Source organism: Sorangium sp. So ce1153 (assembly GCF_051521595.1).
In the GTDB taxonomy this organism is placed as follows: Bacteria; Myxococcota_A; Polyangia; order Polyangiales; family Polyangiaceae; genus Sorangium.
The window spans coordinates 5,984,799-6,041,947 of the sequence record NZ_CP150361.1 but is presented as its reverse complement, the minus strand read 5'-3'; the positions used below and the strand labels follow the sequence as shown (position 1 = coordinate 6,041,947).

Sequence of the window (57,149 nt, the reverse complement as noted above, 5' to 3'; positions counted from 1 at the left end):
GGCGAGCCGGCGATCCCGGCGGACGCCCCGGAGCCGCCGCTCGGCGACCTGTACGACGAGGACGACCCGCGCCGGGCCCTCCGCCGCGCGTCCGATTTCGCGCCCTTCAAGCCGAAGGCGGACCTCCTGCTGTCGGGCAAGGCGTACGCGCCCGGCCGCCGGCCCGTCACGTCGCTGCCGGTCAGCTTCGCCGTCGGCAAGACCTCGCTCGCGCTGCTGGTGACCGGCGACCGCCACTGGACCGATCCGGCCGCCGGCAAGCGCGCCGAGCCGCAGCCGTTCGTCGAGATGCCGCTCGGCTTCGATCGCGCCTTCGGGGGCCCTGGCTTCGCGGCCAACCCCGTCGGCCGCGGCGCCTTCGACCCGGGCGAGCGCGACCCGCGGCGGCGGCCGCTGCCGAACGTCGAGGATCCGCGCGCGCCGGTCGACTCGCCCGCGGCGAGGCCGCCGCCCGCGGGCTACGGGCCGCTCTCCGCCGCGTGGGCGACGCGCGCGAGCAAGCTCGGCACCTACGACGCGCGCTGGCTGAAGCAGCGCTGGCCGTTCTTCCCCGAGGACTTCGACTGGAGCCACTTCAACGCGGCCGTGCCGGCGCTCCAGGCCGAGTACCTGCGCGGCGACGAGGAGATCGTCTGCCTCAACCTGCACCGTGAGCGGCGCGAGTACCGCGCGTGGCTCCCCGGCGTCCGGATCCGCTGCTTCCTCGACGAGCTCGCGGGCGGCGCGGACTGCTTCCGCGAGGTGCAGATGAACCTCGACACGGTCCACGTCGACCTGGAGGCGGGGTCGCTGTGCCTTGTGTGGCGCGGCCACGCGCCCGTCTCCGCCGAGGACCACCCCGAGGTGCGGCACGTGCTCCTCGCGAGCGAGCCGCTCGGCGAGGGCCGCCTCGCCGCCGCGCGCTACCGCGAGCGGCTCGCGCTCGCGCTGCTGGAGGCGCGCCCCGCCGCCGCGCCGGCAGCGGGGGCGCGCCCCGACGCGGCGGCGCCGCCCGGCAACGACAACGACGGCGCGCCCCCCCTGGCCGGCGTCGATGACGCCGAGCTCCTCTCGCACATCCGCGCGACGCTCGAGAAGGGCGGCGCCCCGGCGGCGCTCGTCGCCGCCCTCGGCACGCCCGACGGCGACGCGGCGCTCGAGGCGTGGCTCGGCGCGCTCGCCGGAGATCCGGCGCAGCTCGAAGAGGTCCAGCGCAAGACGCGCGAGCAGGTCAAGAAGGCGCTCGAGGCGCAGGGGCACGACCCGGCGCAGCTCGACCAGCTCGAGGAGCTCGACCGCGCGGACGGGGCCCGGGTCGAGGCGGCCCGGGCAGCCGCGGCGCCGTGGACGCGCGAGCGCGTCGAGCTCTGCCTGTCGATCCAGGAGAGCATGGCCGGCGCCGACCTCTCGGGGCTCGACCTGTCGGCGCTCGACTTCGGCGAGGCGCGGCTCGCGCGCGCCCTGCTCGTGGGCGCCGACCTGACCGGCGCCCGCTTCGACGCCGCCGACCTCGAGGGGGCGACGCTCGCGCGCGCCAGGATGGCGGGCGCGCGGCTCCCGTCGGCCAGGCTGCGCGACGCGGACCTCTCCGGGGCCGACCTCACGGGCGCCGATCTGACCGGCGCGATCCTCGACGACGCGCGCCTGGACGGCGCGGCGCTGCGCGGGGCGGACCTGACCGGCGCCGGCGCGGCCGGCGCTTCGTTCCTCGAGGCCGACCTCACCGGGGCGCGGCTCGACGGCGCGCGGCTCGCCGGCGCCCGCCTCGCGCGCGCGGCGCTCGACCGCGCCTCGCTCCGCGGCGCGGCGCTCGAGGACGCGAGCCTCGAGGGGGCGCACGGCGAGGCGGTCGACCTGCGCGGCGCCGACCTGCGCGGGCTGCGCGCCTCGGAGCAGACCCGCCTGCCCCGCGCCCAGGCGCGCGGCGCCCGCGCCGACGGCTCGCGCTGGATGGACGCCGACCTGACCGGCGCCGACCTCGCGCTGGCGAGCCTGCGCCGCGCGGATCTCGGCCGGGCGGAGCTCGGCGGCGCCGACCTGCGCGGCGCCGACATGGCGGGCGCCGACATGACGCGGGCGCGGCTCGGAGGCGCCCGCCTCGAGCGGGCGAACCTGCACGGCGCCCGCCTCGAGGCCGCCGACCTGCGCGGCGCCGACCTGCGCGGCGCGGTGCTGTACGAGGCCGCCCTGTGGCAGGCGCGGCTCGACGGCGCCGACCTGCGGGGCGCGCAGCTCGCGGCCACCCTGCTCACCAGCGATCGAGGCGCGACATGACCGGGACCGCCGCCGCCGGGTTCGCGCGCGACAGGGACGATCTCCTGGCGCGCCTCGACGCCGGGCCGCTCGACCCGCCGATGGTCGTGGGCCTCGACCTGCGCGGCGTCGATCTCTCGGGCCGCGATCTCTCGTGCGTGCTCTTCAACGGCGTCGATCTGAGCGACGCGCGCCTCGCCGGGGCGACGCTCACCGGCGCCGTCTTCCTCGCGGTCGCGCTCCGCGGCGCCGACCTGTCGGGCGCGCGCCTCGAGGGCGCGGTGCTCGCGCGGAACGCGCAGCTCACCCGCGACGCCGCGGCCGCGGCGCTGCCGCTCGAGGCCGACCGCGACCTCGGCCCCGAGGTCGTCGAGGCCCTGCGCGCCGCGGGGTACGCGGGGTACCAGGCCGGGGCCACGTCGCTCGCCGGCGCCTCGCTCCGCGGCGCCGATCTGTCGCGCGCCCGGCTCGAAGGCGTCGATCTCACCGGCGCCGATCTCTCGGCCGCCACGCTGGCCGGCGCCGGGCTCGCGGAGTGCGCCCTCGACGGCGCGCGCCTCGACCGCGCGACGCTCCGCGAGGCCGAGCTCGACCGCTGCACCCTCGCGGGGACGAGCTTCGTCGACGCCGAGCTCGCCGCGGTGACGCTCATCGGGGTCGAGCTCGCCGCGCTCGATCTGTCCCGCGCCCGCCTCGTCCGCGGGCTCCGCGCCCCGAACCAGGATCTCCGCCGCGCGGCGCTCCCGCGCGACCTCGCGGGCGGCGATCTCACGGGCGCCAACCTCGCCGGCAAGGATCTCTCCGGCTTCGACCTGCGCGGCTGCAAGCTCGACGCGGCCGATCTCGACGGCGCCCAGCTCCCGTCCGCGGCGCTCGGCGGCGCCTCGCTCCGCGGCGCCTCGCTGCGCGGCGCGCGCCTGGCTGGCGCCGTGCTGAGCGGGGCCGACCTCGCGGGCGCCGCGCTCGAGCGCGCGAACCTCGACGGCGCCCGGCTCGACGGCGCCGGCCTCGAGCGGGCCGACCTCACCGGCGCGAACCTGTCGGGCTGCGATCTCTCGGGCGCCCGCCTGCGCGACGCCCGCCTGCGCGGCGCGCTGCTCGCGGCCGCCACGCTGCGCGGGACCGAGCTGACGGGCGCCGATCTCGCCGAGGCGTCGCTGCTCGACGCCACGCTCGACGGGGCGGAGCTGCGCCGCGCGGACCTCTCGGGCGCCCGCCTCGCCCGCGCCGCGCTCGCCGGCGTCGATCTCTCGAACGCCGTCCTCGCGGGCGCCGATCTCGCCGGGGCGCGCATCGCGGGCGGGCGCCTCCGCGGCGCGGACCTGTCCGGCGCGAGCCTCCGCGGCGCGGCGCTCCAGCGCGCGCAGCTCGCCGGCGCCACGGTCGCCGGCGCGGACCTCTCCGGCGCCTCGATCGAGCAGACCTCGCTGCTCGGGCTCGACCTGCGGGGCGTGCGCCTGACCGGCGCGCGGCTCGCGAGGAGCTCGCTCGTCGAGGCGCGGCTCGCCGGGATGGACCTCTCGAACGCGGAGCTGCGCGACTGCGATCTGTCGCGCGCCGATCTCCGGGAAGCGAAGCTCGACGGGGCCGATCTGACGCAGGCGAGCCTCGCCGGCGCGAACCTGGGCGGCGCCTCGCTCGTCTCGGCGCGCCTCGGGGTCGCGAACCTGACGGGCGCCGTCCTCAGGGGCGCCGGCCTCAGGGGCGCGGACCTCTCCCGGGCGTGCCTCGACGGCGCCGCGCTCGCGCGCGCCGATCTCGGCGGCGCGCGGCTCGACGAGGCGATGGTGCGCAAGGCGGATCTGAGCGGCGCCCGGCTCGAAGGCGCCTCGCTCGTCCACGCCGATCTGTCGCACGCCGACCTGTCCGGCGCCGACCTGTCCGGCGCCGACTGCCGCGCCGCGAACCTGCACCGCGCGATCACCGCGCGCGCGCGGTGGGACGGCGCGAAGCTCGACGGCGCCCGCGCGACCGATCCGGAGCGCGCCCGCGCCGAGGACTGGCGCCCGCCCACGTCGCTATGAGATGAGCCGCCGACGACCACTGCGAAAGCCGCCCGACCCGAGGACCACCGCCATGCCCACCGCCGCCCTCCCTTCCCTGCCCGCCGAGCCCCCGCCCGCCGAGGCGAGCCCCGAGGCGCATCGCGACGGCGCTCCGCCGGGGGAGCGCCCGCTGCGCATCGTGGCGCGCGCGGGCGCCTCGGCGTCGATCGTCGAGCGCGACGGCCACGAGGTCGTCGCGGTGCACGACCCGGCCGGCCGGCTGCTCTTCGAGTACGACGCGGAGACCGGCCGGGGCAGCCTCGTCGCGGCGGGCGGCCTGTCGCTCGCGGCGCCCGGGGGCGACATCGATCTCGTGGCGGGCGGCGCCATCCGCTGCTGGGCGGCCGGCGAGATCGCGATCTCGAGCAGGAGCGGCGCGACCCTCGGCGCGCGCGCTGAGGGGCGGGGGGCGACGGTGCGGGTCGCGCCCGAGCGCGTCACCGTGGCCGGGGGGGCGCTCGCCGCCGTGGCCGAGCGCGGCGACGTGCGCATCGCCGAGGCGCGCTACGAGGGGCGAGCGCTCACCGCCGTGCTGGAGCGCGCGCACACGACGGTGGGCAAGCTCGAGTCGATCGCGGGGCGGGTGATCGCGCGCGCGGAGGACCTCTTCCAGGAGGTGCGCGAGTTGCACCAGCTCCGCGCCGGGCGGCTGCGCGCGCTGGTGGAGGACGTGATCGAGCTTCGCGGGCGCGAGGTGTCGGTGGACGCGCGCGAGGACGTGAGCCTCGATGGCCAGCGGATCAACCTCGGGTAGGAGGGGCGGCGATGTTCCCTGTGACGACGATGCAGGCCGGGATCTGTCAGGCGATGCCGGACACGTGCAAGACCCCGGCGCCGCCTGGCCCGCCGGTGCCGCTGCCGTACCCGAACGTGGCGATGTGCAACCAGGCTGCGCCGAGCACTTGCTCCCTGAAGGTGCTGCTGGCGGGCAAGCCGGTGCTCACGAAGCAGAGCGAGATCCCGATGTCGACCGGCGACGAGGCGGGCTCCGCCGGCGGGGTCGTGAGCGGCAAGATCAAGGGAGAGGCGATGTACCGCACGTTCTCCATGAAGGTGAAGGCCGAGGGCAACCCGATCGTGTTCCACACCTGCTCGGTGGCGCAGAACGGCAAGAGCCCGAACATGCCGATGGGGGTGCAGGTCGCGCCGTCGCAGACGAAGGTCGTGGTGAGCGGCTGAGGGGCCGAGGGGCCGAGGGGCTGGCCGGGCGGGGTGCCGTCCTGGCGGGGTGTCGCCACCGCGTGGTGCACCGCAGCCGGTACGAGCTCGGGGCCGCGGGCGCGGTCGCGTGCCGGCTGGAGGTGCACCTCACCCCGCGCGCGCTGCCCCACCAGACGGTCGAGTTTCACCAGCTCGTGGTGCGGCCCTTGCCGGCCTCGCGGCGGCTCGAGGAGGACGCCTTCGGCAACCACTGCGAGCACGTCGAGATCGGGGGGCGCTTCGGGGCCGTCGAGGTGACGGCGCTCAGCGTGGTGCGCCTGGGCGAGGAGGAGGCGGGCGGCGGCGGCGATCTCGGGCACGACTGGCGGGCGGCGACGGAGCGCACGGCGGCCGCCGCATCGGAGGATCCGGCGCTGCGCGCGTTCGTCGAGGGCACGGCGCGCGCGCCGCGGAGCGCCGCGATGGCGGAGTACGCGCGGGGGAGCTTCCAGGAGGGCCGCCCGCTCGGCGCGGCGCTGGAGGGGCTGGTCACCCGGATCCGGCGGGATTTCGCCTTCGATCCTGGGGCCACCACCGCGGACACGGGCCTCGCTGCCTTCTGCGAGCTCCGGCGCGGTGTCTGCCAGGACTTCGCGCACCTGGCGGTGGCGTGCCTGCGATCGGTGGGCCTCGCGGCGCGTTACGTGAGCGGCTACGTGGCCGGCTCCGCCGCGGCGCCGTCGCGCGCCTCGCACGCGTGGGCGTCGGTGTGGTTGCCCTCGGGCGGCTGGTACGACCTCGATCCGACGGCGGGGCGCCTGGGCGCGACCGGGCACATCGTGCTGGGCTACGGGCGCGACTACGAGGACGTCGCGCCGATCCGGGGCACGGCCGAGGGGGCGCGGGGCGTCCGGCTGCGGACGGCGATCACGGTGGCGCCAGAGGGGAGCGATTGAGGCTTTCCCGCTCGCCTCTCCAGACGTCGGCCATCCCCACCCCGCGCGACGCCCGCCTCTCCGCGGGCCTGTCCGAGCACGGGGCTGCTCGCCGACCATTCATGGTCAAGGAGCTTCAGCTCGACGCTGGCCGGCGAGTCAGCCGCCTCGCCGGCGCAGCTCGGCCTCGAGCTCGACGATGCGCCGCTCCGCCGTCGCGCGGGCGGCCTTCTCCGCCTCTGCGCTTCGCCGCGCCGCCTCCTCGGGGGTGAGCACGAGATCCGCCCCGTCGGGGGTGCGGGCGAGACGAAGCGCCGCCGGATGGCCTGCGGCCGGGACCACCACCCAGTGCAGCTCCAGCACGGTGCATGGGCTGCGCTCCTCTTCGACGACGCGCTCGACCAGGTCGCCCTCGATGCGATCCCAGACCCGCAGCCGCTCCCCGGGCGCTGCGTCGGGGTCGAACGCGACGAGCTCCAGCACGCCGAGCTCGTGGTACTTGGCGAGCTTCTCGTCCCAGGTCTGCGGCGCCGCGTCGTGCTCGCTCATGATCTCGACGGCGAGCTCAGGGGCACCGCGTTCCCATATCTTCCAGGAGCCGAAAGGCGTGTCGGGGGTGCCGAGCCGGACGAAAGCGTCCGGCGCCAGGCACCGGCTCGGATCCGACGCGGACCAGTAGACGAACTGGTCGGAGCCGATCGCCGCTCGCTCGGCGAAGGTCTTGAGCACGAGGTAGAGCAGGGTCCTGATCTCGAGGTGGCGCTTGGTCTCCGGCACGACGGCCTCTTCCGGGAAGTGGAGCGGGGACGGCGCGCGCACGTGACGGAGGCGACGCGCGGGAGCGGCGTGCTGCATGGGGGCAGTATACCCACCGCGTGAGGATGTCGATCGGGGCACGGCACTCGCAGGGGCGAGAGGTCGTTCACCACGGCCCCGAGCACGCGGTTGCGCGGCACGAAGAGCCCGTGCGGCTCGTCGACCGCCGCCAGGGACCCTGGGAGTACCCGAAGGTGACGCCGCGTGCGCTCAAGGTCGTCCATCCGCGGTCACCGGCCGACGGGCGCCTCCTTGCGCGATCGCGGTCTAGGATGCGGCCTGCATGAACGGTCGATCCCCGCCTCCCCGCCGCCGCCTGCGCGTCACCCTCGCGCTCGCGCTGGCCGTGGCCCTCGCGCCCGCGCCGGCCGCGGGCGACACGCCCGCCCCGCCCACAGGCGACCTCCGGGCGCGCGGGGCGCCGTGGATGCGCGTGTTCAACGCGGAGGACGGCATCCCCCAGATCACCATCAACGCCGTCGCCTTCGAGCCCGGCGGCCGCCTGTGGATCGGCACCCAGAACGGCGCGGCCTCGTACGACGGCCGCCGCTTCACGCCCCTCCCCTTGCCCACCGGCGGCGGGTCGAGCTGGGTGCAGAGCATCGCCGTGGGGCAGGACGGCGCCGTCTGGTTCGGGATGATGACCGGCCAGGTCATCCGCCACGCCGGGGGGCGCTCCACGCGCTTCGGGGCCGCCGAGGGGCTCACGGGCGAGAAGCCGATCCGGACGCTGCTCGAGGCGCCCACCGCGCGGGGGCGCGCGGTCTTCGCCGCCACCACCGACGGCCTCTACCGGCTCGACGGCGAGCGGTGGGCGCGCGTGGACCTGGGGCCCGGCTTCGAGCACCCGGACGTGCGCGCGCTGCACGCGACGACGCTCCTCGGCGGGGAGCCCGCGCTCTGGGCAGGCACCGGCGACGGCCTCTTCCGCTGCGACGCCCGGGGCTGCGCCCGCTTCGCGACGACCGCGGACGGGCTGCCCAGCAACGTGGTCATGAGCCTGCTCGAGACCTCCGGGGAAACAGGGGGCCGCGTGCTCTGGGCAGGCACGCGGGGCGGCATCGCGCGGCTCGCGGAAGCGCGGTGGGAGAGCTTCACCCCGGCGACCGTACCGGCGCTGGCGCACCCGGTGCGGGCGCTCGCCGAAACGGTGAGCGGCACGGGCGCGCGGACGCTCTGGGCCGGCACCTACGGCGGCGGGCTCGCGCGGCTGCAAGGCAGGACGTGGACGGCGCTGACCATGGCGAGCTCCACGCTGCCAGACGATCACGTGATGGCGCTCGCGGCGGCCGCCGGGGCGCACGGCGGTCGCACGCTCTGGATCGGCACCAACGCCGGCGGCCTCGCGCGCCTGCGGCACGACGGGTGGGCGGGGTTCACGCAGCGCAACGCGGGCCTCGCCGGCAGCCTCACCTCCATCGCCGAGGTGCGCGCGCCGGGAGGGCAGGCCAGCCCGCCCGAGCTCTGGGTGGCCATGAACAACACCGTGGCGCGGTCCGCAGGCCAGGGCTTCGCGCCGCTCGACGCCCCCGAGATCGCCGGCAAGCTCGGCGACCTGGTGACCTTCATGCTGCCGTCCGCGCGCGAGCCCGGGGTGGTCTGGATCGGGAGCGACACCACCGGGCTCCATCGCTGGACACGCGGGCAGCTCACCACCTACACGCCGCAGAGCTCCCCGCTCCCCCACGTCGGCGTCCGGTGGCTGTCGGAGTCGCTGGACGGGCGCGCGCTCTGGGTCGGGACGGTCGGCGGGGCCGCGCGCCTGGAGGCGGACGGCGCGTGGCAGGTCTTCACCAGAGCGCAGGTGCCCCTCGCGGACGACCACGTGACAAGCATCGTCGAGACCAGGGGCGCGGGCGGGAAGGTCTCGACGTGGTTCGGCACCATGAAGGGGCTGTCGCGGCTCGAGGGAGGGCAGTGGCGGAGCTTCACGGCCGCGAGCGCGCCGCTCGCCTCGGACGCGATCGCCGCGCTCGCCGAGCTCCGGGACGCGCGCGGCGCGCGGGTGCTCTGGATCGGCGCCCAGGGCGGGATCTCGCGCTACAACCTCGACGCGGACGCGTGGATCGAGCCGCTGAACGAGCGGAGCCGGCCGGCGCTCCCGGACAGCATCGTCTACGGCGTGCGCGCGGACGCGCAGGGCCGGGTGTATGCGTTCACCGACCGCGGCGTCACCCGCTTCACCCCGCGCAGCCCTACGCCCGACGACCCCGCCGAGCTCGCGGCCTACACCTTCACGACCGACGACGGGCTGCCGAGCAACGAGTGCAACCAGAACGGCTCGTTCGTCGACAGCGCCGGCCGCGTCTGGGCGAGCACGGCCGGCGGCGTGGCAGTGTTCGATCCGGCCGAGGAGGTGCCGGACGCCGCGCCCAGGCCGCTCGCCCTCGCCGCGCGCGCTCAACGTGCGCGCGGCGCGCTCGCCCTCGCGCCCGGCGCGTCGCTCGCCTGGGACGAGAACACCGTCTCGTTCGAGTACACGCTCCTGAGCCTCTTCCACGAGCGCAGCACGCGCTACCGCACCCAGCTCGCCAACTTCGACGCGGCGCCGAGCGCGTGGAGCGCCGACGTGAGCGCGCGCTACACGAACCTCGCGCCCGGACCGTACACCTTCCAGGTCTGGGGCCGCGATCACGCCGGCAACGTCGCCGGCCCGGCGACCGTCGCCTTCCGCGTCCGGCCCGCGCCGTGGCGCACCGCCTGGGCCTACCTCGGGTACGCGGCGGCGCTGGGCGGGCTCGTCTACGGCGGCGTGCGCCTGCGGCTCCGGGCCCTGCGGCGGCGGACGCGCGAGCTGGAGCTCCTCGTGGAGCAGCGCACCGCCGAGCTCACGGCCGCCAGGGACGCGGCGGACGCCGCGAACCAGGCCAAGACCACCTTCCTCGCCAGCATGAGCCACGAGCTGCGCACGCCCCTCAATGGCATCCTCGGCTACGCGCAGCTCCTCCAGCGCTCGCCGCGGCTCGCCCCGGAGGACCGGCCCAGCGTGGACGTGGTGCGCCGGTCGGGCGAGCACCTGCTCACCCTCATCGACGACGTCCTCGATCTCGCCCGCGTCGAGGCCGGCCGGATGGACCTCGCGCCGGGCGACGTCCACCTGCCGTCGCTCGCGCGCACGGTCGCGGAGCTGTGCAAGGTGCGCGCGGCGCAGAAGGGGCTCGCGTTCGAGCACGAGGTCGCGGAGGGCACGCCGGCGTGGGTCCGGGCCGACGAGAAGCGGCTCACGCAGGTGCTCCTCAACCTGCTCGGCAACGCGATCAAGTTCACCCGCGCAGGGCGCGTGACGTTCCGGGTCGCGGGGGGCGAGCGAGAGGGGCGCGGCGGCGTCGTCTTCCGCGTCGAGGACACCGGCCCCGGCATCGCGCCGGCGGATCTCGCCCGTATCTTCGAGCCGTTCGAGCAGGCCGGCGACGAGCGCGCGCGCGTGGAAGGGGCGGGCCTCGGGCTCGCGATCACCCGGCGCATCGTCGACCAGATGGGCGGCCGCATCGACGTGGAGAGCGCGCCCGGCGAGGGCAGCACCTTCACCGTGGCCCTCGACCTGCCCGCCCTCGCCGGCGCGTCGCCGGCGCCGTCCGGCGCGCGGCGCGGGACCGCGGCGATCACCGGCTACGAGGGCGCGCGCCGGACGATCCTCGTGGTCGATGACCACGAGGACAACCGCGCCTTCCTGCGGGACGCGCTCGCCCCGCTCGGCTTCGAGGTCGAGGAGGCCGAGGGCGGCGAGGCGGCCGTCGCGCTGGCGGATGCGTGCAGGCCGGACCTCGCGCTGATGGACCTCCGCATGCCCGATCTCGGCGGCGACGAGGCAGCGCGCCGTATCCGCCGGATCCCGGGGCTCGCCGGCCTGCCGATCCTCGCCACGTCGGCGAGCGTGGAGGAGCCCGAGCGGGCGCGTAGCGCGGCCGCCGGCTGCGACGGCTTCCTCCCCAAGCCGATCGACCTCGGCGCCCTGCTCGCGCTCCTGGAGCGCCGCCTCGCCCTCACCTGGGTCCGCGCGGCGCCCGCCAGCGCGCGCGGCGCGGGCGCGGGCGCGGAAGGCAACGGCGGCGAGGCGCCGCCGCGCGGGCCGGCTGTGCCGCCGCCCCCGGAAGAGCTGGCGCGGCTCGCCGAGCTCGTCGAGCGGGGACGCATCCAGGACGTCGTGCAGCGGCTCGCCGCGCTCGAGGCGGAGGACCCGCGGCTCGCGCCGTGGCTCCGCGAGGTGCGCGGGCTCGCCGAGGAGTTCCGGATCCGCGAGCTCGGCGAGCGTCTGGCCGCGCCGGAGCGCGGCGCCGCGGCTTCATGACCGAGATTGTGCGGCGCGGGTGCTTTGCGCCGTGTTCTGCCTTACCGTGCCTGGATGACCCTGCGCTCTCGAACCACGAAGCAGCACCGCTCGTCGGTCGTCGTCGGCGGCGTCGCCGGCGCCGCGCTCCTGGCCGCGGCGTCCGCCGGTCTCCCCGTCGCCCGCGCGGACAGCGGCCCGCTGGAGCGTACGCCGGTGACCTACCGCGTGACGGATCCCTACGCGCGCGGCGTCGAGCGCGAGATCCACGGCTTTCGCGTCGACCCGCCCTGCGCGGCCACGTCGGTCGTGCTGCTGCAGCACGGCCTCTCGTATGACGCCGAGGCCTGGGACTTCAGCCCCGAGGAGGGCTATTCCTACGCGCGCACCCTGGCCGACGCCGGTTACACCGTGGTGGCCATCGACCGGCTCGGCTACGGCGCGAGCACCCTGGATGACGGATACCGGGCGACGGTCGACGTGCACGCCGACATCGCTCACCAGATCGTCCAGCAGCTCCGCGGGGAGTTCGACCACGTCGCGATCGGCGGCCACAGCGCCGGCGCCGAGGTCTCGGAGCTCGAGGCGGGCCTGTTCGGCGACGTCGATGCCCTGATCGCGATGGGGTACCACCAGTTCCCCTCCACGCGGTTCCTCGCCGATTTCACGACCGGCGACATCCCGCGCGCCCTCCTCGGCGACTACGAGTACTTCCTGGGCACGCCGTCCCACCGCGCGGCGATGTTCTATACCTCCGCGGCCGAGCCCTGGGTCGTCGCCGCGGACACCGCCGCCGCCAACCTCACGCCGAGCGGCGAGATCCTCACGATCACCCTCCAGCCCTCGCGCGTCCTCGCGCCGTTCGTCCGCGTCCCGGTGCTCCTGCAGCTCGCCGACGGCGACCGGCTGTTCCCCTCTGCCTTCGCCCTCCTCGCGGCGGCGAGCTTCATCCAGTCGCCCTCGGTGACGCTCGATCGCGTGCCGCAGGCCGGCCACACGTACATGCTCCACCGCAGCGGTCCGGCGGCCGGCGAGCGCATCGCCGACTGGCTGCGCGGCCGGCCGGAGACGCCGAGCTGCCTGCCCTGACCCCCCGTGAGGAACGCCAGCCCGCCGGCTCCGGTGCAGGAGGGCAGCTCGGCTGCCCAGGGGAGACCGGCCCCGGCGCCCGCGGTCCCTCAGCCGCCCGCCGCGGCGCGGCTCCCGGCGTCGAGGCCGCCCTTCTTGACGATGAAGTCGGCGATCTCCTCGACTCCCTTGTTCGCCTTGAGGTTGGTGAACAGAAACGGCCTGTCGCCCCGCATCTTCCTGGCGTCCCTGTCCATCACCTCGAGGCTCGCGCCGACCATGGGCGCGAGGTCGATCTTGTTGATGATGAGCAGGTCCGATCGCGTGATGCCGGGGCCGCCCTTGCGCGGGATCTTGTCGCCGGCCGACACGTCGATGACATAGAGGGTCAGGTCGGCGAGCTCCGGCGAGAAGGTCGCGGCCAGGTTGTCGCCGCCGGACTCGACGAAGACGAGATCGAGCGGCGCCAGGCGCTGCGCGATCTCCTGGACGGCCCTCAGGTTGATGGAGGCGTCCTCGCGGATGGCCGTGTGGGGGCAGCCGCCCGTCTCGACGCCGACGATGCGCTCGGGGCTGAGCGCGCCCGAGCGGGTCAGGAACTCCGCGTCTTCCTTCGTGTAGATGTCGTTGGTCACCACGGCGACGCGCCACTCGTCGCGCATGCGCTTGCAGAGGCGATCGACGAGCGCCGTCTTGCCGGAGCCGACCGGCCCTCCGATACCGACGCGGAGGGGACCATGGTTCGCTGCTATCATGACCTGAACAACCTCGTGTGCTGGGTTTCGTGTTGCATCGACGAGAGATCGACCCCCGGCGTCGCGGCGCCGATGCGATCGAGCGGCGTATTGCGGGCGCGCCGGGCGGCGTCGACGATGACCGGCTCGAGCGCCGCCACGACCCGCTGGCCGTCCGTCTGGCCGAGCGGGACGAGGCGGATGCCCGCCGAGACGAGGCCGGAACCGAAGGCGTGGAGGTACGCCGTCAGCGCCGGCTCGAGCGGCACGCCGTGCGCGGCCGCGGCGAGCCCGACGGCGACCGGGAGCGGCGCCTCGCCGGCGTGGCGCTCGGCGAACGCGTCGAGGCGGGGATGCGGCCAGGCGGCGCGGGTGATGGTGAGGAAGGAGGCGCCCTGCTGCGCGCTCTCCAGCGCGAGCTCGCGGGTGCCCCGGAGCGCCGCCCCGAGCTCGGCCACCTCGTCGAGCTCCTGGTCCCGCTCCGCGCGCCAGGCGGCCGCGAGGAGGGCCGCGTCGACCCGACCGGAGCCCTCGCCGAGGATCGTCGCGACCCAGGCCCGGAGCTGCTCTGCCGTCGTCACCAGGCCCGCCTCGACCGCCCACTCGATCCCGTGGCTGTAGCTGAACCCGCCGACCGGGTAGGCCGGCGACATCCAGCTCAGCAGGCGGTAGAGCGCCCCCTCACCCATGGCGATCACCCGTGTCCGTCCTCGCGATCGTGCTCATGGTCGTGGGAGTGCCCGTGGCCGTGAGCGTGGGAGTGCCCGTGGTCGTGCGAATGCCCATGACCGTGGTCGTGGTCGTGGGAGTGCCCATGATCGTGGGAGTGCCCATGATCGTGGGAGTGCCCATGATCGTGGGAGTGCCCATGATCGTGGGAGTGCCCATGATCGTGGGAATGCCCGTGATCGTGGGAATGCCCGTGATCGTGGGAATGCCCGTGCCCGTGCGGCGACTGCCGATCGTAGGCGCCGCGCTCCGGCGTGAACGGGGCGCGCAGCGGCGTCGCCTCGGCGCCGAGCCCCCGCACCATGTCGACGATCACGTGATCGTGCCGGATGAGGATCCGCGCGCCGTCGAAGGCCGCCGGAATGTGACGGTTGCCTATATGCCAGGCGATGCGGGCCAGGTCCGTCGCCTCGCGGCAGGTGACGGCGACGAGATCCTCGTCCGCGGCGCGAACCCGGATCCAGGCGCCGTCCGCGAGCCGGAGGCCGTCTCCGTCGCCGAGCACGGTCGCCTCCGGAAGGTCGAGCAGGAACTCCCACCCCTGATCGGTCGCGAGCCGGATCCGCCGGCGGTGCCGATCGTCATGGGCGAGCGTCACCCACGCCTCGGCCGAGGCTTCAGGGTAACTCCCGCGGGGAACAACCTCGATGGCGCGTCGCATATCAGAACAGGAAGTAGCGCTGGGCCATGGGGAGCACCTTCGCCGGCTCGCAGGTGAGCAGCTCGCCGTCGGCCCTCACCGTGTAGTGCTCCGGGTCGACCTCGATGCGCGGCGTGGCGCTGTTGTGGATCATGCTCGCCTTCGAGATCCCGGACCGGGTGTTCTCCACCGCGATCAGCGGGCGCGACAGCCCCGCGCTCGCCCCCACCCCGCGCGCGAGCGACGCCTGGCTGACGAACAGGACCGAGCTCTCGATCGCGCTCCGCCCGTAGGCCGCGAACATCGGCCGGTAGTGCACGGGCTGCGGCGTCGGGATGGCGGCGTTGGGATCGCCCATCGGCGCCGTGACGATCGAGCCGCCCTTGAGCACCATGTCCGGCTTGACCCCGAAGAAGGCAGGCGACCAGATCACGAGATCGGCGAGCTTGCCGACCTCGACCGAGCCGATGTGCCGGCTGACACCCTGGGCGATGGCCGGGTTGATCGTGTACTTGGCGACATAGCGCTTGGCGCGGAAGTTGTCGTTGTCCTGCCGCTCCTCCGACAGCTTGCCGCGCTGGCGCTTCATCTTGTCGGCGGTCTGCCAGGTCCGCAGGATGACCTCGCCGACGCGCCCCATCGCCTGGCTGTCGCTCGCCATGATCGAGATGGCGCCGAGGTCGTGCAGGATGTCCTCGGCCGCGATCGTCTCCGCCCGGATGCGGCTCTCGGCGAACTTCACGTCCTCCGGGATCTCCTTCTTGAGGTGGTGGCAGACCATGAGCATGTCCAGGTGCTCGGCGACCGTGTTCACCGTATAAGGCCGGGTCGGGTTCGTGGACGCCGGGAGCACGTTGGGCACCCCGACCAGCGCGATGACGTCGGGCGCATGGCCGCCGCCGGCCCCCTCGGTGTGGAACGAGTGGATCGTCCGCCCCTTGAAGGCCCGGATCGTGTTCTGCACGAAGCCGGCCTCGTTCAGCGTGTCCGAGTGGAGCGCCACCTGGACGTCGTACGCGTCGGCGACGGCGAGGCAGTTGTCGATGGCCGCGGGCGTGGTGCCCCAGTCTTCATGGAGCTTCAGCCCGCAGGCGCCAGCCTCGATCTGCTCGACGAGGCCGGCGGGACGGCTCGTGTTCCCCTTGCCGAAGAGGCCGATGTTGATCGGCAGCGCCTCGGCGGCCTGGAGCATGCGCCGGAGATGGAAGGGGCCGGGCGTACAGGTCGTCGCGGCCGTGCCCGCCGCCGGGCCGGTGCCCCCGCCCATCAGCGTGGTCAGGCCCGAGCAGAGCGCCTCCTCGACGAGCTGCGGGCAGATGAAATGGATGTGCGTGTCGATGCCGCCGGCGGTGACGATCTTCCCGGCGCCCGCGATGACCTCCGTGCCGGGGCCGATGACGATGGTCACGCCGTCCTGCACGTCGGGGTTGCCGGCCTTGCCGATCCCCGCGATCCGGCCGTCCTTGAGGCCGATGTCCGCCTTGACGATGCCCCAGTGGTCGAGGATGAGCGCGTTGACGATCACCGTGTCCACGGCGCCCTCGGCCTGCGTCCGCTGGGACTGGCCCATGCCGTCGCGGATCACCTTGCCGCCGCCGAACGACACCTCCTCCCCGTACCCCTTCAGGGCGGTGAGATCCTGCTCGACCTCGATGAGGAGATCCGTGTCGGCGAGCCGCACCTTGTCGCCCAGGGTCGGGCCGTACAGGCTCGCATAGCTGGAATGAGAGATCGGATAAGGCATCGCCAGAGTCTCCTAGAGCGACAAACGAGTTGAAACCACGAGAAAAAGCAGGAATTTCACAGGGAGGCGGGGAGGCGGGGAGCTAGAGACGGCAAGAGAGAGAAATTCATTTCTTTTCTTCCTCCCCGCCTCCCCGCCTCCCTGTGAAAATTCTCCAGATTTCAATGTGATCGGTGTTCTAGAGTGGACCGTTGATCTTCCCCTGGAACCCCACGACGACGCGGGCGCCGCCGAAGTCCACGAGGGGCACATCGTCGTACGTCTGGCCCGGCTCGAAGCGCCTCGCGGTGCCCGCCGGGATGTCGAGCCGCATGCCGCGGGCCTTCTCGCGCTCGAAGTCGAGCGCCTCGTTGACCTCGTAGAAATGGTAATGGCTGCCGACCTGGATCGGCCGATCGCCGGTGTTCTTGACGGTGATCGTGGTGGCGGGCCGGCCCGTGTTGAGCTGGATATCGACCTGCCCCATGGGGGTGATGATCTCTCCGGGGATCATGAGACCTCCTCCTCGCCTCTACGCCTTGTCCTGCGGCGACGCCTGGATCCCGAGCCGCGGGCCGATCGGGTTGTGGACGGTGACGAGCTTCGTCCCGTCGGGGAACGTCGCCTCGACCTGCACGTCGTGGATCATCGAGGCGACGCCCTCCATCACCTCATCCTCGAAGATCACGCGCGCGCCTCGGCTCATCAGGTCCTCCACGGAGTGGCCGTCGCGGGCGCCCTCCATCACGAAGTCGGAGATGAGCGCGATCGCCTCCGGGTAATTGAGCTTCACGCCGCGCTCCAGCCGCCGGCGCGCGACCATCGCGGCCATGGAGATCAGCAGCTTGTCCTTCTCTCGGGGGGTGAGATTCATCGACTCCTCCTCAGATAGACCAGAACCGCGGCATGCGCGCCGGATGACCCGAGCGCGCCGCCCTGAGCCACGAGACAAGACCGGTGAGATCGCGCCGCACCTGCGCCGGCTCCGCGCCGAGCGCGCGGGCCACGAGCGCCCCGCCGACGAGCGTGACGCCCGCGCGGCTCGAGCCGCGGGCGAGCCGCGCCCGGGCCTCGTCGACCCACGCCGCCGCGTCGTCGGCGACGAGCAGCGCGAGCCCCGCCGCCGTGGCGCCCCCGAAGCCCGCGGGGGCCGCGAGCTGCGCGGCGATGTCGCCGGAGAGGGAGAGCGCGTCCGCCCACGTGAGCCGCCCGCCGCGCCGGACGCGCCAGACGTCGTGCAGCGCGCCGGACGAGAAGCGCTCGCCCCGGGCCAGCCGGCCGAAGACGACGATATCGAGCCCGAGGAGGCTCCCGCCGGGCGCCACGTCGAGCTCGACGCGCCGCTCGAAGCGAGCTCTGTCGAAGAGGATCGTCTCCTGGGGCAGCCACTCGAGCGCGGCGCCCGCCTCGACGCGGAGACCGAGCGAGAGGCGGCTGGGAGCGCCGAGCGAGGGATAGACCTTCTCGGCAGCCTGGCTCGTCACCGTGGCCGTGGCGCCGGGGCCCGCCTCGACGGCGACCCGGAGGACATCGCCGCTGGCCACCCCGCCGGAGGTCGTGATGAACACCCCCAGCAGCGGCTCGTCCGGCTCCTGCCGCGGGAAGAGCATGCGGCACGGCGCGCGGTGCGCGAGGTGCACCGGCCTCGTGCGACCGTGCCGCTCGAAGCGGACCTCGAGGAACCCGTCGTCCCGGCGCAGCCCCAGGTGGTGCTCGGGGTAGTCCTTCGGGTCAGCCATGGAGAGCCCGTGTCGATCGTGCAAACAACCCCCGGTCGCCACCGTCCGCTGCTCGTCGATGCGGCCCGGCCCTTGTACTTCAGCGAACGCAGCGTTGTCCACAACGCGCACGAAGGACGAGCACGGCAGACAGCAGACGGCAGAGGTCTGCGTTGAACCCGAGCGATGACCGCTGACCCGAGCGAAAGCAGCGCTGGCGCCGCGGCTCCGCTCGACACGGATCACGCGGCCGCGCGCTCGCCCTCTGGCAGGGGTGCGCCCCTGGGCGCCTCGCCGTGGAGGAGGATGCGCTTCTCGCGCAGCGCCTTGAGCGCCCGCTCGGTCAGGGTGCTCTGGTAGTCCTGCTTGTATTTCATGTCGAGGACGTGCGCCTCGGCGTCGAGGCGCACCGCCGTGACGTCGCCGAGGATGCACTGGCTCACGCGCACGCAGGGCGGCTGCCCGAGGTAGACATAGCGGCTGCTGGTGACGCACTCCTCCACGACGCGCTTGGCGAGCCCGATGTCCTGATCCAGGGCGATGAAGAGCTGGACGCTGACCGCCATGTCCAGCCGGCCGTGGTTCGCCGACCCGACCGCCTCGGTCAGGAACTTGTTGTTCGGGATCGTCACGAGCAGGTTGTCCTCGGTGACGAGGCGCACCGAGCGCAGCCCGATCGCGACGACCTCCCCGTAGAGATCGCCGAACTTGACCCGGTCGCCCACCAGGAACGGTCGATCGACGATGAGCGTCAACCCGGCGAGGATCGACGAGGCGAGATCCTTGAGCGCGAAGCCGACCGTCACGGCCACCGTGCCGGTCAGGGCGAGCACGACCTCGCGGGAGAGGTGGATGGAGACCGCTGTCGCGACGGCCATGCCGCCGATGTAGAGGCCGAAGCGCAGCAGCGTGCCGACCTGGTTGAGCAGGAGGCGCCGGTGAACATAACGGCTGCTGCCGCGCTCGATGACGGCGGTGACGAGCCGGACGAGGAGCCAGGTGACGACGAGGATCGCGACGCCGGAGAGCACGCCCCCCGCCTGGATCGTCTCGATCAGCTTCGCGCTTTCGACAAGGTCTGCGTCGGATTCCATGGCTGTCCTCTCGTCACGGCTGGATCAGGTGCTTGCGCAGGAGGAAGGTCGTGACCGCGCTCTGCCAGCGGGTGGTGACGCGGTGACGGCCCCCCAGGTCGTCGACGACGCCGAGATCGACCAGCCTGGACAGGGCGTTCTCGCACGGGAGCCGGGGGAACCCGAGCGAGATCGACGCCTCCTCGGTGGTCAGGCTGTCGTGCCACACGACGCTGGCGAGGACGAAGCGCTCCAGCTCGCCGAGCTCCTCCAGGTCGTCGCCGCTGGGGCCGCGGAACAGCTGGACGCGGAGGCGGCGGTCGCCGGCGGGGCTCAGCGATCGCAGCCAGTAGTGGAGGGCGACCCGCGGAGAGCCCTGCGCGTAATCCCAGATGAGGCGGTTGTAGTCCCGCTCGGTCGCGGAGGCGTAGGCCTGCTGGTCGGCCGCTTCCTCGTCCAGGAGGAGGTCGTCGAACGAGAGCGCGAATCCGCTCGCCCGGACCCGCCCGCCGAGCAGCTCGCCCAGCTTCGGCTCGGGCCAGGGCGCGAGCTGCACGATCGTCCGGAAGACGACGGCCCCGCCGCGGGCGAAGACCAGGTACCGGTACGGGTGCTCCGCGAGGGCGCACAGCCAGAACATCCGCGGGGTCGAGTGCTCGACGATCTCCAGGAACGCCTCCCACGCGCCCCACGTGTCCAGGCCGCGCAGGAACAGGTGCTCCAGGTCGTCGACGACGAACAGCCGGCGCGGCTGGCTGCGCAGCCACGCCGCGAGGGCGCCGGCGCCTTCCCGCGCGCCGCGCGGGGCGTCGAGCGCGGCCCCGAGCACGGCGACGACATCGCCCTCGGTGAGCAGCCGCTGCCCGAGCGCGATGCGCTGGCAGGGGATCTCTCCCGCCTTGTGCTCGGCCGCGCGGAGCCAGCTCGTCTTGCCCGAGCCCGCGCCGCCGACCAGGAGCAGCGAGCCCCCCTGGGCGCTGTCCCTCCAGGTGGCGAGCAGCCCCTCGAAACGATCGAGGCCAGGGTAATGGTCGAGCCCCCGGGCCGGGTCCTCGATCGGCTGCTCCGGCAGGCAGACGAGGAGCTCTTCGGGCAGCGCGGAGGGCGCGTCGGCCGCGACGACGGCGCCCTTGCGCCGCTCGATCCGCCGCCGGAACAGGAACGCGAGGACCCGGTGCGACGACTCGAAGCCGAGCAGGAAGCGCCGGGCCGTGCGGCTGAGCGCGGCGAGCGCCAGCGCCACGAACGCGACGATGGCGACGAAGAAGCCGTACCAGCGGCGGCGGGTCGCGCGCACCGCCTCGGCGAGCGGCCCGGCGTCGTTGACACGCACGCGCAGGTAAGCCTCGCAGATGTCGTCGCGCCACCGGCGCATGAGCACCAAGGCGAGCGGGATGGCGCCGAGCCAGGCGGCGCGGCCGACGGTGTGGTGGAGGTACCCCCGGCCGGCCACGCCCTCGGCCAGGGCCAGGAGCAGCTGCACGGCCAGCGCATAGCGGGCCACGGTCTGGAGCGAGCGGAGGAGCTTCGCGCCGACCGCCGCGCCGGGTGAGGCCTCGCGCGAGGCGACGAGGTGGCGCGCGGCGGCGAGCGCGAGGCGGTAGAGGGCGTACGAGAGCAGGAGGGAGTAGCCGAGCTCGATCCCGCGGGCGCGCGCCGCCATGGGCCCGAGCGCCGCGTGGACGCCCACGAGCGCGGCGAGGAAGAGCAGCTCGCCCGAGACCGCCGACAGCGCCGCGTGCGCGCGGCCGACGCCGCGCAGCCAGCGCGGCCGGTGGAGCACGCGACCGAGCGCGGCCTGGGCGCCGTCGAGCAGGCGCCGCCGCCGCCGGGCCAGGAGGAGCACGGCGAGGAGCACGGCGAGGAGGAGGCCGCCGCGCGCGATCGCGGCGGCGGTGTAGAACGGGTCGCGCAGCGCCGCGCGCGCGCCGTCGAGGGCGCTGTCGCGGCGGAGCCCGTGCCACCGCGCCCGCGCGGCGATGTGCCAGAGCTCCGTGCGGAGCTGGTCCATCCCCTCGCGATCGACGCCGAGCGCCTCCTCGCGCCGCGCGTCGCTCAGCCGCGCGAGGAGCAGCTCGCGCGCTCCGTCGAGCGCCTCCTCGGCGCCGAGCGCCTCCTCGGCGCGCTCCCGGGCGGCGCGGCGCGCCTCGACCTCGAGGGCATCGGCCTCGTCCGCGAGGGCGCGGCGCAGCGCCGCGAGCCGCTGGGCCTCGGGCGGCCGAGCGGCGCCCGGCGCGTCGCTGGCGGCCGGCGGCTCGAGTGGCGCCGCGAGGCGCGGCACGGCGGGGGCCGCGGTCAGATCCCGGAGCGCGGCGTCGACCTCCGGACGCAGCGACTGCAGCTCGGCCATGACCCGCTGGAGCAGCGCGTCCGCGGCCTGGCCGCCGTGGTCCACCTCCCGCGCCTCGCGGCCGAGCTCCTCGATCCGGGCGCGCCGCTCCTCGGCCTCGCGCCCGCGCTGCCGCGCCGCGAGCTCCTCGCGCAGCCGGAGACTCGCCTGCTCGCGCTGGACCTGCTCGGCGCGGGCGAGCTCCTCCGCGAGGCGCGCTTCCTCCGGGGACGGCGCGGGCGCGCCGGCGATCTGCGGCTCCGGGGCCGCGGGCGCGCCGGTATCGGCCGCCGCGCCCCCGGCGGCAGGGGTCGCTGTCGCGTCCCCGGCGGCTGGTGCGCCGCGATCGCCGTCCGCCGCGCCCACCGCTGCATCGGGCCCGGCGTCCGCCGCGCCCACCGCTGCATCGGGCCCGGCGTCCGCCACGCCCACCGCTGCATCGGGCCCGGCGTCCGCCGCGGCAGCGCCCCTCCCGGGCGCGACCGCGGCCGGCGCTCCGCCGTCTTCCGCTGCGCCGGCCGCCGGCAGCCCGACCGCGACGGATAGGAGCGCCGCCGCGAGCGCCGCGCGAATGCGAAAGCCCGCTGAACCTACCTTGTCGCGTCGACGCATCGAATTGGTAACGCTCCCCCAGAGGCGCTGATTGCGCTCCGCGCTGCGCACATAGAATATCTGCTCGCCCGTCTCAAGGTCATCGAGCGGGTGAAGACCTGGCGCCCGGGACGGCCGCCGATATCGCCGTCATGCTCGCCGGCACGCGAGGCGAGAGCGGGCCGTACCCGCTAGGACACCGAACAGGTTGAAGCCCCGAGAAAATGAACCACAGAGGCACAGAGGGCACAGAGTTTTTTTGTTGTTCCTCTGTGTCCTCTGTGCCTCTGTGGTTCAAATCTCTTCATTCCCGGGCGTTTCAAGCTGATCGGTGCGCTAGACAGGCGCTTCCACAATGACGCGCCTCACGGGCTCCCGGCGGCGCGCGACGGCGCGCCCTGGAAGGCGGCGGCTAGGAACCGCTCCACGGCCCACGTGGTGATCTGTCCTCCGGGGCCGGCGGGGTTGGCGTCGCAGCCGTGGGTCGCCCAGGGGAGCTCGAGCAGCAGGTGGGGGACGCTGGCCTCGCCGAGGCGCCTCTCGAGACGGCGGCTCTGCTCGACGGAGACCAGCTCGTCGCGGGTCCCGTGGATGAGCAGCGTCGGAGGTGAGCCGGGGACCACGAAGTCGATGGCCGATGCGGCGTCGTAGCGCTCCTTGACCTGCGCGGGTGTCCCGCCGAGGTACTCGCTCAGGGTCCTCGGGCTGTCCAGGACCAGCGGGTTCGTGGGGTGATCCCAGCTCCAGTTGAGATCCGATGGCGCGTACAGCGCGACGGCGCCGCGGATCGCAGGAGCGCCCGCGGTGTACGCGGCCAGGAGCGCCAGCTGGCCTCCGGCGGAGCGCCCGAGCAGGGCGACGCGAGAGGGGTCGAGCTCCAGGCGAGCGGCGTTGTCCTGGAGCCATGTCACGGCGGCGAGCACGTCGTCGCGCTGATCCGGGAAGGTGTGCCGGGGCGCAAGCCGGTAGTTGATCGCCGCCACCGCGAGGCCGCGGGCGGCGAGGTAGCCGTTGAGCCAGGCGAGCTGGGAGCTGTCCCCGCTGTTCCAGGAGCCCCCGTGGATCACCACCACGATGGGCAGAGGCCCGGGCACGCCGGCGCGCCGGTACAGATCGAGGTGCAGCGCGCGACCGTCGACCTCGCGGTAAACATACCGGGTGGGCGCGACGCGAGGCGTGGAGACCGAGAGGAGATCGCCAAGGACGATGGGCGCGGGGCGCGCCGGGGCCCCGGGGAGCTCGGGAGGATGGACCGCGCCGAGCTTCGCGGCGAGCTCCCCCTCGATCCCCTTCGCGTACACGAGGGCTCGAGCCAGGGAGGAGAGCAGGAGGGGGACCGCGAGCGCGGTGAGGCCAGACGCGATCCACCTCTTCGCCCCTGCCCCACCAGGCGGCAATAGCAAGGAGAGGAGCGGAAAGACGGCGAGCACGTGGCCCCACTCGGTCGCGGCGACCGCGGGCTTCCAGAGGACGCCCAGAGGGGCCTTGAAGATCCCCAGCAGCGCCACCCCGAAGAGAAGGAAGCCGAGGAGCAGGCGAAGGCCGGCCAGGTAGTCCACGGGCGCGAGCATAGGGCGAGGAGCGGACGACTCACAAGGCGAGCATCACGCTCGCGCGCTCGACGAGGCTCAGGCGCCCTCGAGGCCGCGGTTCACCGTCGGTTGTCCGGGTGGACCATCCGCAGGAGGGATGGATCGTACGTGAAGAAGGCGTCGAAGAGGTTCAAGAACGAGGGCTTCTCCCGGAGCAGCCGGCAGCAGACGTCGGGGGACAGATCGGCGGGCGCCCCGCCGCGCAGGAGCTGGAGGTTGAGGTCGGCGCTCGGGTTGGTCTCGTCGCGGCTCGGCGCGGGCGCGAAGTTCAGGAGCCAGGAGACGCGATCAAGCAGAGAGGTGTTCGCGCGGCTCCCGTGCCATACGTAGTTGTGCAGGAACAGCGCGTCGCCGGCCCGCATCGTCATCTCGAGGGACCGCTCGGGCGCGTCGAACGGGTCGACATAGATGCACGCCCGCGTCTCGTCGATATCGACGAGGGGGATCCAGAGGTGAACAGAGCCCTTGTGGCGCCTGGAGGCCTCGGAGAAGCCGTCCTTGCCGCCGTCGACGTCCCGATGGCGCCGGGTGGCGTACGATGAGCCCGCGCGCACCACCATGACCTGCTCGTACTCCAGGAACACCTCGTCTCCCAGGATGCGCTGCAGGACCGGACCCAGCTTCTCGGCCAGCGCCTGGAGGAGGTACGGCACGCCGAGCAGCACCTTCTCCAGGTTGATCTTGTCCCGGTACGCGGCCCGCTGCTCCCGCCAGACGTCCGCGATGAGGGGGTTCACGACGGCGCTCAAGGTGCTCACCACGTCCGCGGACAGGACGCCCCGGATCACGGCGAACCCGCGGCGCTCGAAGTGCTCCTTGATCTCGGCCGCGTAAAAGGCGTTGTCGACGGCGCGGATCCCCTCCCACACGTCCACGGGCCCGCCCCGGTCGAGCGAGTGGGCAAAGAAACGCTCTGTCCGCTGGGTGCCGTCGGCGCGCCGCACCACGTACCGGAACGGCTCGCCAGCGGCCAGCTTGCCTGCGTCGACCGTGTAGACATGCGGCAGGTCGGGGTGCGGCTCGCACTCGACCGACGCTCCTCCCCTGGAGCTGGCCATCAGGCGTTCTCCGTGCTGCAGGTGCATCTCGATGAGCCGCTGGCCGGTCAGATTCATGGCAATCCTAGCTCGCGATCCAGGCGAAGCGATCGTCCGTGCCCGCGCCCTCGCTGCTCCCGTCGTCGTCCTGCGCCGCCCACGCGAAACGCCCGCTCCCGCGCCCCTTCGCCCTCGCGTCCGCCTCGCCCCGCCAGGCGAACCGGTCGCCGCGCTTGGTCTTGTCGATCTTCACCTCTTCGTCGTCTCCCTCGATGTCCTCGTAAACGCCGCTCCGGTCGCCGAGCGCGAACGGCCCGAAGCTGTACCCGTCCGAGCTCGCGTCGAGGTCCCCTATATCGTGGTACTGCGCGTCGATGGAGCTGTAGACCTTCCCGCCGACCTTCTTCGAGTACTTGAACCCGTTCGCCAGCGCGGTGTACTTGAGAACGTCGCTCACCCTCCTCGACTGGAGGAGGTTCTGCTCGGTCACCTTCTTCCACGTCTTGATCGCGACGAGCGTGTCCTTGGCCGACGTCGCCGCGGACTTCAGGCTCTTCCCCACGCTCTTCAGCCGCTCTCCGGCGACCTCCCCGAGCTCCGCGGCGCCCTGCTTGAACGACTTCCACAGGCTGCCGTCGGCGGCCTCCGCGAGCTCCTCGAGCAGCTCGTCGCTCTGCGACCGCAGCCGGCTCAGCGAGTCGGAGAAGCTCTCCGCGGCCTGCTTGCCCAGCCTGGAGGCCACGTCGTCGGCGGCCTCCTCGGCGGACTCCTTGAGGATCTTGGTGAGCGTCTCCTCGGCGCTCTCCCGCATGAACGCCTTGCCCGCCCGCTCGACGAACGGCTGCGCGAGGTTCGCGGCCCCCTTGCCCACCGCCTTGGCGCCCTTCAGCACCCCCTTCCCCGCGGCCTTCGCACCCTTCCACATCTTGCCCGCGATCTGGCCGCCGAACTTCATCAGGATGTCCATCGCGATCTCGATCGCTATGTCGACGAGGCACGCCACGAAATCGGCCCAGGTGAAGCCGGCCTTGGCGGTGCCCCAGACGACGGTGAAGTCGAGCGGCAGGCTCACCGGGCTGTTGCACGCGAGGTGGATCGAGAAGGGCACCGTCTTGAACGGCGAGCACGCGAGATCGCAGGCCGTCTCGCCGAAGATCGGGTTGTCGCACCCGATCGTGACGCCGCTCGTCCCCCACACGGAGATCGAGCTCCCGAAGAGGATGGTCCAGGGCAGGAGCGGATTCCACCCCTGGACCACATCCACGTGCGGGACGACGAGGCTCGCGTCGCTCCCCCGCCCCATCCAGTGCACGCCGTCGAGCTGGATCTCGCGCTTGCCCTGGTCCGACCAGAACGAGAAGAGGTGCGTGCCGCTCACGAGCCCGAACGTGAGGTGCGGCCAGTACTTCTGGGGGACATAGGCCCCGGGCGGCGGCATCGGCCACCAGAACAGGGCTTCGTGCCACGAGAGGCCGATGAACACGTTCCACCGCGTGACGGTCAGACAGCCGTATCCCATCGTCAGCGCTCCTTCATCGAGCTGCGCTCCGTCATCGAGCTGATCGCGCCGCCGAGGTCCAGCGCACCTCGCGGCGCAGGTTCATCCGCTGCTCCTCGGTGAGCTCCAGGGCCACGGGGGCCCGCGCGCTCCACACGACGACGACCTCGCCAGGCACGGGGCGCACGACGACGGAGCAGAGGTGCGTCTCCACCTCCGTGAGCCGGCCAGGGTCGAGCTCCAGCAGCACCCGGGGCGCCTCGTCGGGCAGATGGAAGGAGTAGACTTGCCTCGTCGGGTGGAGGTTCCGCAGCTCGAAGTAATCGCCCGGCCCGAGGTCGGAGACGCTCATCCCGGGCGACGCGGTCTGGGCGTGCTCGAGCCGGAGCGGCGCGCCGGGGTCCTGGTAAAGGGGCGGGATCGTCAGGATATCCTGGGCGGCCCAGCCTCGCTCGACCTCGGCGACCCTGGCGTCGGGCTGGCACGAAGGCGCGAGCCCGAGGTACGCGATCCGGGGGAACCAGGCCATCGACTGGAAGTCCCACCCCGCCGGGAGCGGGGCGTGGATCCACCGGGTCGGCTTGCCCACGGCGAGGCGCTGGGGCGTCAGCGGGTCGAACGGGTACTCGAGGTTCGGGATCGGCAGCCCCGTGAAGCTCTCCGCGTCGAGCTCCATGAGATAGCCGTAGCCGCAAGGGTTCCTGGGATAGTGATACGGCGTGTCGGACAGCGTGCTCATTCCCCGCCTGGCGTCCTGGATGAACTGACCGAGGATGTCGCCGTTGCGGCCGAGCGCCGTCAGGTCGACGCCGCCATAGGCGTAGTCGTAGCGGACCGGGACCACCTCGATGGGCGTCGCCTCGGAGAAGCGCGGCTTGCCCGCGCGGTCGAGCTCGCCCACGCGGTCGCCGTGGACCACGATCTCGCGCTGGTGCTCGCCGAACTGCACGCTGGCGGTGAGCTTGCGCGTCCCTGGCCTGTAGGCGTGCGCGAACGCCTGGACGACGACGTCCGTCGCCCGCCGGAACGGGAGCAGGTCGTCGACGACGAGCGGCGGCGAGACGCGCGGCGGCTTGCGCTTGTCGTTGTAGGGGATCTCGTCGTCGTGCAGGACCTCCTGCCGCCCCGGGGCGTCGAGCTCGCAGCGTCCGTTGTGGATCCGGTAGGTGCGCTTCATGACCCACGCGATCCACCGCTGTCCGTCGGGCTCGCCCTGCAAGAGCATCTCGGTCCTGCGGCGCTGTCGCGGCGCCGGCGCCGGCGCTGCGGACGATGTCTCGCGGTCCGTCACGGCTGCCTCCCGCTCACTCGGCCTCGTAGATGCGCCACCGGCCGCGCCAGTGGTTCTTCTCCGGCTCCGCCGCGTCTCCCGGCTGGCGCCGCGTGTCGGTGAGCAGCGGCTCCATCTGGTCCCAGAAGGCCTGACCCAGCGCGGGGCCGAAGATCGCCGTGACCGTGTCCTTCATGAGCTCGTGGCGCTGCTCGTCCGGCAGCAGATCGAACGGGTCGGCGGGGCGCGGCATCGCGCCATCGTACCCGGCGCGCGCGCGGCGGAGGGCGCATTTCGCGGCGAAGCGCCGGGCGGCGTGCTCATCCCACGTCGAGCCACGTCCGTGCGCTCACCGGCTCGGCGCGCCACGCCGTGCCGAGCGGAGCCGGCGCTCCGGTCCGCTTCGCCGGCGATTCACCGGCTGCTCTCGCGGGGGCCGCGGAGAGGCGCTTGACCTTCCGTGGCGCGGTTGCGACCGTGCACCACGGCGACATGAGCGAGAAGCAGGCGACACTCCCGCTGACCCCTGCGCAAGCCGAGCAGCTCGCGGCGCAGACGCTGCCGTTCTCCCCGGACAGCGCGGCCGGCGGGATGGGCGGGGTCGTGTGCGTCCCGCTCACGACGTCGGCGACGGCGACGGCGGCGCGGGCGGCGATCGACTCGATCCCGTGGCGCCACGAGGGCAAGCTCCGGCTGACGGTCGTCGTCAAGGCCAGCTTCTCGATCGACGCCTCGCCGATGCGGCCCGCCGAGACCGTGGAGCCGATCCGCGCGAAGGACGTGCTCCATCGCCGCGGCCCGACGGCGCACGCGATCGCGACCAGCGACAGGGTCCCTTACCGCCAGTACGTGGACGTGACGGCCCTCGGGCACGCCTGCGCGCCGGGAGGCCGCCCCGTCGCCGAGATGACGGCGCGGTTCGCGCTCGTGCAGCGCGGCGCGCCCGGGTTCGACAAGGCCGTGCGGGTCGTCGGCCGCCGCGCCAGGCCCGGGATGCCGCCGGATCCGTTCGCGCGGCTGCCGATCACCTACGAGCGCGCCGCCGGCGGGCTCGGCGCGCCCGACAACCCGGCGGGCTGCGGCGAGGACGACGACGAGCTGCCGAACGTGCTCGATCCGGTCGATCCGCGGAGGCCGGCTGGCTTCGGCCCCGTTGCGGCGAGCTGGCCCTCGCGCAGCAAGCGCCTCGCGGCGAGCGCGCGCGCCGGGCTCGACGCGGCGGTCATGGAGGTGCCGAGCGGCATCGACTGGACGTACTTCCAGGGCGCCCCGCGGGATCAATGGGTGAGCTCGCTCCAGCCCGGCGCGGTGGTCGTGCTCGAGGGCTTCCACCCGGAGCGCCCGCGCATCCAGAGCGCGCTGCCGGACGCGCGCGTCGACGGGGCGGTGTACGGCCTCGACGACGCCGATCCCGACGCCCCGAAGCGGCTCGTCTTTCACGCCGACGGCCTCCACGTCGACGCCGATCGCCTGCTGTGCACGATCACCTGGCGCGCCCACGTGGACCTGCGCGAGCTGGCGCAGCGCGAGCGGCTGATGGTGGTCGCCGGCGTGGGCGTCGGGAGCGCCCCGCAGGTGCCGCCGCGGCGCCCGGCGCGTCCGGCGCCCGCGGCGGCCGGGCCGTCGCGTTCCAGCGAGCCGCGCGAGCCGCGCCGGCCCGAGGGGGGCGCGGGCGGCACGCTGGGGATCGACGAGGTGCGCGCGCCGGTGCGCGCGGCCCCGCCGCCGGGACCGCCGCCGCCGAGCGCGCCCCTGCCGGGCGTGAGCGTGCAGCCGCCGCCGAGCGCGCCCCTGCCGGGCGTGAGCGCGCAGCCGCCGCCGGTCCCGCCGCCGCCGAGGCTCGAGGAGCAGCCGGCGCCGGGCGCCGCGCCCGCGGAGGAGCCGGTCCCGATCGAGCGCTACGCCGCCGTCGCCTCGGAGCTCGCCGACGAGGGCGCGGTGCGCGGCAAGGTGCTCTCCGCGCACGAGCTCGACGAGCCCACCTGGCGGAAGGCCGAGCGGCGCTGGCGCGGCGAGCTGGAGCGCGAGCTGAAGCGCGGCGAGCGCGCCCTGCGCGAGCGCTTCGACGACGCCTACGTGAGCGCCTGGGAGCAGCGCCACCCCGACCGGTTCGGCGTCGCGCAGTACGCGCGCCTCGTCAGGGCCACGCGGCGCGGCACGCTCACGCTCGAGATCGCCGACCAGGGGCTCGACCCGTTGCTCGGCATGCGGCTCAAGCGCGTGTGGCAGCGGCGCGTCGCCGCCCGCGCCGCGCTCGCGGAGCAGGTCGATCGCGCGCTCGCCGCGCTGTGATGTCGTCGCATCGCTGGCGGTCCGCGAGCGTGCCGCGCCCCTCGGACCGAAGCCTCTTCACGGCCGCGTAGGCCCAGACGTCCGAGGGGTGGCTGCGCGCCAGTGGTGCGCTGCCAACGAGCATTCGCGACGTGAGCCGCACGCACCGATCGGCCCCCCCGTCTATCCCTGGAAGCGAAGCGACATCGTCCGCGATCGGCCGCGCGAGTCATCGCTTGCGCGCGACGTCCCGGACATCTCGCGCGTGCCTTGGCGAGCTCGACGAGCTCGCTCGCGGCCATGTGCACGGATTCACCGAAGAACGACAGCCTTTCCTGTATCCTCCTCATTGAGGCAAACGTGCGTCACCATCAAATGCCCCAGAGAGCAGGAGCCCATGGCCGCAGCACGCTGCCGTTCAAGGACAATCCGTTCCCGCCTCACCCAGTTCATTTCCGCGACGGTGCTATCCCAAACTGGATGCACGATCTTCGACGAAAGACCGACACCGACGTGCACAGATCCGTCCCCCACGTGCCAAGCGCTGTGTGTACAGGGACCCGGATTCCCTCAGCCAATCGGATGCGGGAGAACGACGCCACGACAAGAACAGTTCCTGGATATACTAGGCACAAAGAACTGCGACAAGTGGCGCGAGTCACTGCCCACCAGCGGCGATCCCAGTCTAACCATCACCCCTCAAATGGTCGGAATAACGCCCATTAAGAAGGATCCCTGCTACTACTAGCTCACGCTGTCCCGGAGACCCATTTACCACACCAAACGGACCTCAGACGACGTTCATCGTCACTCCGCAACATCCGACAGATGGGAACCTCACCGACACCGACACCGACAACATGGATTGGATTGGGATCCATCGCGATCGCCGCGCTCGCGGCGGCATACAATCTGGGAAGATTCTCGGCAGAGCGCGACGACCGAAATCAGCCGCACCGGGACGTCGCCAGCAAGGACGATCCCGATCTTCGATCGACTCTGAGCGCTACCCGGAAACAGTTGGCCAGCTGCGAGAAGACCCTCCAGCGTCGCGATCACCATCTTCAGCAGATAGAAGGAAAGCCCCACACCAACGAAGAAAATCCTACACCTTCACCTGAGCCAGAGCTTCCGAAGCAATGCATGATCGCATCGGCAGCGACGCAGGTGCACACGCTGTCCGCCAACTGCACGAACTTCAGGAGACATTTCGACGCATACAAGTCCATACTCGGCAGCAGCACGATCGACTGCGAAACCGTGTTGAGCATTCGAGACCTCGCTCGAAATCAGCACTCGATCTGTGTCGTCATTGCAAAATCCTTCGAGGACGGATCACACTCAGATCTCATGAGCGACGTTCGCGGCGTCGACGCGATGGAAAATTCCTACATGCTCAGGAGCGAGTTCGGCGACATCGACATAAATGAGCTGGTGAAGAATCCGGAGTGTATAGCCCGCATGCAGACCGAGTGACTCGGACGTATCTCACGCCGCCGTTCATCTCGTGGGAGCCATTGGCCCGCCGTTCGAGCAGGCCACAGCAGCCGTTCTTGCGCGTGCTATCAGGGCTCGGAGTATTTACTCTTGCCGCTCTGGCACCAGCGCAAGAGCAACGTCCCCCAGAGAAATTCCACTGGAACGGGCTTTACCTCAACGGCATCGTTCAGACAAAGCTCCCCCACCTCGCGAGACTTGGAGCCACATATGATGGCGGAACAGCTCCGGGGGCCGTCCATACAGTCATGGTGAGCTTCGGACAGACCGCGAGTCCCACCCGAGAGCTCAACATTGGGTACTTTATCGGCGTTGGAGTGGGCAAGGAGAGCATGTCGACGATAGAAGGCAAGAAACTGGGTGTTCATGCCACGTTCGAAGCCGGACCGTTCCGGGCGAGCGCGGCCACGAACCTTCAACTTTACAGATTGATCGGAGCCGTTCTTCCCATGTTCACCACGACCTTGAGGCCGCAGGGGACCCTTGTCCGGACCACGCACGTCGACCTGTTCCTCGGCGGGGACGTCTATTCCCTCAATCTCAACGTCCAGCTCGGCTTCACGTCGGGATTACGGTTCAGGGACATAAGAATCTTCGATCGAAGGATCGATGGGCTCATATCGATAACCGAGATGAATGCCTGGACCAGCGTTCCAACGCATGGAACCCTCTGGGCCGCCTGCGTCGAATCGCGCCTCGGGGTCGTCGTCGATCTGGAGTCCGACAAGGGAGAAAAGCGTGATCAAATTCATGAGTATGGGCAACTCTGATCGGTCGCGGCAGGGGTAGTGCCCACCCCCTCTCGTCTTGCAGCCCATCGTGGGTGCCAGCCCACACCGAAGTCCAGCAGAACAGCCTGACGCTCCAGCGAACGAGGGCGGCGGATGGCGTCCTGGCCCACATGGATTCGATCTCGCACCACTCGGCACGGATCCCGCCAGAACGCCGCAGCCTGTCGTGAGCACGACGCTCGCCGTACATCAGGAACCGCCAAAACGCGCGGAATACGCGTTCAGCAGTTCAGCTTGATCCGCTCGCCGAGCAGCTGCACGTCGTCGTTCGCCACGAGCTGCACGTCGCCGCGCCTTGCCTCGATCGTCGCCTGGCGGGCCTCGGCCCGCAGCTCGCCGCGCACCCGCGTCGTCGCGTCGCCCGCGACCGTCTGCGCGAGGTCGCCGCCTGTCTCGTGCACGATCCCGTGCTCGGCCCGCACGTGGAAGCGGTCGCAGTCGACGCGCACCGCGCCCGGTGACGAGAGCTCCAGCTCTGCCGCGCGGATCCGCAGCACCGGCCCGCTCGGGGTGAAGCGCACGTCGAGCTCGACCTCCCCGGACGCGCTGCGGACCGTCACGCGCTCTCCTTCGCCCGCTTCCCCCGCGGCGCCACGCACCTCGACCACGCGCCCCGACGGCAGCTCGACGCGGCGGCCCTCTTGATCGCGGCGCGTCTCCTCCGCGATCCGCTCGATCAGCGCCGGCAGGCGATCCACCTGCTGCGCCTCCGTCACGACCTCCGGCGACCGAGCTTCGTACGTGGGCTTCATGGCGGCGCGCTCGAGGGGCCGTTCCCCCTCGTCCTTCCCTCGAAGGAGAGCCTACCCGCCCTCCGGCGGCAACCGGGCGCCGCTCCGCCATCGAAGCGCGCCTCGCGGCGCGCCTCGAGGACGCGGGCTCACCGGCGCGCCAGCGTCTCGGTCCCGGCGAGCGTGCCGCCCAGGCTCGCCCAGCGCCCCACGAGCTGCCGGCCCTCGACCGCATAGCTCACCACGCCGACCTGCTGGCCCGGCGACCAGCCCACGACGAGCTGATCGCCCGAGCGGATGCCCACCCCCTTGAGGGCGCCGGTGCTCAGCATCCAGGTCACGGCGTAGGTGTCGCCCGCGGGGGCGATGACGACCGTCCCCTGGCGGCCGCCCTCGACGATGCGGTAGCTGCCGGCGAGCCCCTCGGGGCCTTGCAGCTCCTCGGCCGTCACCTGGCCGGGCCTGTCCGTGGAGATCCACTGCCCGCGGAGGCGACCGCCGTCGATGCGGTAGGCGGCCGCGCCGTACGGGCCGCCGCTCGCCCAGCCCACGGCGAGGGTCTCCCCCTGCACGAACGCGATCCCCTCGTACCCGGCCCCCTTCGTGATGATCCAGGCGATCCGGTACGTGCTCCCCGTCCTGGAGAGGAGGACGTTGCCCGCGTAGCTGCCCTGCCCGCCCGGGTTGCGCGACGAGACGATGTCGTACGTGCCAGCCAGGTCGAGCTCGCTGCTCGCCGCCGCGCCCGGCGGCCGCGCGGTCGTGTCCGCGGCCGCGCCGGCGCCGCCCTGGCGCGGCGTGACCTCGGCGCGCTCGGGCGGGTTCAGGTGGCGGTGGACCAGCACGCCCCCGAGCATGGCGACCGGGCCGATGAGCAGCGCGCCGCCGATGTACGCGAGCAAGCGACGCGGGGACGCCTTTCGCCGCGGCGGGACCTGGACCAGCGCCAGGGTGCCGCCCGCCGCGCCGCCCACGTCGGTGCGGGAGATCTCCGGGTAGGTAGGGCCGGAGTAGACGGGCGGGACCGGCAACGACGGCGCCGGCGGCGGGGGCGCGCTCCGATAGGACGCCGCCGCGAGCACGGGGTCGAGCGCCGCCATGGCCTGCCCCGCGTCGGCGAAGCGGGCGCGGACGTCGCGGGCGACGCACCGGGCGAACCAGGCGTCGAAGCCCGGGGGGATCAGGTGCGCGCAGCCCTGGAGCGCGGCGCGGGCGGAAGGCGGGTCGAGCGGGCCGAAGAGCACCTCGCGCAGGAGCGACATGACCGAGGCGCTCTGCCCTCGGCTGGGCTCGACCCAGTAGAGCCGCGCGGTGAGCAGGTAGTAGACGAGCAAACCGAGCGCCCAGACGTCCGACGCCGGGGTGACCTGCACGGCGAGCTCGGTCTGCTCGGGCGCCATCCAGAGCGGCGTCCCGACCGACGCGGTCATCAGCGAGCTGGCCCGCGTCTCGGCGACGACCTTCGCCACGCCGAAGTCGAGCACCTTCACCTTGAAGCGGACGTTCTGCTGCCGGGGCCGCGCGATGAAGACGTTCTCGGGCTTGAGGTCGCGGTGCACGACGCCCGCGCGGTGGGCCGCCGCGAGCGCGTGGCACAGCTGCCCGGTGAGCTCGCGGACCTCGTCGGGCGGCAGCGGGCCGCGCTGCGCCACCACGGCCGAAAGATCGGCCCCCTCGAGCAGCTCCATGGCCAGCCACGGCGTCTGCGTCGCCGGATCCACGCCCGCGGCGACCACCTCCACCACGTGGTCGCTCTCGATGCGCGCCCCCACCCGCGCCTCCTGCTCGAAGCGCTCGCGGAAGCGGGGGTCCTGCGCGAGCTGCGCGTGCATCAGCTTCACCGCGCGCGGCTTGCCCGTCGAGATCTGCTCGGCGACGAGCACGGCGCCCATGCCCCCCTGGCTCAGGGGGCGGACGATGCGGAAATCGCCCCCGAGGACCGTGCCGGGAGAGAGCGGTGCGGCTGTCGTCGTGTTGACCATGGGGACCCTGCAGGCGACGCCGGCCTGCGCGCCCCGGTAGCGTACCCCCGAACGCGCGGCGCGGGGCATGGCAGCGCGTCGCCGCGCACCGCAGAGCGTCCGGCGCGGCGGGCCGGGCCGCCGGCGCCGGGGATCCCCAGGGTACGGGCCGCGCTGGTGCGGGCGCCGGCCATCCCGTTGCCGATCCCCACGACCTCGCGCTCCTTCCGCATGGCTCAGATCTCCGCCAGGCCGATATCGATGGTCGCGAGCCCGCGCACCCCCTCGGGCGCGCCCACGGACAGCTCCAGCACGCTCTCCGGGTGGATGTCCTCGACGATGACGAGCGGCACGTGGAGCGCCGCCCTGGCGCCGATCGGGAAGTAGCGCATCGGCTGGCCGTCGCGCGTGAGCAGCAGATAGACCAGCTCGGCGCTGGAGTTGCCGGCGCGCAGGTAAATCAGCTGAGCGCGCCTGTCCGGCGGGACCGTGTACGCGATCGCGGGACGGAGGGGGACCGGTCGCTCCAGGCCCTGCCCCTCGAACGAGTAGACGCCCTGTATGAACCTCGGTGTTTCCAATGGGACCTCCCGGGCGAGTCATCGAACGGGCGCGCCACGAGCGCGCCACGAGGGACGCTCTGCAACCGCACGGAAGTCATACGGCGCAGACAGTTTCGAGGGCACGTTGCCCGGCGGCGCGAACCCGTGTAGGTCGTGTTTCCAAGGTGTTTCGCTCCTCGCCTTCCTCCTCGTCCCGCGCGGCAGGCGCCGCGGAGCTCGTCGTCGTCGGGGCCGGCTCGTCCGGCGCCGTGATCGCCGCGCGCGTCACGGAGCGCGCCGATCGCGAGGTGTTGCTGCTCGAGGCGGGCCCGGACTACCCGGACCCGGCGCGCCTGCCCGCCGACCTGCGGGACGGCACCCGCAACTCGTGGCTCCTGCACGACTGGGGCTATCGCCACCGGCCGACGCCCGGGCAGATCATGTTCCTGTTCCCGCGCGGCAAGGTGGTCGGCGGCTCCTCGGCCGTGAACACGTGCATCGCGATCCGCGGCCAGCCGTACGACTACGACGAGTGGGCCGCGCTCGGCCTGCCCGAGTGGGGCTTCGACGCGTGCCTGCCCTATTTCAAGCGGCTCGAGGACGACCGCGACTTCGGCGAGCCCTGGCACGGCAAGGGCGGCCCGGTGCCCATCCGCCGCGCCCCGCGCGAGGAGCTCGTGCCCTGGCAGCGGGCGTTCGTCGACGGGTGCAGGGCGCTCGGCCACCCCGAGTGCGCGGACACGAACGATCCGCGCGCGACCGCGGGCGTGGGGCCGCACGCGATGAACAAGATCGACGGCCAGCGCATGAGCGCGGCGCGCTGCTACCTGACCGCCGAGGTGCGCCGGCGCGAGAACCTGCGGCTGCGGCCGCGCACCACCGTGCGGCGGGTGCTCGTGCGGAACCGCCGGGTCGAGGGGGTCGAGATCGAGACGGACGGGCGCGTCGAGGTGGTCGCGACGCGGAAGGTGGTGCTCAGCGCGGGCGCCATCGCGACGCCCGGGATCCTCCTGCGCAGCGGGATCGGGCCGCGGGCCGAGCTCGCGCGCCTCGGGGTGCCGCTCGTGTCGGACGTGCCCGCGGTGGGGGCGCGGCTCCTCGATCACCCGGGGACGGTCATCGGCCTGTGGCCGCGCCGCCGCGGGCTGATCGACGCCCTGCGCCAGCCGCTGGTCCAGACGGTGCTCCGCTACACGTCGCGCGGCAGCCAGTACCCGAACGACATGCAGCTCCAGCCGGGCTCCTTCTTCCCGCTGCACCCGCGCCTCACGATCCCGGCGTTCGCGATCGCCTGCTGCATCGGCAAGCCGCGGGGCGTCGGCCGCATCGAGCACGTGAGCGCGGACCCCCACGCGCGGCCGCGCATCGTCTCGAACATGCTCGTCGACCGCGACGACCGCGCGCGGGCGGTCGAGGCGATGCAGCTCGCGTACGAGGTCGCCCGCACCGCGCCGATGCGCGATCTCGGCTGGTTCGTCTGGCCCACGGAGCGCACGCTGATGCGGCGCGAGGCGCTGGAGCGGTGGATCACCAGGAGCTGCGGCTCGGGCTATCACCCGTGCGGGACGGCCCCGATGGGGCCCGAGGGAGACCCGGCGGCGGCGGTCGACGGGCGCGGGCATGTCCGCGGCGTCGAGGGGCTGCTCGTCGCGGACGCGAGCATCATGCCGACCATCCCGAGCGTGAACACGAACCTGACCGCGCTGATGATCGGCGAGCGGTTCGGCGAGTGGCTGCGCGAGGGGGCGGCGTAGCGGCGCCCGCGGCGGGAGCCGCGACACCGGCGGCGGAGCGCAAGAGCGACCCTCTCCCCGCCCCGGTCCACCACGGTCGGCGGTGATCGGCGACCGGGGCCGGCCGCCGCCCGTTCACTCGTAGTAGAGCAGGTAGGCGTGCTTGACGGCCTCGTCGATGGCCACGCCGTCGTGGACCCGCTCGTCGTCGACGCGGTACCAGAGACCGCTCACGTGCACGTAGGCGAGGTAGTGGCCCTCCGTGGCGCGATCGCCGATGTGGACCACGAACGCTCTCAGGGGCTTTCCTCCGAGATCGAGCGGCACATCGACCTGGCGCTTCTTCTTTCCGCCCCCGTCTTCCCCCCAGCCAAAGCGGTTGAGCGCCACGAGCCAGTGATCCGGCGCCACCTTCACCGTCGTCGTCTCGCGCCTCTTCCGCGCGCTCGGGTGATACGCCTTCGAGCTCCGCACGCGTACCGTGCCCTCGTCCGACTCGTATTTGACGTCCCAGCTGTCCCTCAGCAGCGCATGGAAATCCAGCGGCGAAGGGTCTCCGTCGGGCTGCTCCTCGTCATCCTTGTTCACTGGCTTCTCGTCGCGGCTCATCTCCTCGGGCTCGGGAGGATCTTCCGGCAGGTTTATCAGGAGGATCTTCTCGCAGGCGTGGTGCTTCGAGACCCCCTCGTCCGTGACCTCGATCAGGTCGTCCCCCGGATCCTCCGTCCCCGCGTCGCCGAGCTCGTACTTCGTCTCCACCTCCAGGATGAAATGAAACTGCGACGGTCGGACGGCGGCGAAATTTCCCTGGTCGACCGCCCTCGCGAGATCGACCTGGCGATGCTGATCGAAGCCGCGGATCCGATGATCGAAGGCACCCAGGATGGACAGGAGCGCCTCGCCGGCGTCTTCCTGGGTGCCGAGGCCGCGCACCGCGCTCAGCGCGCAGAGCTCGACGCGCACGCCCTCCGTCAGCGCCGTGGTGTAACGGGCGTGCTCGCCGTGCCCTGCGTAGGTGGCGCTCTGCCCCTGCGCGGCGCGCACCTTGAGGACCCCTTCCACGGTCTCGGCGAGCGTGCGCAGTTGGTGGTCCGGGACCCCGTGCCCGACGACGTAGCGCTGCGCGAGATCGATGCGCGCGAGGAGCTGGAGCGTGGCGTTCACGTAACAGGTGTTGCCGGGGTTGACGATGCCCAGCACCTCGCGCGGAAGACGCACGATGGGCGCGGTGCGGGAGGGCACCCACGGCGAGAAGCTCCAGCCGTCGACGAAATACCGCTCGATCCAGGGGTCGTTCGGCTTCATCGAGAGGACGATGCCCACGGGGAAGTGATCGCTGACGCAGCGCCAGTACTTCGCCGTCATGAGCTCCCAGCCGTCCATGATGCGCAGGCCGCCGGACGGATCGACGAGGCCCACGCGCGCCCCCAACCATTTGCCGAACAGGGGATTGCTGCGCGCCCCGCTGTAGACGAAGAAATCCGCCACCTGGGCGCGGTCGGGGGCGACGACGGATTTGCTCTTCCAGTTGGTGCCTCCGAGCGGCTGCGCCACGTCCAGCCCGAGAGCGCTGATCTTCCCCTCGACGCTGATGCGGACGGAGGGGTCGTTGCGGATGAACTGAATGAGGTTCGTGTCCGACTCGACGGACTCGATCGTCCGCTTGAGGATGGGGATCTTGCGCTCGAGCTCCGAAACGCGCTCCGCTCGCCTGTTCGGCTTCACGATCCGCTCCCCGCTCTCCAACTTTCGTCTCTTCCCCGATGAAGAGGGGAGATCGTCGTCGTCCTCCTCCGGCGGAGCTTTCTTGAGCTCTCGTCTGGCGCGCTTGAGCTCGTCCTCGGTCTCGTGGAGCGCCCGGCGCATGGCCTCGAGCTGCTGCGCCTTCGTCTGCTTCGCCAGCTCCTGTCCGAAGCTGGAGAGAGACCTCAACTTGGTCGTGACGGCCTCCGCCGCGAGGTAATAGTCCCCGCCGACGGCGATGGGATGGTACGAGCGGGAGAGCGCCTTCAAGGGGCGCTCGACCTGAGCGAAGACGTCGGGACGGTTCATCTCGTTGCCCGCCGGGCTCGTGTGCACCACGCCGACGCGCACCACGCGGTCTCCGTTGCTCCCGTTCACGACGCGGACGTCGAAGCCGAGGATGGGGCGGTAGATGCCTTTGCCCTTGCTCCAGGAGAGGTCTTTGGACTCCCTGAGGTTATTGACGATCAACTGCTCGTCGAGATCTTCCCCGGACTCGTTGTAATAGGCCCACAGCGCCTGGACATCGACGATCTTGCCGCCCTGGCGCACGGCGAGCGGGTAGTATTCGGTCTGCGATCCCGCGCCCGAGCGCGACACCATCTTGAACCCAGGAAAGCAGGCGATGCCGTGCCGCTCGAGGTAGTCGACGAGCGTCCCGACCCCCTTGTTGACCTCCTGGAGGAGGATCGCGTCGAGCCACTCGTTCTTGCTGAACATCTCGACGATGTGGCGCGCCACGAGGACGCGGTGGAGCATCTGGTCGTGCGCCACCACCCGGGTGAGCGTCGGCCCGACGGGCCATCCAGAGGCTTTGCGCGCCCCGGCGAGAGCCTCGCGCGCCTTCGCGAGAGCCTCGCGCTTCGCCTGGGCGGCCTCCGCCTCACGTCTCCTGGGACGCTTGGGCGCGGGCACCTCCGCGCCCTCTTGCATCTTGTTGGCCAGGTTGGCGCGCACGCGGAGCTGCAGGAGCGGCAGGACGACCATCTTCGCCGCCGCGCGGAGCGCCTTCGTGGCCTCCACCAGCGCGACGACATCCAGGATGACCTCGTCGTGGAGGGCCTCTTCGGACTCCTCTTTCAAGAGCAGCCCCCACTCGGCCTCGAATCGATCGAACGCCGCGCGATGAAGCTCGAAGGCGCTGGCGAAATAGTCCTTCCACAGCTCCCGCAGCTGCGCCTCGGAGCGCCAGTGTCCGTTGTCGTACGCGCTCCACGCCTTGTGGAGCGCCTCGCTGAGCTGCTCGGGGACATCGGAGTCGTCGGCCTCCTCCCGCTCTTCGAGCTTCTTGCCCGTGGCCTCGTCGCTCTGCTCGGGCTCGTCGTCCTCGTCGCGCTTCTCCGGCCTCCCCTCGCCGCGGTGTCGCTTCACGGCCTTGGCGAGCTCCTCCTTCGCGTCGGAGTCGCCCTCGCAGCCGCACTTCTCCCAGAAGTACTCCCAGCGCTCGTACTCGTCGAGGTACGAGGCGAACTTGCGCGTGAAAGAGCGGGCGCTGTTCTTCTCGAGGAAGTCCTTCGTCTGCCGGAAGGCTCGAGCGAGCGACGCGCGGAGCTCGAGCGGGCCGTCGCCGAAGTGGGCGACGTTCCACGTGACGAGGCCGAGCCGGACGCCGACCGGCATGAAGAAATTGACCAGGTTCCTCCGCCCGTCGCGCCCCTCGCGAGCGCGGGGCACCTTCCTCTTTCGGTCATCCTCCTCGGGCTCGGACGATTCGAACTCATCGTCCGTCTCGCGCTCCGTCTCGATGGATACGCTCTCTTCGGAGAAGTCGGACCCCAGCGTCGTCTTCAAGCAAATCCGACAGAGATCGTGCTCGATCTTGACGCGGACGTCGTCGCAGAGCGAGCAGAAGTGCCACACCTCCTTCGCGTCCTGATCGTCGAAGTGGTCGCGAGAGATGGACTTCGGCGCCTTCTCCCCGCTGTCCTTGCAGCGCGCGCACATGGGCGAGATCGAGAAGGGCGTCATGGCGCCGCAAACGCGGCACCGCTTGCCGTGGCACGTATCACAATACCACTGCTCGTTGCCGACGTTGCGCCGGCAAGCCCGGCACTTTCTCCGCCACCTCATCGCGCCACCGCCAGGGCTGCGATGGTCTCTTCATCGGCGTCGCCTGTCACCGCGATCCCGCGGGACGCCTGGAACGCGCGGAGCGCCGCGATCACGCTCGGAGGGTCCTCCCCGCTTCCGAGCAACCCGAGGTCGCGGAGGCACGCGATGATCCGCGGATCGTCCGCGGCGGGTCGTTGCCGGCCGAGCTGGATCTCGTACTCCTCGGGCCCCTCGGGGGCGTCGAGCGTCAACAGGGCCAGCCGTGCGTCGGGCGCGATCCAGTGTTCTATGCGGCCCTCGCCGTCGGTGGCGCCATCGAGGAGCGAGCCGTCGATGTCGATGCGATACGGGATGCCGGCGCGCGGACGCGCCTCGTCGTCCTTGAGCTGAACGCGGAGCCGCTCGGGGACGCCGCGACGACGATAGGTGTGTCGCCGGCCCGTCACGGCCTTCTCCTCGCGGACCCTGATTGCTGGGATCGCGATCTCGTCGCCGGGCACGAGCTGGAACATGTTGGGCCGCTGCCGCTTGAGCTCCGCATTGTCGGGGTGATCCCACAAAGCCTCGGGCCGGAGGCCGTAGCGCAGCGCGATGCTCGAAATACACTCTCCCACACCGACGCGATGTCGTTTCGACATGATCGCTCCTCGACGCGATCAACGTACGCGAATCCGGGCAGCGGCGGCTCCCCCGTCGATGGCCGGCGGCCAGATCAGCGAGCTTCACGCGACCGTCGCGCCGAAGAACTTCGACAACACTGCAATTTTTGCGCACCCGCGCGATTGCGCCCGCTCCCGTTCCGGAGGATCCTGTCCCCGCGCACAAGGCCAGGGAACCGCCGGAAGCATGGCTCATGTTTGACTCGTGGTACGTCGGAAGCTCCTGGGATTCGATATGGATCGCACGGGGGTTGAACACGCGAGCTCCCCATGGAGCAACGTTGCTATCTCGCCTCGAGGCCTCATGGCGAATCATCGAGTGGTTGCCTGATGACTTGCAGAGCAGGCGCCTGCTCGCAGACATCTGCGCTGCCCTCGGCGTCGAGCGTCTCCAGGGCCCGCTCACTGGAACCGAGCATCTTCGAGAGGAAGTGCGCAGGGCGCTCGACGACGGCAGGCTCGTCGCGTACCGCGTCCACCGAGCGATGTCGGCTGGCGTGTCCGCGCAGCAGCCCGAGCCGCCAGTCGAGGAGACGCGGGCCGCGGAGCGGGAGGCCAGGCGGCGGGTAGATCTGGCGTGGATCGAGATTCAGCTCATCGGGGAGGATGGGAGGGGGATCCCTGGGGAGCGGTATCGCATCACCGGGCCGGATGGATCGGTGCGAGAGGGAGCGCTCGACGGGCAGGGGCTGGCGCGGGTGGAAGGGATCGAGCCGGGGCAGTGCGAGGTGACGTTTCCGGCCCTGGATGAGGAAGCGTGGGAGAGGATTTGATCGGCCAGGAGAAGAAGGAGCCGGCGTGCTGGTCGTCGGCCCGACCGACGGTGTGTCAAGGAGGGTGAGCGATGCGTCTGGCCGCCAGACACCTCCCGCGTCACGGCCTGGACCTGCGGGGTCGGCGCGTGGGAGCAGACGCGGAACCGTGAGCCCCGAGCCGATCCCTCCTTCACCTCGCCCGCGCGCGCCCCATGATGGCGCAATGCTCCGCTTCCCGCGCGCCCTCTGGATCGCGTTGGCGCTTGCGCTCCTCCTCCCGCTCCCCTCCCTCTTCGCCCAGCTCTACACGGACGACCAGATGATGGTCCTCCGCCTCGAGGGCGCGATGGCCTCCCCGGAGCCGGGCCCCTTTCGTCTCTACACCTTCGCGAACGGATCGGCGGAGCAGCGCGCCCAGCTCTTCGGCGGCGGCACCTTCCCCTGGTGGACCCTCCCCGAGCTCCGCCTCTCGTTCTTCCGCCCGCTCTCGAGCGGCCTGCTCGCGCTCGACCACGCGCTCGCCGGCCGCAATCCGCTACCGTACCACGTGCACTCGATGGCCTGGTACGCGGCCGCCGTGCTCGCCGCGGCGCTCCTCTTCCGGCGCCTCCTCCCCGAGCGAACGGCGGCCGTCGCGGCCCTGATGTTCACGATCGCCCCCGCCCACTGGATGGCCGCCGTCTGGCCCTCGTCGCGCCACGTCGCGATCGTCGGCGCGCTCGGGCTCAGCGCCCTCGCCCTCCACCTCCGCGCCCGCGAGCGCCACGATCGCCGCGCGGCGGTCGGCGCCCTCGCCTGCGCCGCGCTCGCGCTCCTCGCCGGCGAGGCCGCGCTCGGCGTCTTCGCCTACGTCTTCGCCTACGAGCTCCTCGGCCGCGACGAGCCGCTCGCCCGCCGCGCCCGCGCCTTCGCCCCGTGGGTCGCGCTCGCGCTCGTCTACGCGATCACCTACAAGGCGCTCCACTTCGGCGCCTACGGCTCCGGCGGCTACCTCGACCCGATCACCGAGGCGTCGGCCTTCCTGCCCGCCCTCCCCGTGCGCCTCGCCGTCTTCGCCGAGGCCGCGCTGCTCGGCGTCCCCTCGGAGTTCTCGGCCATCAACGCCCGCGCCGCGCGCGTGCTCGCGACCCTCGGCGTGCTCGCGCTCGTCGCCTTCTCCTTGCTCCTCCGCCGCGCGCTGCGGCGCATCGCGCCGGAGCACGCGCGCACCGTCCGCTGGCTGCTGGTGGGCGCCGTGCTCGCGCTCCTGCCCGGAGCCGCGGGCATCCCCGGCGATCGCGTCCTCTTCCTCCCCAACCTCGGCATCCTGGCCGCGCTCGCCACGGTCCTCCTCCACGCCGGCCGCGCTCCGGACGAGCGCGCCCTCGCCGCGGCCCCCGCGCGCGCCGGCGTCGCCCTCTTCGGTCTCCTCCACGTCGTGCTCGCCGCGCCGGTCTTCCTCTTCGGCACCCTCCACCTCACGACCACCTCGAGGACCGCGCTCGACGTCCTCGCCCGCGCCGAGATCCCTCGACGCGAGGGCATGCGCGTCCTCGGCATCGGACTCTCGGATCCGCTCGTCGGCATGTACCTCGCGTCCGGGCTCCAGCTCGCGTTCGAGCCCCCGCCCGCGACCGTCGATCTCCTCAGCATGGCGGGCTACGACCACCGCGTCCGCCGCGTCGACGCCCGCACCCTCGAGATCGCGGTCGAGGGCCGCCTCCTCGACGGCGCCTTCGAGAACGTCGTCCGCGCCAGGCGCCACCCCCTCCGCGCGGGCGACGTCGTCCCGCTCGGCGCCTGGTCGGTCCGCGTCCTCGCCGACGACGCGGGTCAGCCGACCCGCTTCGCCGTCACCTTCGATCGCGACCTCGAAGACCCATCGCTCGTCTTCCTGCACTGGAAGGACGGCGGCCTCCGCGCCCTCGCCCCACCACCGATCGGCGGCGAGGTCCTCCTCCGGCACGAGCCTGGCCCGCTGGGTATCTAGAATACCGATCACGTTGAAACCCGGAGAATCTTCACAGGGAGGCGGGGAGGCGGGGAGGAAGAAAAAAATGAATTTCTCCCTCTTGCGGTCTCTCGCTCCCCGCCTCCCCGCCTCCCTGTGAAATTCCTGCTTTTTCTCGTGGTTTCAACTCGTTTGTCGCTCTAGACATCACTTCGCTGCTTTACGGTCAGGATCGAGCTCGGCCGCACCGCCGCCGAGGGCGGAGCGGCCGCGGGCGGCACCGCTATTCAGGAAACCTGAGCGTCTCGAAGGCGTTGCCGCCCTCTGCCACCGTCGTGCTGCCATCGTGGTTCCAGCTGGTGCCCCCCTTGCCCGGCAGTCCGGTCTCGATGGTGACGCCCTCCAGCGTCAGCTGGTCCTCGTCGAGGTAGGCGACGCCGATCGAGTCGCCGCCGCGCCCCGGGCCGCCGTAGCCGCCGGGCCCTCCTTGGCCGCCCATGCCGCCGAAACAGGCGGCGAGTTCATCCGCCAGCGTTCCGCCCGGCGCCCCTCGGCCGCCTCTGCCGCCGTCCTGGGGTTCCCCGCCGTCGCCGCCATCGCCGCCGGAGTCCGCCGTGATCTTGGTGTCGCGCACGGTCACCCGGGCGTGGAGCGCGATGAGCCCGATGGACGGCTGTCCGTTCGATCCCCCGCGGCCCCCGCGGCCTCCGCAGCCGCCAGCCCCGCCCGAGCCTCCGCCTGGGCCTCCCATGGAGGCCACGCCGCACAGGGCGATCCCACCCCGACGACCGCCCCCGCCACCGCCGCCCTGGCCCGGCGTGCCCCAGGTCCCCTCGCCCCCCGTATCGCCGTCCCATCCTGTCTCGGTGAGGCGCCCGATGCCCTCGCCGGGCGCGCCCTGCGTCCCCGGAGCCCCCGGGCCTCCGCTGGATCCGGTCTCGCAAATGCGGTTGTCCTGCTCCCCGATACCGCCGTGCGGGGGCGGCAAGAGGTCGGCGGGTGCTCCATCGCCTCCATCCTCGGCGCTGTCGGGCCGCCCGTCCCCTCCCTTGCCCCCGGTGCTCGTGGCCCCGTTGTCGCACTGGTTCACGACCGCAGGCCCGCCGGCGACGACGGCCGCCGAGCACGCGTCCCCACCGAAGTTGCCGTCCGGTCCGTACGGTTGGATCGACTGCCACCGCTCGCCATCGGAGCCTCCGAGTCCTACGCGGGCGGAGATCTCGCTCCGCAGGATCTCCACCGCGGTGTTGGATTGAACGAGCACGCCGACCTCGCCCGCCGAGCGAACGTAAAGATCGGCGAGCGTCGATACCCCGTCCGCGGCCCCGCTGTCCTCTGGTCCCGCGGGCTCGACGACCACCATGGGGCCGAAGACCCGCTTGTGAGAAAACGTGGTCTGCGGGCGCCGGGGGTCGCGATCCCATTTTCGGCAGTGGAAGCCCCCGAGGAGATCCACGCCGGAGGGTACCCTGATCTGTTCCACGATGAATCCATCATTGCAGAGGAACACGCGCCCTCGTCCAGCGCGCGCGAGCTCGATGGCGTGCGCGACGGTGTACACCGGCTTCGCCTTCGTGCCGGGGTTGCTGTCGTCGCCAAAACCGTAGTTTCCGGCGAGGAACACGCCACAGCCGTCGTCGAGGATATCGGCGGCGACGTGCTCGACGCAGACCGACTCCGGGGGCGGCTCGTCCTCGCACGAGGTGGCTTCACAAGGCTTCACGCCAGGGTCGTTCACGCCGGGCGAAGTTCCGCAGCCGGTCGCCAACGGGGACAGCAGAAGGACCAGGGTAGCCGCAGTGCTCTTCCTCATGTGCGTCTCCTGACGGGTGCCGTCAGCACAGGGCGGTTCATCGAGGCGGTTCCGGGGCTGGCGCATCGAACCGGTACCAGAACTGCGAGATCCCGCCTTGCCCCTGGCCGAGCGGGATTTCCGGGGTTGCGTTGGCGCCGAGCCCCCCGGTGCCGCCTCGTCCGGGCAAGACCGTCGCATTCTGCATGATGGCCACGGAGGCGCCCACGGAGCCGATGCCGAGCGAGTGGCCCCCGAGACCGCCGCCGGCATCTCCCCCGCGGCCGCCGTTGCCGCCACCGCCGCCGCCGCACCCGTGCGCCGCGCCGTCCGCGGGCGCGTGTCCACCGTGGCTCGGCCAACCGCCAAGGCCGCCCCACTGGCCCGTTCCGCCGACACCGCCATCGCCGCCCTTGGCCCCGAGGACCGTGCTGGCATCGACCGTGAGGTCGCTCCCCTTCAAGGCAACGATCCCGATGCTCGCGCCGCCGTAGCTGCCCCCCCCGCCCCCCTTGCCCCCGCAGCCGCCGCTGCCCCCCGATCCGCCGGCCGCACCGCCCTGGGGCCGACTTGTCGGGCACGCGCTCATGGGGTCGCGCCCCTTGCCGCCGCCACCCCCGCCGCCGCCCTGACCGACGCCGCCCCTCTTCCCGTCCTCCCCGCGGACGCCGACCCATCCGTCGACGCCCAGGAGGCCATCGCCAACCGCTCCGGCGGCGCGCTCCGCATCGGCGCCGGATGCTCCGTTCTCCCCATCCTTGCAGTTCATGCCGACCGCGCCGGAGCCGCCCAGGCCGCGCTCGTCCGGATTCCCGACCGGTTCCGGCAGCCCTGAAGCACCATCGCCGCCCCTCTCGATCCCGCCGTCACCCCCGTATCCACCCAGCGAACGGATACCATCGTCGCACACCGTCACGACCGGGCGGGCGCCTGCGGCGGCCTCCGCCGTGCACGCGTCCGCGCCATCGTTGCCCACGACGCCGCCTGGCGCTCGCTCGCTGGACGAACCCTCCCCCGGCTCGCCATCCTTGCCGTTGCCCGCGATGACCTCGCTCGACACGACGTTCGCCTTGGCCCCCGGGCTCAAGATCATCGCGATGGACGACTTGCCGTCGTTCGCGGACGCGTCCGCCGCCGCCACGCGCACGCCGAAGATCGTGGACGTCTCCTCCCCCGGGGTCACGCGCAGCGGGATGCCCGCGAGAGGAGCGATCGTGGTCAGCTGATTCGGTCCAACATACGACCAATCGCCGCCAGCGCACAGGCGGGCACCCCAGATATCGACGCCCGAGGGCAGCGTGATCGCCTCCTTGAACGCTCCGCCGCAAGCGTACACGCGCCGGGGCAGCCCCTTTCCATCGCCTCGTTGGCTGCCAGCGGCCAGCCGGATCGCACGCTGGAGCGTGTTCACCGGCTCTGCCTTCGTGCCCGGGTTCCTGTCGTCGCCGTGCTCGCTGACGAACACCCCGCACATGTCGAGCGCTGGCGCCGTCGCCGGGTCGCCGTCGCAAGGCGATGGCTCCGGCGGAGGGATCTCGCACAGGTAGCCTTCCGCGCAGCTTTCGGAATAGCACCCAGAGACGCCGGCGGCGCCGGCCATGCCGAGCGCCATGAGCACGAGGGAACGCAGGGCGCCTCGACCTTGATCACCGGACCCAGGACGCATGGCCATGCCTCCCCTCACCACGCTCCTTCGAGGAGCACACCGGCCCGTTCGCTCGTGGTCACGGGCACGATGCGGACGCCCGTAGCTCCTGGCGCCGCACCGAAGAACGCGGCCTCCGTGAGAAAGGAGGCCGCTGTCGCCACGCCGAACACCGCGCTCGTCGCCAGCGACACCTTGCCCAGGGTGGCGAGCAGGTTCCTCTGGTCGACCTGGCGATGGATGTCGGCGCACGCTGCTGGCGCGCTCGCTTCCCGGCAGGTGTGAGACGTCCACCCCTGCTGCCGGCGCACGACGTCGCCCTCGCGCAGGCTGGTGTGAATGACGTGAGCGCGCAGGAGGAGGACCGCACCGGTCGCCGCGGTTGCCGTCGTGATCGCGATGCCGCCTATCCGCAGCGTCCCCGGCCAGGACGCCCATGGCCCGGGAGCCTGCGCGCGCGCAGCTGGCGAAGCGCGCACGGGCTCCGGCGTCGCCGGCGGAGCCTCCTTGGTGCTGCTCACGGCGGCGTGCGGCAGCTGCATGGAGACCTCTTGCTTCGCGCCCCGTTCGCCGTTGAACACATGGATGGCTTCCGCGCGGCCCGGCGCCCGGGCCCGCACCACGTGTCGTCCGCGCTCGAGGAACACCTTGTAGGTCCCGGCGACCCGACCCATGCGTTGGTCATCGATGAACACCTCGGCGTCCGGCGGGTCGACGGAGAGCAGGAGTGTCACGACATAAAACGCAGCCTTCAGCTGTGCCACCTTGAACCGCCTCTGGACCTCCAACGGCAGCAGCTCGCGTCGCTCAAGACTTCGGGTCAGGTGCTCCGCCGCCTCACGGTAGTTGCCCAGCTCCAGCTCACAGACGCCGAGCTCGCCGGCGATCTCCGCGGGGTCGAGCTGCGCGCTGGGGGACTGTTCCGAGGCTTCGAGGGCCGCCTCGTAGGCGTCGCGGGCTTCGGCCCACCTTCCGGCGTCGCGTGCGCGCCGAGCACGGCGAATATGCTCATTTACCTTCGAGCCGTCGCTTCGCGCCGGGGCCGAAGAACGCTCCTGTGCATCGGCCGGACGGGCAAAACCTGTCGAGGCGCCAAGCGTCAGCGAGATGACCAGCAGGTGCGCACCGCAACGCATGCCCGGACCGTACCTACGCCGGCCGCGCAGCGTCAACCGGCAGAAAACGCCTCGAAACAGCCCTTTGAGTGAGAATCGTCGATCTGACGACGGAATGCGCTCCTTCGTCCTGTGTGTTGTTCATGATGCAACCAGCCGGAACGGATTTATCAATTTTGGGTTACATTGTCCCGTTGGAGTGATGTCTTCGGACGCCTTTGCTGACGCCGAGGGGGGTGGCTCAGAGGGGCTACCAGCGTGGACAGGTGAGCGATCATCTGCTCCGCGGGGGGCGCCGCCCCGCGCGGCGTCGAGGCGCTGGAGCGGCGCGGCCGCGACCCCGCGGCCTGGCGCGAGGATCTCCGCAAGATGCTCGCCGCCGGCGACTACCGCGCGGCCGGCCTGACCCTGGAGGACGTGCGCCACGCCCTCGACGACGCCAGCGCCCCGCCGGAACGCCGGATCGGCGTGGCCCTTCTCCTGCGGATCGCCGGATATCCCGAGGCGCGGGGCCTCATCCGCGTCACCGCCGAGGCCACGGCCGACGACGAGCTCCGCGCGGCGCTCGAGCGCGCCGCCGAGGACGAGCTCGACGGGGCATCCCCCTCGCGGGAGGAGCGCGGAGCCCCGCGCCGCGCGAGGGTGCGGTGATGACCATCATTGTGTTGGGAGCCTCCTGGGAGATTTCAAATTCAGACTGGAGGCTTCGAGCAGCCGTCGCGGAGCACGAGGGAGCGGACCTCGGCCTGCCCGGCTAGCAGATCATCCCCTGGCCGCGCATCTCGACGAGATCCTCGTCGCTCGGCAGGCGGTGCCGTCCGAGGAGCAGGTCGCCCAGCCAGAGGAGGTTGTAATTGCAGTGCACGTACCGGTGGTGCAGGTAGTGGTGGCGGGAGATGAAGCGCACGTAGCGCGTCTCGAGCAGCCACCGCGTCGGCCGCGACGCGCGGGCCATCGCCTCGGCGCGCGGCAGGTGCAGGTACGGGTGGAGGACGAGCGAGGACAGCGGGTAGATCACGAGCGGTAGCAGGGCGCCGACGAACGCCGCCGCCGGGAGGAAGAACGCGTACAGCGCGAAGAACGGCAGCACCGGGGCGACGAACGCGAGGATCCCCAGGCCGGCGAGCGAGACACCGTACCTCTCGCGGATGATCCGCCGGTCTCCCTGGGTCTCGACGATCCAGCGGTCCAGCCGCTCCTGCTCCTCCTGGCTCTGGAACTGCCGCACGTGGCTCTCACGGTAGGTCTTGCCGTGGTGCACCACCGCGTGGCTCATGTACGCGCGCAGCAGGGGGCGGCCCGCGGGCCCGAGCCGCTGCGCCGCGCGGCGGACCTGGAGGCGCGCGTGCAGCGCGTTCCGGTGGAGAAACGACTCGGCCATGGAAACGGTGAGATAGCCGAGCACCGCCCCGGCCACGATCTGTCCAGCCCCTGTAGTCAATGCCACGGGATTCATGAGTTGGCTCCTTTGCGCAGACCTTCTGTCTGCACGGACGCGGGTACGGCCGGCGCGCAGCGCGGCAGGGGTGCCCTCGTCGTTGAGCGCCCGTGCATGGCAACCGCGATGCCAGCCAGCTGCAAGGGCGCGACGCCGCTCGTCCCGCGGCGCTCTCCGCGCTGCGAGGCCCTCACGTCGCGCCGGCGGCGCTTTCCTCGGCTGAAGGGCTGGCGCCCTCAGCTGGAGCCGGCGCCCTCTACCTGTCTGACAGCGCGGGCCGCCGGCAGCGCCATGCCTTGCTCGATCGAGCAAGCGGATGACCGCGCCGCGGTCGCCCTGACCGGCGAGGCCTCGATGAAGCGCGCCCTGGTCACGGCTGGCCGCGCGCCGGGAGGACCTCGCTCGCGTGGGGTCCGGCGGGCGCGCCCACGCCGAGGTTCCGGCCACCGGCGTCGTGAGGGCCGAGGCCCGCTGACGACTGGCATCGTTGCTGCAATGACGAAGGAAGCCTGTCGGCGCCGCACCGGGCCGCCCCGCGCGGCGGAGAAGAAGAGGAGAGGACCGATGATCGAGCAGAACGCCGTCCACCGCGCATCGCCGATGGCGCCCGCCCAGGCCGCGGCGCCGCGCGGCGAGCGCACCTCCGTGGTCCGCGGGCACATCGCGACGATCGCGGGCTTCGTCAGGAGCGGCCTTGCCCCGGAGCTCCCGTCCGCGGTCCCCTGGCGGTTCCGCGTCGCCGGCGGGCCCCATGGCGCGGCGACGCTGACAGGCCTGTATTTCCCGTACGCGGGCAGCCGCGATCTGGTCCTCTTGCTGCACGGCATGGGCGGAGACGTGCGCTCGGCCTACCAGCGCCCCGCGACGGCTGCCCTGCGCGCGCAGGGGCTGTCGGTGCTCCGCCTCGGCCAGCGCGGCTCGTCTCGCGATCCGGAGGACCTCCACCACGCGGGGCTATGGGAGGACATCGCGGCCGTGCTGAGCGGCGATCCGACGGTCGCGCGGTACGAGCGGGTCTTCGTCATCGGCTTCTCGATGGGCGGGCACCTGGCGCTCCACCTCGCCGCCGCGCGGCACCCGCGGCTCGCGGCCGTGACCTCGATCTGCTCGCCGCTGTACCTCGATCGCGCCGTGAGCCACATGGATCGCCGGGAGAGCGCCGTGTACCGGCGCCACGTCCTCGGAGGCCTGAAGCGGATGTACCGCGAGGTCGCGCGGCGGCGGTCGATGCCGGTCCCGCCCTCGGTCGTGGATCGGGCGGAGACGCTGCGCGAGTGGGATCGCCTGACGGTGGTCCGCCGCTTCGGCTTCGGCGACCCGGAGGCATATTACGAGGCTCAGGGCGCCGGGAGGCTCCTTCGCTCGCTGGTCACGCCGGCGCTGCTCCTCTACTCGCGTCAGGATCCGATGGTGCCTCCGGCGACCCTCGCCGGCCTCGGAGCGCACGAGGGGCTCTCGTCGCCCGCCCGCGTCGTGTGGATGGATGGCGGCGGCCACATCGCCCTTCCGCGCCGGCTCGATCTCGGCCTCGGCGAGGCCGTCCCGGCGACTCCGTACGCGCAGATCGCCGCCTGGCTGCGCCGCCACCGGGCACCCGGGCGCGCTTCATGAGCGCTCGGTCCATCGCTGCCGCCGCCACGCCGGGCGCAGAGACAATCGAGATGAAGGTGCAGATGCAAATGAAGAGCAATGCTATGAGCTCCCTCGCGGCGCCGAGCGCCACCGACACGGCCCCTCGCGATGCTGCCCTGTCGGCCGACGATGCCCGGCGGCTCATGGCGGGCATCAAGGCGCTCCGCGCCCGCGTCGCGGCCCGGACGGGCCCGGAGGACCTGCGCCACATCAAGCGCCTGTCGTGGCTCGGCCGCGCGTTCTCGGCCGCCGGCTACGCGACCTCCGCGCTCGGGCCCAACCTCGTCTCGACGGTCCTCATCGCCCTCGGCCGGTTCGCCAGGTGGGTCGTGATCGCGCATCCTGTGCTTCACAAGGCGTACGACGGCGTCGCCGCCGGCGATCCTGCCTGGCACAGCCGCACGTTCGCGCGCGGCAGGCGGAGGCTCTGGGACTGGCTCGACTGGCTGCAGGCCGACGCGTGGCAGGCGCAGCACAACGTCGCTCATCACTGCTATACCGGCGACGAGCGGGACCCGGACCGCCTCGCCGTCAACATGGCCTGGCTGAAGCGCAAGCCGAGGCTCGTCCGCGCGCTCGCGCTCCTCCTGACCGCGTGCACGTGGAAGTGGATCTACTATGGTCCGGCCACCCGGAGCGCCCTCCGCCGCCGCCGCGAGCGGGCGGGCGAGGCCCCGCCGCTGGAGCGCACGAGCGCGGGGTGGTCGCCCAGCGCCCTGCTCGACCGCGAGATGCTGCTCCGCTCGTACCTGCCGTACGCCCTCGTGCACTTCGTCCTCCTGCCGCTCGCGTTCCTCCCGCTCGGCCGCTGGGCAGCGCTCGGCGTGCTCGTCAACAGCCTCGCCGCGGAGCTCCTGTCGAACCTGCACAGCTTCGCGGTGATCGCGCCGACCCACACCGGCCTCGACATCCCCATCTTCGAGGGCGCCGCGCGCAGCCGAGAGGAGTACTACGTCCGGCAGATCGTCGGCTCGGTGAACTACGAGAGCCCCTGCGGCGCCGCCGACTTCCTGCACGGCTACATGGGTTACCAGATCGAGCACCACCTCTGGCCCGACCTGCCGCTCCGGCAATACCGAGAGGTGGCGAGGGAGGTCGAGGCGCTGTGCGTCGAGGTCGGGTTGCCGTATCGCAGGGACTCCGTCTGGAGGCGGATCGCCGAGATGGTCCGCGCGGTGGTCAGCGACGAGGAGGTGCAGATCGTGCGCGTCGCGATGACGCACGCTGGCGCGCCCCGCGTCGGGCGCATGAGCGGCGGCGATGTTGAGCGCGCCGCCCTGCGCGGGTAAGCTCCGAGGCTCACCCGTCGGGGCTCGCCCGGACACAAGGGTTCAGGGTTCAGGAAGAGGGAGAGATGGATTCATGACGACGAACAAGGAACGACAGCTGGTGGTGACATGGCCGGATCCTGCGCCGGCCGCGGAGAAGGTGAGATCGATGTCCGGCCTCGCCTACCTCACGGCGATGATGAACGGCGAGCTGCCGGCGGCGCCGATCGCTCACCTCCTCGGGCTACGGATCACCGCGATCGAGACCGGTCGGATCGTCATCGCCAGCTCCCCGGGCGAGCAGCATCAGAACCCGATCGGGACGGTCCACGGCGGCTACCTGAGCACGATGCTCGACTCCGCGGTGGGCTGCGCCGTCCATACCGCCCTGGAGGCGGGGGTCGGTTACTCGACCGTGTCGCTCCAGGTGAGCTTCGTCCGGGCCCCGCGCGCCGGCGGTCCGGAGCTCCTCGCCGAGGGGCGAGTCGTCCACCTCGGCAAGCGCCACGCGACCGCCGACGGCACGCTGCGCGACGCCGACGGCACCCTGTACGCTCACGCCACCACGACGTGCCTGATCCTGCGGTGAGGGCCGCACGCGACGCGGAGCGCTCGCGCTGCGGGGCGCCAGCTTCGCCGGCGATCGAGCCGCCCTTCAGGGCGAGATCGGCCAGCCTCCACGGCGGGCCTGCCGCCTACGTGGCCGCTTGCATGCTCCCGCGCGCCGCGCGGTAGTCGGTGATCAGCGACCCCATGATGTTGGCGGCGCCTGTGGCAATTTGAATCAGCGACGCGACCGGCGCGCGCTTTCTGTACCCGAACACGAACGGCGCCGCGATCACGGACGCGCTCCACGCATAATCGAGCACCTCGTGCATCTCGATCGGGATCAGCTTCGCCAGGCTCAGCCGGTAGTCGGTGAGCAGAGACACGGAGATGACCGATGCGCCCAGGAGCGCGCCGGCGACCTTTGCCTCAGGTGGGCGCGAGGCGAGCCCGGCCATGGCGACCATGAGGCCGTTCGAGTAGTCGAGGACAGAGTGGACGTCCTGGGGGATGAGGCGCTTGAGGGGAAGCACGCCGAAGAGCAGCTTCGAGGGGATCGCGGCGTTCTGCTGGACGGCCGGCGCGGCGGCGGCGCCGGTCCTGGTGACCTCCGGCGAAATCACGTCTTCGGTGCTCGGATAGATGGCGGATTGCATCGTGTGAAACCTCCCGCCCCGCGCCCTAGCAATTCGTGGACCGGCGGATCGGCGCCGCGGAGAGCGGACGTCATGGAGCGGGCCCATCGAGGCCGCGCTCGGCCGTCCGAGGTCCGGCGCGCTCAATGCACGGAGGCGAGCCAGGCGCGGGCGGCGGTGGCGTCGGGGAAGTACTCCTGGACGAGGTCCTTGCTGGTGACCTTGGTCATGATCCCCCGGAGCGACATGCGCGTGATCGCCGACTCGGGCACCACCAGGGCCATCGAACGCACGCCCTGCGCGATCGCGCGCGGGAACCAGACCTGGCTCGTCCACTGCTGATCTTCCTGCGTGCTGGGCGGGGCACGGCGGGTGTCCGCGAGCCACCGGGTCGCCATCTTCTTGCGGGCGAGGGAGAGCCCCGCCTCGAGCCCCGCGCGGAAGTCCTTGGTCTCGGCGAACCCCTTCCACTCGGCCACCACGGCCTGGAGATCTTCATCCCAGGAGATGGTGATCCATCGCTCGTCGAAGTAGATCAAGCGGGCCTCCTGCACCGAGCGTACGCCCGCCTGCGCGCCCATGGCAATCGTGCTCTTCCTGACGGCGCCTGTTTATTTCACGTTCACCGCACGTTGATCGTACGTTCATCGCACGTTCACCGCAGGATCTCCTCCAGCAGCGCGCTCGGCTCCCCGTGGAGATCGTCGCCGAACGACGCGACGCCCAGACCGTAGTGCTGGTTCGTGATCGTGGACCAGAGATCGCGGAGCTGGCGATCGCTCCCCAGAGGGTCGTAGGCGACGTGCGCGTCGTTCAGGAAGACGCCGTCGCCGCCCAGGAGGACGATGGGCAGGTCGTACGCGTCGTGATCGTGTGTGCGCATCTCGCTCATGTACACCATGACCGAGCGCTCGATCACCGTCCCGTCGCCCTCGCGGATCGCGTCGAGCCGCTGCGCGAGCTGCGCGGCCTTCTGGCCGATCCAGCAGTCGATCGCCGCGAAATCGAGGTTGCTCTCCTCGATGATCCGGTACCTGCCTCCCTCGGTCGTCATGAGCGAGCTCGCGTCCGCGAGCGCGGCGTCGATGACGCTCTTCTCCGTCGCCGCGCGGCGCTCCGCCTCGAACCTGGCCTGGCGGTCATGTGGTGCACGGGCATCCCGACCCGAACGGTGGCGCCTTGTTCTCGCTCCTGGGCCTCATCGCACCCGAGGAACAGGGAGGCGGAGAGACAGGGAGTATTTCGAAGATTTCCCTCCCCGTCTCCCCGTCTCCCTGTCTCCCCGTCTCCCTGTCTCCCCGTCTCCCTGTCTCCCCGCCTCCCTGTGAATTTTCCAAAGAATTCGAGGGGGATGCCTCAGGGTCGCTGCACCTGATGCAACGAGCGCCGTTCGAGATCCTCTCTGGACGAAATGGATATTCCTCCCCGGAAAGGGAATCGCGGAGGCGCAAAGGACCCGCGTGGAGATGCCCTGTGCTCTCCCTTCTCTCTCCTCTGCAACCGTCGCTCGATCGCGCGGATCTCGGGCGATGGGCGCGCGCCGTTCATGGTGAGGGGTCCGGAGCTTGCTATCTCCCTCGCAGGTGCGCGATGTGGCACCGGGAGGGGATCATGCGGACTTCGAAGACGGGGAGAAACAGCCGTATGTCAACTAGGGGGAGAGGCGTCGTCCAGGGGCTCGCCGGCCTCCTCGGGATCGGCCTCTGTCTCGGCATCTCCAGCGCTTCCGCGGCCGACGCGACACAGGCCATCTCGCCTCAGGCCTCGACGCAAGGCGCCCTCAGGCCGCAGCGGACCACGACGGCCGCGCAGCCCCCCGCGACCAGCTCCTACGCCCCGAACCCCCAGAAGCGGCGCTGGATCATCGCGGGCGCGTCGACCCTGGGCGGCTTCTGGACCGCGTCCGCCATCGCCGCGGCCGGCGTCGCCCTGAATCGGCCAGAGGCCCGGCCGGCGGTGCACTGCACCAAGTTCGCCTGCTCCCTCGCGCCGCGCCATGAGAGGACCGGACCCGCCCCCGCCTCGCTGATGATCCCCCTCGCCGGCCCCTGGATCCACCTCGGCACGGCGAGCCCCTCGGCGGCCGGCGCTGTCGGCCTCTCCGTCCTCGGCGTCGGGCAGGCCGTCGGCCTCGGGATGCTGCTCGGCGGCATCGCCATGCCGACGACGGTGCGCGTGCCGATGCAGCACCAACGCGTGCTCCAGATCGGCGCAGCCCCGCTCGTCAGCGCCGACGGACTCGGGCTCTCGATCCAGGGCTCGATGTAGCCGCGCCCGTCACGGATGTAGCCGCGCCCGTCACGATCGAGGGCGCCACGCCCCTCGCCGCCGCGGGCCCGCGCCTCCCGGCGCGAGCCCGCGGCGCGCCCATCACGGCGGAAGGCCCAGGATCGCCCGCACGCGCAGCCGCTCCTCGGGCGTGAACGCGCCCGCGAGCAGCGCCTCCTCGGCCGCGCGCCGCTCCTCCGGATCGGACACGGTCGCGGCGAGCGCCGCGCGCGCGCTGGCGAAGGCGTCGAGGCGCCGCTGCCATGCCGCCCGCTGCCGATCGAGCTCCGCGAGCCGGTCCGCCGCCTCGGGGCCCACGGCCGCGACCCGGTGCGCGTGCAGCTCCTCGTCCGAGGCGCCCCGGTCCCGGAGCGCCTGCTCCTCGGCCTGCTCGACGAGCGGGCGCACCGCCGCCGCGCGCGCCTCGCGGACGGCGGCGGGCAGCGTCGCCTCGACCTCCGCGATCCGCGCGTCGCGCTCCTCGGGCGACAGGGTCGCGTCCGCGAGGATGCGCGCCTCCTCGACCACCGCCTCCCCCTCCCGCTCCTCGTCGCCGAACAGCTGCGTCGCGGCCGGCTCGCCGAGCTGCTCGCGCCGGATCTCGCGCAGCGCGGCGAGCCGCGCCGCCGGGTCGGCCGCCACCTCCACGTCCGCCGCGCTGACCGCCTCGCGGTAGCCGAGGTACCTGTCGAGCAGCGCGACCGCCTG

46 protein-coding genes (2 of these 46 cut by a window edge) are annotated in these 57,149 nt (G+C 72.3%); 18 read left to right on the top strand and 28 right to left on the bottom strand.

The features are described 5' to 3' along the window. The 5 genes from WME85_RS21510 to WME85_RS21490 all read left to right on the top strand — a co-directional run. Positions 1-2,253, top strand: the 3' portion of a protein-coding gene (locus tag WME85_RS21510) for a DUF2169 family type VI secretion system accessory protein (RefSeq protein ID WP_437840574.1). It extends 111 nt beyond the left edge of the window; the window shows 2,253 of its 2,364 coding nt (coding positions 112-2,364); its start codon lies beyond the left edge, outside the window; the stop codon is at positions 2,251-2,253. Next, positions 2,250-4,256, top strand: coding sequence for a pentapeptide repeat-containing protein (locus WME85_RS21505; RefSeq protein WP_437840573.1), 2,007 nt, complete (start codon positions 2,250-2,252; stop codon positions 4,254-4,256). The genes WME85_RS21510 and WME85_RS21505 overlap by 4 nt, the downstream gene beginning before the upstream one ends. Before the next feature lie 52 nt (positions 4,257-4,308). Next, entirely contained in the window at positions 4,309-5,031 is a 723-nt protein-coding gene (locus WME85_RS21500; RefSeq protein WP_437840572.1) for a DUF3540 domain-containing protein, read from the top strand. Between the two features lie 11 nt (positions 5,032-5,042). Beyond that, positions 5,043-5,456 (top strand): DUF4150 domain-containing protein, encoded by a 414-nt coding sequence (locus tag WME85_RS21495; protein ID WP_437840571.1) that lies wholly within the window; start codon positions 5,043-5,045, stop codon positions 5,454-5,456. Positions 5,457-5,518: 62 nt separating this feature from the next. Beyond that, positions 5,519-6,373, top strand: a complete 855-nt coding sequence (locus WME85_RS21490) for a transglutaminase family protein (RefSeq protein ID WP_437840570.1) — start codon at positions 5,519-5,521, stop codon at positions 6,371-6,373. Positions 6,374-6,511: 138 nt separating this feature from the next. Here WME85_RS21490 and WME85_RS21485 read toward each other — a convergent pair whose 3' ends face one another. Beyond that, positions 6,512-7,207: a Uma2 family endonuclease gene (locus tag WME85_RS21485; RefSeq protein ID WP_437840569.1), complete on the bottom strand. Its 696-nt coding sequence runs from the start codon at positions 7,205-7,207 to the stop codon at positions 6,512-6,514. Positions 7,208-7,451: 244 nt separating this feature from the next. Between WME85_RS21485 and WME85_RS21480 the strand changes: the two genes are divergently transcribed. Then, the gene (locus tag WME85_RS21480; protein WP_437840568.1) at positions 7,452-11,456 is read left to right on the top strand and encodes a hybrid sensor histidine kinase/response regulator; all 4,005 of its coding nucleotides are present in this window, start codon (positions 7,452-7,454) and stop codon (positions 11,454-11,456) included. A 54-nt stretch (positions 11,457-11,510) separates the two neighbouring features. Next, the gene (locus tag WME85_RS21475; RefSeq protein ID WP_437840567.1) at positions 11,511-12,524 is read left to right on the top strand and encodes an alpha/beta hydrolase; all 1,014 of its coding nucleotides are present in this window, start codon (positions 11,511-11,513) and stop codon (positions 12,522-12,524) included. Between the two features lie 89 nt (positions 12,525-12,613). Here WME85_RS21475 and ureG read toward each other — a convergent pair whose 3' ends face one another. From ureG to WME85_RS21405, 14 genes are all read right to left on the bottom strand, one after another. Continuing rightward, the gene (ureG, locus tag WME85_RS21470; RefSeq protein WP_437840566.1) at positions 12,614-13,258 is read right to left on the bottom strand and encodes an urease accessory protein UreG; all 645 of its coding nucleotides are present in this window, start codon (positions 13,256-13,258) and stop codon (positions 12,614-12,616) included. After that, entirely contained in the window at positions 13,255-13,926 is a 672-nt protein-coding gene (locus WME85_RS21465) for an urease accessory protein UreF (protein ID WP_437842340.1), read from the bottom strand. The genes ureG and WME85_RS21465 overlap by 4 nt, the downstream gene beginning before the upstream one ends. 5 nt (positions 13,927-13,931) lie before the next feature. Continuing rightward, positions 13,932-14,627: an urease accessory protein UreE gene (locus tag WME85_RS21460; protein WP_437840565.1), complete on the bottom strand. Its 696-nt coding sequence runs from the start codon at positions 14,625-14,627 to the stop codon at positions 13,932-13,934. 1 nt (position 14,628) lies between these two features. Beyond that, the gene (gene ureC, locus WME85_RS21455; RefSeq protein ID WP_437840564.1) at positions 14,629-16,350 is read right to left on the bottom strand and encodes an urease subunit alpha; all 1,722 of its coding nucleotides are present in this window, start codon (positions 16,348-16,350) and stop codon (positions 14,629-14,631) included. A gap of 178 nt (positions 16,351-16,528) precedes the next feature. Further along, positions 16,529-16,843, bottom strand: coding sequence for an urease subunit beta (locus tag WME85_RS21450; RefSeq protein ID WP_437840563.1), 315 nt, complete (start codon positions 16,841-16,843; stop codon positions 16,529-16,531). 18 nt (positions 16,844-16,861) lie between these two features. After that, positions 16,862-17,203, bottom strand: a complete 342-nt coding sequence (locus WME85_RS21445; RefSeq protein ID WP_437311303.1) for an urease subunit gamma — start codon at positions 17,201-17,203, stop codon at positions 16,862-16,864. Between the two features lie 10 nt (positions 17,204-17,213). Continuing rightward, complete coding sequence (locus WME85_RS21440; protein WP_437840562.1) at positions 17,214-18,068, bottom strand: urease accessory protein UreD; 855 nt, start codon at positions 18,066-18,068, stop codon at positions 17,214-17,216. 221 nt (positions 18,069-18,289) lie between these two features. After that, positions 18,290-19,141 (bottom strand): mechanosensitive ion channel family protein, encoded by an 852-nt coding sequence (locus WME85_RS21435; protein WP_437840561.1) that lies wholly within the window; start codon positions 19,139-19,141, stop codon positions 18,290-18,292. 13 nt (positions 19,142-19,154) lie between these two features. Beyond that, a complete protein-coding gene (locus tag WME85_RS21430) occupies positions 19,155-22,061 on the bottom strand; it encodes a hypothetical protein (RefSeq protein WP_437840560.1) in 2,907 nt (968 codons plus the stop codon). A 344-nt stretch (positions 22,062-22,405) separates the two neighbouring features. Further along, positions 22,406-23,599 (bottom strand): alpha/beta hydrolase fold domain-containing protein, encoded by a 1,194-nt coding sequence (locus WME85_RS21425; protein ID WP_437840559.1) that lies wholly within the window; start codon positions 23,597-23,599, stop codon positions 22,406-22,408. Between the two features lie 92 nt (positions 23,600-23,691). Next, positions 23,692-24,747 carry a phytanoyl-CoA dioxygenase family protein gene (locus tag WME85_RS21420; RefSeq protein ID WP_437840558.1) on the bottom strand — a complete coding sequence of 352 codons (1,056 nt, stop codon included), beginning with the start codon at positions 24,745-24,747 and terminating at the stop codon, positions 23,692-23,694. A gap of 7 nt (positions 24,748-24,754) precedes the next feature. Next, positions 24,755-26,188, bottom strand: coding sequence for a hypothetical protein (locus WME85_RS21415; RefSeq protein ID WP_437840557.1), 1,434 nt, complete (start codon positions 26,186-26,188; stop codon positions 24,755-24,757). A 31-nt stretch (positions 26,189-26,219) separates the two neighbouring features. Then, positions 26,220-27,458 (bottom strand): DUF2169 domain-containing protein, encoded by a 1,239-nt coding sequence (locus WME85_RS21410; protein ID WP_437840556.1) that lies wholly within the window; start codon positions 27,456-27,458, stop codon positions 26,220-26,222. 13 nt (positions 27,459-27,471) lie between these two features. Beyond that, complete coding sequence (locus tag WME85_RS21405) at positions 27,472-27,690, bottom strand: hypothetical protein (RefSeq protein ID WP_436618398.1); 219 nt, start codon at positions 27,688-27,690, stop codon at positions 27,472-27,474. A 197-nt stretch (positions 27,691-27,887) separates the two neighbouring features. Here WME85_RS21405 and WME85_RS21400 point away from each other — a divergent pair, with 197 nt between their 5' ends. From WME85_RS21400 to WME85_RS21390, 3 genes are all read left to right on the top strand, one after another. Continuing rightward, complete coding sequence (locus WME85_RS21400) at positions 27,888-29,729, top strand: DUF2169 domain-containing protein (protein WP_437840555.1); 1,842 nt, start codon at positions 27,888-27,890, stop codon at positions 29,727-29,729. An 807-nt stretch (positions 29,730-30,536) separates the two neighbouring features. Continuing rightward, complete coding sequence (locus WME85_RS21395) at positions 30,537-31,184, top strand: hypothetical protein (RefSeq protein ID WP_437840554.1); 648 nt, start codon at positions 30,537-30,539, stop codon at positions 31,182-31,184. 77 nt (positions 31,185-31,261) lie between these two features. Next, on the top strand, positions 31,262-31,975 hold the full coding sequence (locus WME85_RS21390; RefSeq protein ID WP_437840553.1) for a hypothetical protein: 714 nt from the start codon (positions 31,262-31,264) through the stop codon (positions 31,973-31,975). A gap of 242 nt (positions 31,976-32,217) precedes the next feature. Here the strand turns inward: WME85_RS21390 and WME85_RS21385 are convergent, their stop codons facing one another. The 3 genes from WME85_RS21385 to WME85_RS21375 all read right to left on the bottom strand — a co-directional run bounded on the left by WME85_RS21385 (position 32,218) and on the right by WME85_RS21375 (position 35,269). Next, a complete protein-coding gene (locus WME85_RS21385) occupies positions 32,218-32,748 on the bottom strand; it encodes a hypothetical protein (RefSeq protein ID WP_437840552.1) in 531 nt (176 codons plus the stop codon). A gap of 128 nt (positions 32,749-32,876) precedes the next feature. Beyond that, positions 32,877-34,778, bottom strand: a complete 1,902-nt coding sequence (locus WME85_RS21380; RefSeq protein ID WP_437840551.1) for a serine/threonine-protein kinase — start codon at positions 34,776-34,778, stop codon at positions 32,877-32,879. A gap of 146 nt (positions 34,779-34,924) precedes the next feature. After that, the gene (locus WME85_RS21375) at positions 34,925-35,269 is read right to left on the bottom strand and encodes a molybdopterin oxidoreductase (RefSeq protein WP_437840550.1); all 345 of its coding nucleotides are present in this window, start codon (positions 35,267-35,269) and stop codon (positions 34,925-34,927) included. Between the two features lie 146 nt (positions 35,270-35,415). Between WME85_RS21375 and WME85_RS21370 the strand changes: the two genes are divergently transcribed. Continuing rightward, positions 35,416-36,984 (top strand): GMC family oxidoreductase, encoded by a 1,569-nt coding sequence (locus tag WME85_RS21370; RefSeq protein ID WP_437840549.1) that lies wholly within the window; start codon positions 35,416-35,418, stop codon positions 36,982-36,984. Between the two features lie 114 nt (positions 36,985-37,098). Here the strand turns inward: WME85_RS21370 and WME85_RS21365 are convergent, their stop codons facing one another. After that, positions 37,099-40,674, bottom strand: coding sequence for a hypothetical protein (locus WME85_RS21365; RefSeq protein ID WP_437840548.1), 3,576 nt, complete (start codon positions 40,672-40,674; stop codon positions 37,099-37,101). 98 nt (positions 40,675-40,772) lie between these two features. Further along, a complete protein-coding gene (locus tag WME85_RS21360) occupies positions 40,773-41,396 on the bottom strand; it encodes a peptidoglycan-binding domain-containing protein (protein ID WP_437840547.1) in 624 nt (207 codons plus the stop codon). 215 nt (positions 41,397-41,611) lie between these two features. Here WME85_RS21360 and WME85_RS21355 point away from each other — a divergent pair, with 215 nt between their 5' ends. Continuing rightward, positions 41,612-42,190, top strand: coding sequence for a hypothetical protein (locus WME85_RS21355; RefSeq protein WP_437840546.1), 579 nt, complete (start codon positions 41,612-41,614; stop codon positions 42,188-42,190). Positions 42,191-42,395: 205 nt separating this feature from the next. After that, entirely contained in the window at positions 42,396-44,141 is a 1,746-nt protein-coding gene (locus tag WME85_RS21350) for a hypothetical protein (RefSeq protein ID WP_437840545.1), read from the top strand. Positions 44,142-44,385: 244 nt separating this feature from the next. On the opposite strand, the gene WME85_RS21345 is transcribed toward WME85_RS21350, so the two are convergent. The 3 genes from WME85_RS21345 to WME85_RS21335 are packed head-to-tail and all read right to left on the bottom strand — an operon-like array spanning position 44,386 to position 48,675. Then, positions 44,386-45,915, bottom strand: coding sequence for a hypothetical protein (locus tag WME85_RS21345; RefSeq protein ID WP_437840544.1), 1,530 nt, complete (start codon positions 45,913-45,915; stop codon positions 44,386-44,388). Positions 45,916-45,952: 37 nt separating this feature from the next. After that, positions 45,953-47,560: a hypothetical protein gene (locus WME85_RS21340; protein ID WP_437840543.1), complete on the bottom strand. Its 1,608-nt coding sequence runs from the start codon at positions 47,558-47,560 to the stop codon at positions 45,953-45,955. 14 nt (positions 47,561-47,574) lie between these two features. Further along, positions 47,575-48,675, bottom strand: coding sequence for a tetratricopeptide repeat protein (locus WME85_RS21335; RefSeq protein WP_437840542.1), 1,101 nt, complete (start codon positions 48,673-48,675; stop codon positions 47,575-47,577). Positions 48,676-49,023: 348 nt separating this feature from the next. Here WME85_RS21335 and WME85_RS21330 point away from each other — a divergent pair, with 348 nt between their 5' ends. After that, a complete protein-coding gene (locus WME85_RS21330) occupies positions 49,024-49,305 on the top strand; it encodes a hypothetical protein (RefSeq protein ID WP_437840541.1) in 282 nt (93 codons plus the stop codon). Between the two features lie 103 nt (positions 49,306-49,408). Here the strand turns inward: WME85_RS21330 and WME85_RS21325 are convergent, their stop codons facing one another. Next, on the bottom strand, positions 49,409-50,110 hold the full coding sequence (locus WME85_RS21325) for a hypothetical protein (RefSeq protein ID WP_437840540.1): 702 nt from the start codon (positions 50,108-50,110) through the stop codon (positions 49,409-49,411). A 546-nt stretch (positions 50,111-50,656) separates the two neighbouring features. Here WME85_RS21325 and WME85_RS21320 point away from each other — a divergent pair. From WME85_RS21320 to WME85_RS21310, 3 genes are all read left to right on the top strand, one after another. Then, complete coding sequence (locus tag WME85_RS21320; protein WP_437840539.1) at positions 50,657-51,703, top strand: alpha/beta fold hydrolase; 1,047 nt, start codon at positions 50,657-50,659, stop codon at positions 51,701-51,703. 68 nt (positions 51,704-51,771) lie between these two features. Further along, the gene (locus WME85_RS21315) at positions 51,772-53,013 is read left to right on the top strand and encodes a fatty acid desaturase family protein (RefSeq protein WP_437840538.1); all 1,242 of its coding nucleotides are present in this window, start codon (positions 51,772-51,774) and stop codon (positions 53,011-53,013) included. A 73-nt stretch (positions 53,014-53,086) separates the two neighbouring features. Further along, entirely contained in the window at positions 53,087-53,581 is a 495-nt protein-coding gene (locus WME85_RS21310) for a PaaI family thioesterase (RefSeq protein WP_437840537.1), read from the top strand. Positions 53,582-53,687: 106 nt separating this feature from the next. Here the strand turns inward: WME85_RS21310 and WME85_RS21305 are convergent, their stop codons facing one another. The 3 genes from WME85_RS21305 to WME85_RS21295 form a co-directional block, all read right to left on the bottom strand. Further along, the gene (locus WME85_RS21305; RefSeq protein WP_437840536.1) at positions 53,688-54,194 is read right to left on the bottom strand and encodes a hypothetical protein; all 507 of its coding nucleotides are present in this window, start codon (positions 54,192-54,194) and stop codon (positions 53,688-53,690) included. 122 nt (positions 54,195-54,316) lie between these two features. Further along, positions 54,317-54,754: a hypothetical protein gene (locus WME85_RS21300; protein WP_437840535.1), complete on the bottom strand. Its 438-nt coding sequence runs from the start codon at positions 54,752-54,754 to the stop codon at positions 54,317-54,319. Between the two features lie 74 nt (positions 54,755-54,828). Beyond that, positions 54,829-55,227 (bottom strand): hypothetical protein, encoded by a 399-nt coding sequence (locus WME85_RS21295; RefSeq protein WP_437840534.1) that lies wholly within the window; start codon positions 55,225-55,227, stop codon positions 54,829-54,831. 590 nt (positions 55,228-55,817) lie between these two features. On the opposite strand from WME85_RS21295, the gene WME85_RS21290 reads away from it, so the two are divergent. After that, positions 55,818-56,441, top strand: coding sequence for a hypothetical protein (locus WME85_RS21290; protein ID WP_437840533.1), 624 nt, complete (start codon positions 55,818-55,820; stop codon positions 56,439-56,441). 102 nt (positions 56,442-56,543) lie between these two features. Here the strand turns inward: WME85_RS21290 and WME85_RS21285 are convergent, their stop codons facing one another. Beyond that, a protein-coding gene (locus tag WME85_RS21285) for a lipase secretion chaperone (protein ID WP_437840532.1) crosses the window boundary here: on the bottom strand, positions 56,544-57,149 show its 3' portion. The gene runs 441 nt beyond the window's last position; the window shows 606 of its 1,047 coding nt (coding positions 442-1,047); the start codon falls outside the window, past its right edge; the stop codon is at positions 56,544-56,546.

What these genes read in the sequence shown, in the direction of transcription:
- WME85_RS21500 (WP_437840572.1), top strand. Translation starts at nt 4,309, where the DNA reads ATGCCCACCGCCGCCCTCCCTTCCCTGCCCGCCGAGCCCCCGCCCGCC.
- WME85_RS21325 (WP_437840540.1), bottom strand. Translation starts at nt 50,110, where the DNA reads ATGAATCCCGTGGCATTGACTACAGGGGCTGGACAGATCGTGGCCGGG.
- WME85_RS21495 (WP_437840571.1), top strand. Translation starts at nt 5,043, where the DNA reads ATGTTCCCTGTGACGACGATGCAGGCCGGGATCTGTCAGGCGATGCCG.
- WME85_RS21330 (WP_437840541.1), top strand. Translation starts at nt 49,024, where the DNA reads ATGCTCGCCGCCGGCGACTACCGCGCGGCCGGCCTGACCCTGGAGGAC.
- WME85_RS21360 (WP_437840547.1), bottom strand. Translation starts at nt 41,396, where the DNA reads ATGTCGAAACGACATCGCGTCGGTGTGGGAGAGTGTATTTCGAGCATC.
- WME85_RS21395 (WP_437840554.1), top strand. Translation starts at nt 30,537, where the DNA reads ATGGGAACCTCACCGACACCGACACCGACAACATGGATTGGATTGGGA.
- ureC (WP_437840564.1), bottom strand. Translation starts at nt 16,350, where the DNA reads ATGCCTTATCCGATCTCTCATTCCAGCTATGCGAGCCTGTACGGCCCG.
- WME85_RS21445 (WP_437311303.1), bottom strand. Translation starts at nt 17,203, where the DNA reads ATGAATCTCACCCCCCGAGAGAAGGACAAGCTGCTGATCTCCATGGCC.
- WME85_RS21315 (WP_437840538.1), top strand. Translation starts at nt 51,772, where the DNA reads ATGAAGAGCAATGCTATGAGCTCCCTCGCGGCGCCGAGCGCCACCGAC.
- WME85_RS21385 (WP_437840552.1), bottom strand. Translation starts at nt 32,748, where the DNA reads ATGAAGCCCACGTACGAAGCTCGGTCGCCGGAGGTCGTGACGGAGGCG.
- WME85_RS21300 (WP_437840535.1), bottom strand. Translation starts at nt 54,754, where the DNA reads ATGGGCGCGCAGGCGGGCGTACGCTCGGTGCAGGAGGCCCGCTTGATC.
- ureG (WP_437840566.1), bottom strand. Translation starts at nt 13,258, where the DNA reads ATGATAGCAGCGAACCATGGTCCCCTCCGCGTCGGTATCGGAGGGCCG.
- WME85_RS21430 (WP_437840560.1), bottom strand. Translation starts at nt 22,061, where the DNA reads ATGCGTCGACGCGACAAGGTAGGTTCAGCGGGCTTTCGCATTCGCGCG.
- WME85_RS21475 (WP_437840567.1), top strand. Translation starts at nt 11,511, where the DNA reads ATGACCCTGCGCTCTCGAACCACGAAGCAGCACCGCTCGTCGGTCGTC.
- WME85_RS21350 (WP_437840545.1), top strand. Translation starts at nt 42,396, where the DNA reads ATGCTCCGCTTCCCGCGCGCCCTCTGGATCGCGTTGGCGCTTGCGCTC.
- WME85_RS21450 (WP_437840563.1), bottom strand. Translation starts at nt 16,843, where the DNA reads ATGATCCCCGGAGAGATCATCACCCCCATGGGGCAGGTCGATATCCAG.
- WME85_RS21485 (WP_437840569.1), bottom strand. Translation starts at nt 7,207, where the DNA reads ATGCAGCACGCCGCTCCCGCGCGTCGCCTCCGTCACGTGCGCGCGCCG.
- WME85_RS21290 (WP_437840533.1), top strand. Translation starts at nt 55,818, where the DNA reads ATGTCAACTAGGGGGAGAGGCGTCGTCCAGGGGCTCGCCGGCCTCCTC.
- WME85_RS21295 (WP_437840534.1), bottom strand. Translation starts at nt 55,227, where the DNA reads ATGACGACCGAGGGAGGCAGGTACCGGATCATCGAGGAGAGCAACCTC.
- WME85_RS21365 (WP_437840548.1), bottom strand. Translation starts at nt 40,674, where the DNA reads ATGACGCCCTTCTCGATCTCGCCCATGTGCGCGCGCTGCAAGGACAGC.
- WME85_RS21345 (WP_437840544.1), bottom strand. Translation starts at nt 45,915, where the DNA reads ATGAGGAAGAGCACTGCGGCTACCCTGGTCCTTCTGCTGTCCCCGTTG.
- WME85_RS21465 (WP_437842340.1), bottom strand. Translation starts at nt 13,926, where the DNA reads ATGGGTGAGGGGGCGCTCTACCGCCTGCTGAGCTGGATGTCGCCGGCC.
- WME85_RS21460 (WP_437840565.1), bottom strand. Translation starts at nt 14,627, where the DNA reads ATGCGACGCGCCATCGAGGTTGTTCCCCGCGGGAGTTACCCTGAAGCC.
- WME85_RS21415 (WP_437840557.1), bottom strand. Translation starts at nt 26,188, where the DNA reads ATGGGATACGGCTGTCTGACCGTCACGCGGTGGAACGTGTTCATCGGC.
- WME85_RS21480 (WP_437840568.1), top strand. Translation starts at nt 7,452, where the DNA reads ATGAACGGTCGATCCCCGCCTCCCCGCCGCCGCCTGCGCGTCACCCTC.
- WME85_RS21340 (WP_437840543.1), bottom strand. Translation starts at nt 47,560, where the DNA reads ATGCGTCCTGGGTCCGGTGATCAAGGTCGAGGCGCCCTGCGTTCCCTC.
- WME85_RS21440 (WP_437840562.1), bottom strand. Translation starts at nt 18,068, where the DNA reads ATGGCTGACCCGAAGGACTACCCCGAGCACCACCTGGGGCTGCGCCGG.
- WME85_RS21335 (WP_437840542.1), bottom strand. Translation starts at nt 48,675, where the DNA reads ATGCGTTGCGGTGCGCACCTGCTGGTCATCTCGCTGACGCTTGGCGCC.
- WME85_RS21320 (WP_437840539.1), top strand. Translation starts at nt 50,657, where the DNA reads ATGATCGAGCAGAACGCCGTCCACCGCGCATCGCCGATGGCGCCCGCC.
- WME85_RS21435 (WP_437840561.1), bottom strand. Translation starts at nt 19,141, where the DNA reads ATGGAATCCGACGCAGACCTTGTCGAAAGCGCGAAGCTGATCGAGACG.
- WME85_RS21380 (WP_437840551.1), bottom strand. Translation starts at nt 34,778, where the DNA reads ATGCCCCGCGCCGCGCGTTCGGGGGTACGCTACCGGGGCGCGCAGGCC.
- WME85_RS21505 (WP_437840573.1), top strand. Translation starts at nt 2,250, where the DNA reads ATGACCGGGACCGCCGCCGCCGGGTTCGCGCGCGACAGGGACGATCTC.
- WME85_RS21355 (WP_437840546.1), top strand. Translation starts at nt 41,612, where the DNA reads ATGTTTGACTCGTGGTACGTCGGAAGCTCCTGGGATTCGATATGGATC.
- WME85_RS21405 (WP_436618398.1), bottom strand. Translation starts at nt 27,690, where the DNA reads ATGCCGCGCCCCGCCGACCCGTTCGATCTGCTGCCGGACGAGCAGCGC.
- WME85_RS21420 (WP_437840558.1), bottom strand. Translation starts at nt 24,747, where the DNA reads ATGAATCTGACCGGCCAGCGGCTCATCGAGATGCACCTGCAGCACGGA.
- WME85_RS21305 (WP_437840536.1), bottom strand. Translation starts at nt 54,194, where the DNA reads ATGCAATCCGCCATCTATCCGAGCACCGAAGACGTGATTTCGCCGGAG.
- WME85_RS21310 (WP_437840537.1), top strand. Translation starts at nt 53,087, where the DNA reads ATGACGACGAACAAGGAACGACAGCTGGTGGTGACATGGCCGGATCCT.